This is a genomic window from Colwellia sp. E2M01, from assembly GCF_018860585.1.
Lineage (GTDB): Bacteria > Pseudomonadota > Gammaproteobacteria > Enterobacterales > Alteromonadaceae > Colwellia.
The window spans coordinates 65094-122764 of record NZ_JAHKPR010000041.1 but is presented as its reverse complement, the minus strand read 5'-3'; the positions used below and the strand labels follow the sequence as shown (position 1 = coordinate 122764).

The window sequence follows — 57671 nt, the reverse complement described above, 5'->3', positions numbered from 1 at the left end:
GGCATAATATCTTGATCCTGTTCAAGTGAACGCCACTTCGCTAATATATCGTCTGGTAATTCCACTTCAATAGTCGTTATATCAGTATTCGCAGGAATATCTCCTGCATGGTTAAGCGTGATCCCCGTCCATGAAAAAAATAACATCCCAATACTACAAATAGCTGCACTGATCCAATGCCACTGACGTGCGCTACCTAAATTTACTTTCATGTATTCTGTGCCTGATGAGTCAAAACTTGCCTTTACGACTTATTGAGTTATTTAAAATAGCCAGACCACTTACCTAAATAGTTAAGTAGTAAGTCGACATTACATAAACCACAATGAAGGCGTCAATATTATTATGCTGCGCACTGTACAAAACAATCAATTCGATGTCAACTAAATAACAATGATTATCATTTGCAAATTTATAGTGAAATTTCTTTCCGTATTACTTAACCATACAACAAAAATGATAACCAGTTGCATTTGCATTAGTAGTAAGTATAATTAATTGTATAAATTTAGAGTAAATAAACTAATAACTATTTATAGGTACAACATGTTAAGAAAAAAATTATCAATCGCTATTACATTAGCTTTGTTACCATTAAGTCAACAAGCCTTGGCACAAACGGCAGATACAGAAGCAGTTGATACTACAAAGAAAAAAGTAGAAGTTATTAAAGTTACAGGCAGCTACTTTAACGATTATAAAGTTAATGATGCTTCTGGTGCTATGCGTACCAATACTTCGTTATTAGAAACTTCTCAAGCGGTTGCTGTTATTCCTGAAGTTGTTATTGATGAACAACTTGCTACAACATTAGGCGAAGTACTTTCTAATGATGCCAGTTTATCGCCTGGCTCAAAGCAACGTAACCGAGAAGTCTTTAGTTCACGTGGTTTTGAGCTAAGCTCAGGTACAGGTTACTTACGTGACGGCCATCAACATTGGTCTCATTATCAACAGCCTATTGAAACACTTTCAAGAGTTGAAATAATCAAAGGTCCTTCAAGCGCACTTTATGGTCAATCAGGACCGGGTGGCTTAATCAATATGGTAACTAAAAAGCCAACAGAAAAACGCTTATTTGATATCAGCGCTGATACTGATCAAAATGGCTCTACACGTTTTATGTTAGATGCAGGCGGAAAATTGACTGATGATTTAGGTTACCGCGCAGTATTAGTAAAACAAGATGTTAAATTTGAACGTGAGTATCAAAATGATGAACAACGTGAGCGTGATCGTTTCCTTGGCTCATTAGTGCTTGATTATGCTATTACCGATAGCTTATCAGTAAATGTATATTATGATCAAACCGACGACAAAGCTGGTTTAGATACTGGTGCTTGGTTAGATAATAACGGTGAGTTAATTGGTGATGAGAAAACTATCTATGATTTTTCATGGGCTTTTACTGATATTACAGTAAATAACATAGGTGGTAATGTTAGTTATTTTTTCAATCCTCAATGGTCTGTTAAATTGGGCTATAACGAGCAAACGTTTGAACGCCAACGTTTTGAGTCGACACCAAGAAAACCTGCTAATTATGTTGTAGGTGATAGTTACGAATCAAGACCTTATGATAGATTTGATGATTGGCAGTTTAAAACAGCATTTATCGATTTAACCGGTGAGTTCTCATTAGGCAGTACTGAACATCAAGTATTATTTGGCATGAACAAGCTAGATTATTACTATGGCCAATTACGCACAGCGATACCTGCTCCTTATGTTGGTTATGAAGCGCATGTTGTTGGTACACCAGAGCCAACAGCACCTGATGTTAGTTATACTACCGACGATACCTTATCTGTTACAGAATATGATTACTATGGTTTTTACTTTCAAGATTTAGTTACATTAAATGAACACTGGCAAGTTACTTTTGGTGGTCGATTTGATCAACAGAAAAAAGAAGGGGCGGATAGCGAATCATTTGTTCCTAAATACGGTGTGTTATATCACCCAATTGAAGATGCCACCGTTTACCTAAACTACTCTGAAGGTTTTGAGCCTGCGTCAAGCGAAACATTAGATAATGAAGATGATTTAAATCACGGTATGGAACTTGATGCAATAACATCTGAGCAAATAGAGCTTGGTGGTAAGTGGCAAGTATCTGAGCGATTATTACTTGAAACAGCACTTTTTGATATTAAGAAGACAGGCGCTTCAATCACTGAATCAATTACAGGCAACCCTGACTATACCTCTATTACTACGCAAGCAGGCTTACAACGCCACAAAGGTTTTGAGTTATCAGCACAAGGTGCAGTTACTGATACTTTATTTTTAATGGCATCAACTATGTATCTTGATGCACAATATGAAAAAGATGAAAACTATCAAGGAAAAACACCTGTTGATGCACCTAAATGGTCTGCAAGTTTGTGGTCTCGTTATGAGTTAACTGAAATGTTATCTCTAAATGCAGGCCTATTCTACCAAGGCGATAGATTTGCTGACAGTGAAAATACTGTAGAAAAAGATGGCTATACGCGTTTTGATGTGGGTGCTACATATACAATAACGGTATCAGACGTTGCATTAAACTTCCGTTTTAACATTGAAAACTTATTTGATACAGAATATGTTGCTGGTGGCGGTGTAAGCAACGCTGCTCTTGGTGACAGTCGAACGGCACGTTTTGAAGTTAAAGCGTCTTTTTAAATATTAATAATATTTAGTTTAATCAAAAAGTAAGTGTAGAATTAACCCTACACTTACTTTTTAATGACTAGCAATAATTCTATAATAATAAACTTCATTACTCTCTATTACTCAATTCAAACTACTTATTGATTTTTGTATTAAAATATTTCGATAAAACCTCCAAAGTTCTTCAAAACATTCAAAACGATATTCTTTACCATGATAAATGGTTTTCATAAACTAGCCTTTCTATAAAAAACAGGTAACCAGTTTATAAATTTCCTATCAAGAAAAGCGTTAACTAAATGTAATTTTAAGTAGTGATTAGTTACCCAGCACAGTGCCTAAAATTATTTTAATTAATAGCGAATAAACCACTAACAAAGCAGTCATTATTTTTGTGGGTGGTGTTGATGAATTTTAGTTAATACCGCTTGAAAATACTCACTGCCCTTTTGCTCAGCCAATTTCATATTATTTTCTGGTATTTCTTCTGGATTTTTATAGACCGACAGTACTCTTTCCATACTCGCTTCACGAATAATATGTAACATCGGATAAGGTGAACGATTAGTAAAATTAGTCGCGGCATCAAAATCATCATCCGTAAAACAATATTCTGGGTGCATAGTCGCTAATTGAAATATCCCTTCAAAACCCGAATCAACCAATAAGTCATTGGCGTAATCAACCAAATCAAGGTATCGGTCAAAACCTCTAAAGCCTTCAGAAAATATAATGAGTGTTGTTTCAACTTCTGCATTGTTTTGTAAATACTGACATTGCTCTATCAACTCATGCAGCGCAGGTTTTACTTGCTCAGCCTCAGATTTATAATAACAAATAGTGTTATTCACAAACTCTTTTTTAGCGAAAGGACAAAAATTTAAGTCAATAATAATTTCACTTATCCATTGTTTAGTCGCTTCAATTTCAGCAGATGTTTGTTGTATTTCTTTCATGTATTTCACTTTTTTCGTTTTTCTTTTAACTACGAATGTCGCATCATTAGAACATTTAGGTTACACAGCGCTAATATGTAATAACTTAGCTTGATGATTGCTGTAATTGCCACATTTTACTGTATTGCCCATTCAGTGCTAATAGTTGCTGATGATTACCCTGCTCTATTATCTCACCTTGATTCATCACAATAATATTGTCGCTATCAACAATGGTAGATAAACGATGCGCAATCACAAGACTCGTTCTATTTTTAGCAACTTTATTGATTGCCGTTAAAATAGCTTGCTCAGATTCACTGTCTAATGAAGAAGTTGCTTCATCAAATACTAAAATTTGTGGATTTTTTAAAATGGTTCTGGCAATAGCGACGCGTTGTTTTTCACCGCCTGAAAGTTTTAACCCCCGCTCGCCTACCATAGTTTCTAAACCGTCCGGCAAACTTTCAATAAAGCTTGATAAATTAGCTAATTCAATGGCTTTTAATACCGCGTCTTTATTCGCGGTTGGGCAACCGTATTGTACGTTATTGAATAAGGTGTCGTTAAATAACACGGTATCTTGCGGCACTATGCCAATATGAGTACGCAGTGAATGTTGCGTAACTTGGCTAATATCTTGTTGGTTAATAAAAATAGTGCCTGAATTTATTTCATAAAATCGAAACAATAATTTAACTAAAGTAGATTTTCCTGAGCCACTTTGACCGACAATGGCCACTTTTTTACCCGCGTTTACACTAAAAGAAATTCCCTTGATAATGGCGCGCTTTTCATTATAAGCAAAGCTCACATTATTAAAGTTTATGCTTGCTTCACTCTCGCTATGATCATTTAGTTTATGAACAGTTAACTCTGCTGCATCATGCACATCTTGAACTTTAGGTGTCTTCGCAAGTAACCCAAATAAGTTTTCAATATTGGCTAACGAGCCTTTAATTTCACGATACACAAAACCTAAAAAATTAAGCGGCATAAATAACTGCATCATAAAGGCGTTTATCAACACAAAATCACCTAACGTCATTTCACCTTTAGCAACCTCATGAGCGGCTAATGCCAACATGGCGGTCATCGCCATAGCAATAATTAACGCTTGCCCGCCATTTAAGGCAAATAAAGACAAACGGTTTTTAATTTTTGCCTGCTCCCACGTTGATAATTGCTTATCGTACGCTTGCGCTTCATATTCTTCGTTAGTGAAGTACTTAACGGTTTCATAGTTTAAAAGGCTGTCAATGGCGCGAGTATTACTTGAAGAGTCTGCTTTATTAGCAGCACGAACGTAGCGGGTTCTTAATTCCGTGGCAAAAATAGAATAGGCAATATAAAGCATTATTGAAACAAGGGTTATTGCCGCAAACCAAATACCATAATTCACAAATAAAATGGTCACTACCATCACTATTTCAAGTAAGGTAGGCACAATATTAAACACCATAAAGCGCATTAAAAAATTAATACCTGACGTGCCACGATCAATATCACGCGACAAACCGCCCGTTTGTCTTGTTAAATGAAAATCTAAATCAAGGGCGTGTAAGTGCCTAAATACCTTTAAACCAATACGTCTTATTGCTCGCTCAGTAACTCGTCCAAATAAGGTGTCTCTAATTTCTGCAAAAATGACAATCGACAAACGTACCAAACCATACGCTGCCACTAAACCTAATGGCACAATAACTAATGCTGCCGCTTCATTTGTATTGTTTTTATCTAAAGTATCGACAATGTCTTTCAGAATAAAGGGTAGATAAACACTGGCAATTTTAGTCAGTATTAAACACGACATAGCCAATGCAATACGTTTTTTAAATTCAAACAAATAAGGAAGGATTAATTTAAAGGCTTGCCAGTTAATGGTAGTAACTTCTTGATCAGGATGGTTTGACGGGCGCATGATAATTCTTTTGGCAATAAAATTGTATGATAAGTGAGAAAAGTATTAGGGTCTAATAGTTAATAATAAAAAACAGATCCTATCTCTATAGATACCCGGATTATTGTGGATTTTAGTTACTGCTTGTTTAGTGGTTGCATTACTAACATTCATATAAATGTCATAATTCTTACACGTTTATTACACAATTCCCTGTAAAAGTGACTATTCCCTGTAAATTGCTCGTATATACAAAGTTGATTTCATTAGAACTGAAAATAAGTAAAGTTAAAACTTAACAATATAATGAATTAAATAAATAAAAATCGAATATAAAATTTCACTTAATAATAGAGGTTATTTATTACCACTCTTAACTAAAAGTGAGTAGTAATAAGTACTTTAGCAACAAAGAGTTATTATATTAAATAAGCACCTAAATTAGACTAAAAAATACAATCTTTACTGGTAATTAATGAGAAATTAAATTAAGTTATTCAAGTGTTATTATGAATCTAGTAATTTATTGCTATCCCATTAATGTTTTGTTTAAGGAAGAAACATGAAAATCAAAAGTACACTAAAAAAACTAAGCCTAGCTGTTGGCTTACTTGCTATGGCAAGTGGTGCATCAGCAACCACTGATAAAGCAAAGCCTAATATCTTAACGATATGGGGCGATGATATTGGTTATTACAATATCAGCGCATATAACCAAGGTATGATGGGGTATAATACGCCTAACATTGATCGTATTGCTAATGAAGGTGGCTTATTTACTCATCATTACGCACAGCAAAGTTGTACTGCTGGTCGTGCTTCATTTATTTTAGGTCAAGAACCATTCCGTACTGGTTTATTAACTATCGGTATGCCTGGCTCAGATCATGGTATTCCTGATTGGACTCCAACAATCGCAGACTTGCTTAAAGAGCAAGGTTATATGACAGGGCAATTTGGTAAAAACCATCTAGGTGACCAAGATAAGCATTTACCGACAAATCATGGTTTTGATGAGTTTTTTGGTAACCTTTATCACTTAAATGCTGAAGAAGAGCCTGAAACCTATTACTACCCTAAAGATCCTGAATTCCATAAAAAATATGGTCCTCGTGGTGTACTTCACTCTTTTGCCGACGGCAAAATTGAAAATACGGGTTCTTTAACTAGAAAGCGTATGGAAACAGTGGATCAAGAGTTTTTGGGCGCTACTTTGAAGTTTATTGATAAAGCTCATAAAGCTAAAAAACCATTCTTTATTTGGTATAACTCAACGCGTATGCATGTTTGGACACATTTACAAGAAAAATACCGCGGTAAATCAGGTGTTGGTTTAACGGCTGATGGTATGCTTGAGCATGATGACCAAGTAGGTCTTTTACTTGATAAGTTAGATGACTTAAAAATAGCTGACAATACTATTGTTATCTACTCTACCGATAATGGTGCAGAAAAATTCTCGTGGCCTGACGGCGGTACTTCACCATTTAAAGGTGAAAAAGGTACAACGAATGAAGGTGGTATGCGTGTACCTCAGTTAGTTAGATGGCCAGGCACTATCAAACCGGGTTCTAAATTCAACAATTTAATGTCTCATGAAGATTGGATGCCAACTCTTGCTGCCGCTGCTGGTGAGCCTAACGTAGTTGAAAAACTTAAAAAAGGTTACAAAGCTAACGGTAAAACATGGAAGATTCATGCTGATGGGCATAACTTCAAACCATTCTTTGAAGGTAAAGAGAAGAAATCCCCTCGCTTAAGTAAACTTTACTTCAGTGCAGATGGTGACTTAAATGCTGTTCGTTGGAACGAATGGAAAATTGCTTTTGCTATACAAGAAGGTGGTATTAGTACCGCGTACAGAAAAACACCAGCATGGCCGGTAATTACTAACCTGCACGCTGACCCATTTGAAACAGCTTCTACAGAGTCACAAATGTACTTACGTTGGTATGCTGATAACATGTGGTTATTTGTACCTGTTCAACAACAAGTTGCAGCGTTTATGGCTACTATTGATAAGTTCCCATTCCAAGCTGGTAGTAGCTTAAGTGTTAGTGATATAGGCTATAAAAGCATTAGAACAGAACAAGCATTGAAACAATTACAAAGTTTACGCCCTAACCGTTAAAGGATAATAGCGTAATAGCCCGTTATTTTATAACGAGACACTTGTAAATTGTAACTATTTAAAGCCCAACATTTGTTGGGCTTTTTTATTGCTATTTATTATTGTAAAACAAAGAGTAATAAAATAAATAGGTAGGTGCTAACTTTGTACTAATAAAGCACTTTCAATGTAAATAACAATACCATTAAGCATAGATTTATGATGATAAATCTGTAATATTACTACTTATAAAAACGAAGGGTTAAACCTTATAAATAACTTTATTAGTAACTTTCTTGTTAACATTCTTTTTTAACTTAGCCTTTAACTTTAGCTTTTAACTATAGATAGGCGCTAAATTGATTCGTATTATCGACTCATTCTTCTTCATAAAACACGGTAGTAACATGTTTCAAGTATCATCTGTCAATTCTCCTCTTTCATTATTAATAAGCTCTTTATCTACTTTTCTAACTAAATACGCTACAAAGCTATTCATTGTCAGTATATTCTTAGGCTCAACCTTATCTTTACAGCCAGCAATATCAGCAGAATTTACCGGCTCAAAAACCTGTATCAATTGTCATCAACAAGCCTACAAAGATTGGCAAGGCTCACATCATGATATGTCGATGAAGCATGCCGATAAAACGAGCGTGTTAGGTGACTTTAATAACGCTTCATTACCCTCAAGCAATAAAGAGTTAACCAAAACAAGTCGTTTCTTTAAAAAAGGTGAACAGTTTTGGGTAAATATTCAAGGTGAAGATGGTAAATTTCACGATTACCAAATTAAATACACTTTTGGTTATACGCCACTACAGCAATACATGGTTGAATTTGACGATGGTCGTGTACAACTGATTCCTTTTGCGTGGGATTCACGTAGTAAAGCTGACGGCGGGCAACGTTGGTTTAACCTCTACCCTGACATGACAAAAAAATATCAAGAATTCTTTTGGACTAATACAGGACAAAATTGGAACTACATGTGTGCTGATTGTCACTCAACCAACGTTGAAAAGAATTTTGATTTAAAAACCAATACCTATAACACCACGTATAGTGAAGTGAATGTCGCTTGTGAAAGTTGTCATGGGCCAGCAAGTGATCATATTACCTGGGCAGGAAAAAATATAAAAAGCAGTAGCGATGAGCTTAACCAACAATCAAACAAAGGGTTTATTCGTAACTTAGCTAAATCAGTATCAAATTGGAAAATGAATGCAAACAAAAAAACCTTAGCACCTGAATCGATAGATCACAGCAGCCAACAAGTATTAGTGTGCGCGCAATGTCATAGTCGCCGTACTCAAATAAGTAATAACGATCATGTTAAAGACAATGCGTTTGGTGAACGTTATTTACTCGACTTAATTTCTAATGAAAATTATCACGCTGACGGGCAAGTATATAACGAGAACTTTGTTTACGGCTCATTTTTGCAATCAAAAATGTATAAAAATGGCGTAGTGTGTAGTGATTGTCATAACCCGCATACTGCAGAGTTAAAAATGCCTGTTGAAACCTTATGTTTGCAGTGTCATCAAGCAGATAACTACGCCACTCAAAAACATCATAAACACCAAAAAACGCCTGCAACAGTACAATGTGTTGACTGTCATATGCCAAAAACAACTTACATGAAAATTGATGCGAGACGTGATCATGGTTTTCATATCCCTACCCCTAATTTGGCTAAAAAACTAGGTACACCTGATACTTGCCTTACTTGTCATGAGGACAAAGACAGTAATTGGAGCGCAAACAAAGTAAATGCTTGGTATCCGCACTCTGTTGTCGAAGACGAAAAAGACTTTGCACCTATTTTTGCAGCAATGAATCTAACGTTGACGGAGCCACAACTATTAGGTACTACGGGTGAGTTATCGCGTATTGCGCAAAATAAAGCCTACTCAAATATTATTCGTGCCTCTGCGTTAACTAAAATGGCCAACACATCAAATACTAATACTATTATTGCCATTGCACGGGCAGCAAAAGATCCTGACGAATACATTCGCTTAGGTGCCATTGATGGTGCACAAAGTATGGCAAGTTCAGAAAGGTGGCGTATTTTATCGCCATTATTAAAAGATGAAGTACTTATAGTTAGAACCAGTGCAGCCTATTCATTAGTTACTTTATGGGATCACTTATCAATAGAGCAAAAAAACCAGTTAATGCCTGCGTTAAATGAATATATGACAAGCCAACGATATAACAGTGATCGCAGCTTTGCTCATTCAAATATGGGCATTGTATTTGCTTATCAAGGTGATTTCGTTGAAGCAGAAAAAGCCTTTAAAGCAGGTATTGCTATAGAGCCAAGTGTTGCTCAAACTTATTTAAATTTAAGTCAGCTTTATCATCAAATGGGTGAAAACAATAAAAGTATTGATGCTTTATTACAGGGCCAACAAGCAAACCCCAGCTATGCAGGTTTAGCATATGCTTTAGGTTTAGCCTACATTCGCGCCAAAAACTATCAAAATGCAGCTAACGCACTTGCTAAAGCAACAATACTTGAACCACAAAACAGTCATTATTTTTATGTCTATGGTTTAAGTCTTGAAAAAATCCGCCCTAATGACGCATATAAAGCTTTATATAAATCGTATCAGTTGAGTAATAACCCACAAAGTTTATATGCCCTGTGTGAAATGCAAATTCGTCATCAAAGTTCATTAGCAAATCAATGTTTAGAGCAATTACAACCTATAGTGCCACCTAATGTTATACAGCAGCTTAGACAAATGATGAATAACACGAAAAAGAATTAAAACGATGACAAAAATTTGATCATGAATAATTATAAAAAATCGCTTAAAAATTTAGAATAATATGCTATAAAAAGACAATAACTAAACTGATTCTTAAACTAATGGCTTAACTGTTCATTTAACTAATCAGTTAAAAATCAAATGACTAGTTTCATAATCTAATTCGTATAAAGGGAAATCGAATGAGTGATAACAAGCAAGTAATACCAGAAACAACCGATACCGCTAAAGCTACTGACACGTCAAACGCGTTAGGGCAACTTACCTTACTCAAAGCACAAATTGAAAAAGCGGTTATTGGCCAATCTCACGTGGTTAACTCATTACTTATTGCCTTATTAACCAACGGTAATATTTTGCTTGAAGGCTTACCGGGTACCGCTAAAACGCGCTCTATTAAAACCTTAGCACGCTCACTTTCAGTTGATTTAGGGCGTGTGCAATTTACTCCAGATTTACTGCCTTCAGATGTAACCGGTACTGAAGTTTATCAAGAAGTTAATGGTAAACCCGTATTAACTTTCCAAGAAGGTCCTATTTTTAATAATTTATTACTTGCCGATGAAATAAACCGCTCTCCTGCGAAAGTACAAGCTGCGTTATTAGAAGCCATGGAAGAAAGGCAAATAACCGTTGCCGGTAAAACCTATAAGTTACCTGAGCTATTTATGGTACTTGCGACACAAAATCCAATTGAGCAAGAAGGTACTTATCCCCTACCTGAAGCGCAAATGGATAGGTTTATCATGAAAGTAAATCTTGATTACCCTGATGATGCAGCTGAAGGCGAGATTATCAAACTAGTTCGCAACGAAGAGCAAAACATTGAAGCCGTTGAAAATATCGACCCGCAACATATATTTACTGCGCGTGAAGAAATTCACAAAATTCATTCTAGCCAAGCCATTATTGATTATATTGTTGCCATTATTATGGCAACTCGTAAGCCTGAACGTTACCCCGATTCACCATTACAACAATGGTTAAGTGTTGGCTCAAGCCCTCGCGCCAGTATTGCTATTGATAAATGTGCTCGTGCCCAAGCATGGCTTAATGGTAAAGACTTTGTAGACCCTGATGATGTGCGCGCAATTGTACATGGCGTACTTCGTCACCGCTTAGTACTTAGCTATGATGCTTTAGCTGACGGCGTTACTGCTGATGATGTAATTGATGAAATATTAAAACAGGTGGCTGTAGCCTAAGGGGTATAGCATGACTAACAAAACTAGTTTTAATAACGCTCAAGAAACTCAAACAAGCCCAAATATTGAAAATAAGAAAATTAGTGGTAATCAAGAAAAAACCGACGCTAGTATTTATGCTGATTTAAACGAATTACGCCGTTTAAAGTACTTAGCCAAAGGCTTTTCTTTTAACCCTAATCAGCCAGTAAATAGCGTACTGAACGGTAAAAACGTGTCTAAATTACGTGGCCGCGGTTTAAACTTTGAAGAATTACGTCACTATCACCCTGGTGACGATATTCGTGCTATGGATTGGAAAGTAACCCAACGTACAGGTAAACCTCATATTAAGGTGTTTACTGAAGAGCGCGAACGTAATGTGTATTTAGCCATTGATCAACGCATGACCATGTTTTTTGGTAGCTCTAATAAAATGAAATCAGTTATTGCCGCTGAGCTTGCAGCACTGATTGCCTGGCAAATCAGTGATAGTGGCGATCGCATTGGCGCCGTTATTTATAACGATACAGAAACCAAGGTGATCCCAGCTAAACGCGGTCAGCAACACGTTGTTAATTTATTGGCTGAAATGCTAAAGAAAAACCATCAACTATCTATTGATACTACAGCGACTGCAGATATTAACGATACTGATTCGTACAACAAAATGTTAGCAACGTTAAATAAAGTATCAAGCCATAACGGGCTTATTATTCTAATTGGGGATGGTCATGGTTTTAACGATAAAAGCACAACCTTTATAAAAAAACTAAGACAGCACAATGAAGTAATAGCTTGTCATATTGCTGATCCGCTTGAATTACAACTCCCTAAAATGTCACAAATGATTGTAAGTGACGGTAAACAACAAATTCAATTTTCTTCTGACAAAACACAGGTTCAACAAAAGTATCGAGAAGAGATAAGCCGTCAACTTGAAAGCTATGTTAACGCCGCTAAAAAATATCGCATTCCATTAATAGAAATCGATACTATTTCACCTGTTGAACAGCAATTACGAAAAGCGCTTGGCTATAAAGCAGGAGGCGTATAATGAGCTTTGAAAAACCGTGGGGAAATTATCTTCTTGAAAAGATAGTAGAGACCCCTGCTCCTGAAAAAATCAGCTTTATGCCGCAAACACTAGCCTGGCAAGTTGTTTTTGGGTTATTGATAGTGTTTGTGATAATTAAACTTTATCGCGCTTGGAAAACTTATAAAATCAATGTATATCGACGTGAAGCCCTTGCTTGGCTTGCACAATGCTCACTTAACAAAGAAAGTGATGTAAGACAGTTACCTGCCTTAATACGAAAAACAGCATTGCTTGCCCATCAAGCCTATGTAGACAATTTATCGCCCCTCAAAGTAACGGTGACTTTGAGTAATAACATCGAAGCTAGCCGTAGCAAAATTAACACCTTAAAAGGCAAAGAATGGTTAACTTGGTTAAATGAACATTGCACTAAAAGCAGTTTTACAGATGGTTTATCTTCTAAATCGTCTGCTAATATTGAGAATCAAATACAAAACACCCAATCGCTACATAATTGTGAAACATTACTTACTCAGCTTGCTTATACTGTAAATATCGATTTTTCAGATGAAAAGTTCAATCAAGCTTTAACTGCGCTGAGTGAAAATATTAAAAACTGGATCCAATATCATCAACTTACTTTTAACGATGAAATTACCAATAAAGTGATAACTGAAAAACAAGTGCAAGGAGCAAAACATGATTGAGTTTGCTTACCCATGGGCATTTGTTTTATTAGTACTACCTTTTTTAGTCACTTGGCTTGCTCCTGCTTATAAAGAGCGTAAACCTTCAGTAAAAGTACCATATTTTGCAAATCTTGTTGATATAACCGGTGAAAAGCCGCAAACAGGCGCGGTGTTGCTTAATCGTAATAATTTACAACGCTTGATTGTTTTTATTTCTTGGGTTTGTATTGTTACCGCGATGGCAAAACCAGAAATGATCGGTGAGCCCATCAATCAAGAAAAATCGGCTCGTGATTTAATGATTGCTGTAGATTTATCTGGCTCTATGTCTGTTGAAGATTTTACTTTACCTAAAACAGCTGTAAATGATGACGGTCAAAATACGAAAGCCACAGAAACTACTATAAAAACTGAAAACGTCAATCGTTTAATAGCGGTTAAACATGTACTGCATGATTTTGTTAAACATCGCGAGCATGACAGATTAGGCTTAATTTTGTTTGGTGATGCACCTTATTTACAAGCCCCTTTTACTGACGATATAACCGCTTGGCAAGAACTACTCAACGAAAGTGATATTGGCATGGCTGGGCAAAGTACCGCTTTTGGTGATGCTATTGGTTTAGCTATTAGCGTTTTTGAACAATCAGACACTAAAAATCGAGTATTGATAGTCTTAACTGACGGCAATGACACCGCTTCAAAAGTGCCTCCAGTAGAGGCTGCAAAAATTGCAGCCGCTCATGATATTAAAATATATCCAATCGCAATTGGCGATCCTGCAGCTGTTGGTGAAGAAAAAGTTGATCTTGACGTATTAAATGAAATTGCCAAAACAACCAAAGGACAAAGTTTTCAAGCTTTAAACAGTGATGAACTTACACAAGTTTATAGCGAAATTGACAAGCTTGAGCCACAAGAGTTTGACTCGCTTTCTTTTAGACCAAGAGTGAGTATTCATCACTACCCTATTATTGTTTTTGTCAGCATTTATCTACTGGCATTATTCGTTGTTAATGTTCGCATTAGGTCGCGCTTATCTCGCCAAAAGAAGCAACAAACATCCCAGAGTCAACATGATAAGTTTACAGGAGTAACACATGATTGATGATTTATCACTTTGGTTTGATAGCATGCAACATTTTCATTTTTTGCGGCCTTATTGGTTACTTATTTTTGTGGTAATTATTTATATTCTTCGAGCCTTTTCAATGCGCGATGACAGCCTAGCGCAGTGGCGAGATTTAATGTCTACGCAAATATTAAATAACTTAACGGTGAGCGGTAATAACAATAAATGGTTATCACCTAAAAAAATGTCGCTAATCCTTTCTGTGCCTCTTTGTATCGCTCTAATGGGACCGACATGGAAGCAACAACCCTCGCCTTTTAGTGAAAATAACGCGCCGCTGATTATCGCTTTAGATGTGTCAAAAACCATGGAGCAAGGCGATGTGCAACCTTCACGGTTATTACGTGCTAAACAAAAAATTATTGAGCTACTTGAGCTACGTGGTGACAGTAAAACAGCCTTAATCGCCTTTTCCGGTAGTGCGCATGTGGTCATGCCTATCACTAATGACAGAGAAATGATCCGTCATTTCCTCGATGCGTTGAGTGATAAAATCATGCCGCTATCAGGTAAGCTACCCGAAACTATCTTACCCTTAGCCGAAAAGTTATTAGCCAAATCCGAAGTACCTGGCACGGTATTATTAGTTACTGACGGCGCAACCAATAATACTGTAAAAGCGTTTGAGCAATTTTTTGATACGCACTCAGCACAGTTATTAGTGTGGGCAATAGGTTTAGAGGCGGCGCAATTATCAGATAGCTCAAATACACAAAATGATGATACACAAAGTGATAGTGCACAAAACAGTGATACCAATGGTTATAGTGACAACCAAAGCGCTTATACCAATAGTAACAATATTATTCCTTTACAACTTGAACCACTAAAAACGCTAGCAAGTAAAAGCGGTGGTCACTTACAATTGATGAGTAATGATGACGGCGACGTAAAACGTGTTAATAATTACATCAAAAACAATATTGTTATTGTCGATGATAACAGCAGACCGTGGCATGACTCTGGTTATCCTATGGTGTTTGTTATTGCCGCTATTTTCTTATTCTGGTTTAGAAAAGGATGGACATTACAATGGTAAATAATTCTGTTCATGCTCAAATGATAGAACCATCTAAAGTACAAACGGGCAATGCCTTGATTTTGTTTTTACAAAAGCAGCAACAAAAGTTATACCAAAAAGTATACCCTAACCGAAAGTGGTTAATCAGTGCCTTCATTATTGGTACTGCAGCTTTTATTTACTTTAAGCCACAGCAGTTTGCTGATTTATGGCTAACCCGTGATCAACAAGGACAGGTATTATTCAACCTAGGTCATTACCAACAAGCCAGCAATACCTTTAATAATGCGCAATGGCAAGCCTATAGTAATTACGGTGCCGAGCAATTTAAAAACGCAGCAACACTTTACGGACAGTTTAATGACCTAGCCAGCAAAGTGGCGCAAGCTAACGCTCTTGCTCAAGGTCGAGAATATATAAAAGCGCGTAATTTATACCAACAAATATTAAACAAACATCCAGACAATATCGCCGCTAAAACCAATATTGTTATCGTGCAAGACATTATTGATGAAGTTAACCGTTTATCTGCTAGTCAAAAAGCAGAAAAAGGTGATTCTTCACAAGAATTAGGTGACGAACCACAAACCGGTGATGGAGCAGATAAAAAAGAAGCCCCTACCCCACAAAAACTTGAACAATACAGTGCAGAAGATTTACTGCTTGATCCGAGCTTAAATAAAATGTGGTTACGAGACGTGCAAAAAAATCCAGCTACTTTTTTAGCGCAAAAGTTTTATATACAACAACAAAATAGCCAAAAGAACCAAGGCAAAAATGAAAGCGAAAGAAAAGGAAGTACCAATGACTAAACATTTTTTTGCGCTATTTTTAAGTTTATGTTTGGTGTCTGTAACGCTTTCTGCAACAGTATCTGCAAATTCACAAAGTGACTTAACTATTGCAGATTTAGTTAAACAGAACAAATTACGTATTAGCCTCACCTTACCAAAAACCAATGAAGAAGCGCCACAGATAGTAGGACAACCTTATGTTGTGTCTATTGAAGTGGCTACCGATCGTTGGTTTGATTCCGGCAGTAAAATAGCAAATTTCAGCTTGCCGCACGTTGTTATGCCCGCAAATAACATTATTACCACCAACGGTAGTCAAAATATTGCAGGAACCACATGGTCTACACAAACACACGATATTACTTTATATCCTAATGAAGCAGGACGTTATGACTTACCGAGTATAGAAATTAAGGTTTCTGTAAATACTGAGCATAACGGCTCAATAAGCGGCGTTTTAAGTACAAAGCCGGTTAGCTTCGATATTACTTTACCTGAGGCACTTGAAGGTGTTGAGAACTTTATTGTTTCGCCTGAAGCGAGCTTAACTATTGATGGTCAATTTGATGCCGAACAAAAGTACGCTTTAGGTGATGCTATTACTCAAACCATAACCATCAAAGCTGATGATATACCGGCAATGATGATCCCTGAAATTCAACTTAATGAAAAAACACTTGAAGGTATTAGTATTTATCATAAACCCGCGCAAGTTTTTGACACATCAAACAGAGGCACTTTAACGGGTACACGCGTAGAGTCATTTACTTATATATTTGAAAAATCAGGGGACTATTCTTTACCAGAGCAAGTAATTTATTGGTGGAATAGTAATACAAACACCTTAGAAACACTTGAAGTGCCCGCATCTCGTTGGACTGTTTCAACGGGTGGCGTATTAACGAGTGAGCAAGCTGATAAACTTTTTAAAGAATTTACATTAAATACATCAACTTTATTTAAACTATTAATTTTTCTTATCGTTATTCTTGTATTCGCCCTATTAGTAATAAAACGCCAAAAGATCTCAGCTTTTTATAAAACAGTAACTCATTATGAAAAACGTCAATTACAGCAAAACTTTTTAACTGACATCGCCAAAAAAGATTATTTATCTGCTGAAAAGTCTCTATATCGGTATGCTGTGTTCATTAATAAAGTACATAAGGTAAAAACCAGTACTATTAATACCCAACTGAATTTATTAGCTTTTTCACAAGATAACAAACAAAAATCACTCATTAATATTTCGTCATCCGATGCTAAAAAGCTTATAAAACACTTAAGCCATATAGCTAAAGGGACTGTTAAAGCACCATTATTTATCCCTGGCGAAAAAGTTAGATTAAACGGTTAATTTCTTCATTTCACTGTAAACAGTAATTTAACGGACTTGGTATTAAACCGAGTTTAGGTTATTTAAATATGCAGTGCTATTAGATCAGAATGAAAAATTAAGATAAAAAAAACCGTATATCAATTAAGTTATACGGTTTTTTTATATAAAAATTTATAAGAGATAACTTAAAGCTTATCTCTATAAATTTAAAACTTATACTCAAGACACACAGAAAAGCGCTTATAAAGCGCAATATGACTAATTAATAACTCTTAATTATAAATTTAGTTATTCTGCATTACCATCTTCAACACGGCTCTTAAGTTTCTGACCTGGTCTAAAAGTCACAACCTTACGTGCTAAAATAGGGATATCTTCACCTGTTTTAGGGTTACGTCCAGGACGTTCGCTTTTTTGACGCAAGTCGAAATTACCAAAACCTGAAAGCTTAACTTGATCGCCGCTTTCTAACGTTTCGCGAATTTCTTCAAAAAACATTTCGACCATATCTTTTGCGTCGCGCTTGCTCAGCCCAACTTTTTCAAATAAATGTTCTGCTACTTCTGCTTTGGTAAGCGCCATTGCTTAGTCCCTCAGTGATGCATTAAACTCAGTTTTTAAGGTTTCAACAACTCTATCGATAACATCAGTGATGTCTTTTTCTTCAAGAGTTTTTTCTATATCCTGTAATACCAAGGCGATGGCGAGACTCTTATAACCGTCTTCAATACCTTGACCTTGGTACACGTCAAACAAGTTTAGATCAATTAAAAGATTTCCGCCAACCTTTTCAATAAGTTGTAACACTTTATTTGCGTCTATATCGTCTTTTACAACAAGTGCTAAGTCACGACGGTTAGCAGGAAAGCGAGATACAGCGGTCGCTTCGGGGATTTTTTGAACTAAAACTTCAGACAACAATAGTTCAAAAATTAATGTTTGACCATTTAATCCTAATTTTCTTGTTAATTCAGGGTGTAAGGTACCAACATAACCCACTAAGTTACCATTTTTAGTAATTTTTGCGGTTTGACCTGGATGAAGCGCCGCTATTTCTGCTTTTGAGAATTCAAAAGACTCGGCATCACAGGTTAAGGCTAACAATGCTTCAACATCGCCTTTCATGTCATAAAAGTCTGTTGCGGCTTTTTCCATGCTCCAATGTTCATCAGTACGGTTGCCGCTAATAACACCAGCAATCATGTTTTGTTGACGAACACCGTTTTCAGCGCTTTCATCTGGTACAAAACGTAAACCTGTTTCAAATAAACGTACTCGTGATTGTTGACGATTCTGGTTATAAGCAACTGATTGCAATAAACCAGTCCACATACTTAAACGCATTACTGACATTTCAGACGAAATAGGATGCGGCAAGGTCATCACTTCTTCATTCGGATGAATTAAACTTTGTACTTTAGGGTCAACAAAACTGTAGGTGATAGCTTCGAAGTAATCACGATTAACTAAAGCTTGCTTTAGGGTTGATAAAGAAAGATTAGCTTCTTTATTTGCACACATAGTTAAGGTTGCTTTTGGCGCGATATTAGGAATATTGTTGTAACCGTAAATACGAGCTACTTCCTCAATTAAATCAACTTCAATTTTAATATCAAAACGATAAGCAGGTACATTAACTTGCCACTCTTTAGTGTCACCCTCGCCTTCTTCACTTACCGTAAAACCAAGGCGAGTTAATATTTCGCTAACTTTTTCATCTTCAATATGATGACCAATACGGCTATCTAATTTCACACGACGTAAAGTTACGTCTTTCTCTTGTGGTAAGTGTTCATCTGATTTAGCTTCAACGATAGGACCTGCTTGACCGCCAACGATACTCAATAATAATTCAGTAGCACGTTCTATTGCATCAAACTGCAATGTTGGGTCGATACCACGCTCATAACGATGTGATGAGTCAGTATGTAAACCGTATTGACGAGCTTTACCTAAAATAGCTAATGGCGCAAAGAAGGCACTTTCTAAAAAGATATCTGTGCTGCTTGCTGTCACGCCTGATTCAAGGCCGCCAAAAATACCAGCTATTGCAAGCGCTTTACTTTCATCAGCAATAACTAAAGTAGATTCTTTTAACGTTACTTCGTTTTCGTCTAGCAAAGTAAGTTTTTCATCTTTATTAGCAAAACGAACGTTAATTGTCCCGTTAACGCCGCCTGCAATTTTCGCCAAATCAAACGCATGCATTGGATGACCTAACTCTAATAACACGTAATTAGTTACATCAACTACAGGGTCAATTGAGCGTGTGCCACAACGACGTAGTTTTTCTACCATCCATAACGGTGTTGTAGCGGTTGGATTAATGCCTTTAATAACACGACCTAAATAACGCGGGCAAGCCTCTGGCGCTTCAATATTAATCGTTAATTTATCTTCAATAGTTGGAAACGCTGCAGTAATATCAGGTGTTGAAACTTCAATTGAGTTTAATACCCCAACTTCACGAGCTAAACCTTTAATACCTAAACAATCACCACGGTTTGCGGTTAAATCAACATCGATTGTTACGTCGTTTAAATCTAAGTATTCACGTACACAAGTACCAAGTGGTGCATCGCTAGCAAACTCCATAATGCCATCAGCATCATCTGCTAAACCAATTTCAGACTCACTACACAACATACCAAAAGAAGGTACACCACGTAGTTTGGCTTTTTTAATTTTAAAGTCGCCAGGTAATACTGCGCCAACCGTTGCAACCGCAACTTTTAAGCCTAAACGACAGTTTTTAGCACCACATACGATATCAAGCAATTCGCCTTTTTCAACGGTTGCTGAGCTGTAATCACCCAAGCTAATTTTTGTTACTTGTAATTTATCCGCGTCAGGGTGAGGTCCACATTCAACCACTTCACCAATAATAACACCGCTAAATTCGCCTGCTACAGGGTCAACAGCGTCAACCTCTAAGCCAGCCATTGTAATTTGATGCGCTAATTCGTCTGATGAAAGTGCAGGATTAACCCATTCACGTAACCAAGATTCACTAAATTTCATTATGAGTTTTTCCTACTTGAACTGTTTTAAGAAGCGAAGATCGTTTTCAAAGAATGAACGTAAGTCGTTTACGCCATAACGCAACATAGTTAAGCGTTCAACGCCTATACCAAAAGCAAAACCTGTGTATACTTCTGGGTCAATACCCACGCTACGTAACACATTAGGGTGAACCATGCCACAACCTAATATTTCTAACCATTTACCATTTTTACCCATAATATCAACTTCCGCTGAAGGCTCGGTAAACGGGAAGTATGATGGACGGAAACGGATTTCTACTTCTTCTTCAAAAAAGTGATGTAAGAAGTCATGTAAAATGCCTTTAAGATGCGTAAAACTTACATCTTTATCTACCATTAAGCCTTCAACTTGATGGAACATTGGCGTATGCGTTTGATCGTAATCGTTACGGTATACTTTACCCGGAGAGATAATACGCAGTGGCGGTTTTTCAACTTCCATAGTACGAATTTGTACACCTGATGTTTGCGTACGTAACACTAATTTAGGGTTGAAGTAGAACGTATCGTGATCTTGACGTGCAGGATGATGCTCTGGAATATTTAACGCATCAAAGTTATGATAATCATCTTCAACTTCTGGCCCGGTTTTAACTTCAAAACCTAAATCACCAAAGAAACTTTCGATACGCGCGATAGTACGAGAAACTGGGTGTAAACCACCAACCTTTGTACCGCGACCAGGAAGTGTTACGTCGATTGATTCTGCTGCTAATTTTGCTTTGATTTCAGCTGCACGTAATAATTCACCACGTTCATTAAGTAATTTTTGCACCGCTTGTTTAGCAATATTAATGACTTGTCCCATTTTAGGTTTATCTTCTTTAGATAATGCACCTAAGCCTTTCATTTGCTCGGTAAACAATCCTTTTTTACCTAAAAAATTTACGCGCACTGAATCAAGTGCTGCTGAGTCTGATGCTTGTGCAATGGCAGTTTCTGCCTGCGCTACAATGCCATCTATGGTGGTTGTGTCTAAGCTCATGATGTCCTCTAAAACGGGGGTAAATAAACCAATTATGTACGTTAACTTTAAAAATATAAGCAGTTATATCAGCAGTTAACAGACTTGTTTATCAATAGACTATTTGTGTTTTATTTCAAATATTAAAAATGAGGTAGATTTTACACGAAAAAAAAGCCTTATGTAGGATAAATGGCGGCTTTTTTTATGAAAAATAGCAATTAAGGTTGCAATGGCGGTTTGAGTGTAAGCTAAGAGTTAAATCTCGGGGCTATTTTAAGGAAGTACTTCATAATAAAGAGTTAGTGATATTGAATTAAATTAGCAAATCTCTTATTCAGGTTTGGGATGACTTTTACCCTGTTTAAGTGCTAACTCTGCCCTTTCTTGCTCTTCAATTTTCATAAGCAGTAAGGTTAAGTATATTTTAGTTGGTAAAGAAAAAAGCATACCTAATGCAATACAAGCGGCATGGATAAAAATCCCTTTAACCCCAAACGAATCAATATATTCACTATTAAAGTGAAAATAAATGCTTAATATTAATAAACATACACCTATGCCAATAGAGATTTTAAGCAATATTATTAAGTTTTTGTCTGTCAAACGAATGTCCTTATTCCGTTTTATTTATTACTAAAAAATACACTCACACTGATAAATAAACGGCTTATATTTATAAGCCGTTTAAATAGCTCATTACTATTACAAGTAAATAAATTATAAGTACTTACTTTGGTAAGTTAGCCAATATCGCCTCAACTGGGTGTTTAGCTTTTAAAGCGCTGAAACGTTTAACTTGCGAGCGACACGAAAAGCCAGTGGCAAGAACTTGATCATCATCTAATGAGTCAATTTTTGGCTGCCAACTTAATTCAAATAAACCTTTTGAATTATCTAAGTTCACTTTTTCATGACCATAAGTACCTGCCATACCACAACAACCAACACTTACTTTTTCAAGCGGTAAACCAAAATGTTTAAATATGGTTTGCCATTCATTTTCACTATTTACCAAGGCTGTTTTCTCGGTACAGTGAGCAAACAGTTTGAATGGCTTTTCGGTTAACATTTCACTCGCTTTAAAGTTATTGTCTGCTTTTACAAAGTTCAATAACCATTCATGTGCCAGTAATACGTTAAAATCACCACGTTGATCTTTTAATATTTTAGCGTATTCATCACGGTAACAAAGCACCATTGATGCATCCATACCAATCATTGGTATATCAAGCTTAGCGACTTGATTTAAAAAGTCACTGCTCGATTTTGCAGTTTTAGCAAAACGCGCTAAAAAGCCTTTCACATGTTGCGCTTTTCCGTTTGGTTTAAATGGCAATAATATCGGCTCTAAACCAAGCTCTTTAATTAATTGCATCATACTTTGCACAGTATTAGCATCATAAAATGAGGTGAATGGATCTTGTACTATCAGTACATAACCTTTGCGCTGCTCATCAGTTAAACCTTGTAGTTTAGTTAAATCAAACCCTGAGAAACCTGCTTTTTTCACTTGTTTTTTCAAGGTAGGAACAGACAACAATGGCGTATTAACATAGCCAATAGTTTTAGCTGATATTTTTTCATATATTGAGGTATTTAATACCGCATTCACAACTTTAGGCGCCGTTGCCATCAGTGGCGCTAATATTTCAACATTGGCAACAAGATGATCTTTTAATGGACGAGCATAACGAGAATGATAAACATTGATAAAGCGCGCTCTAAAGTCTGGCACATCTACTTTTACCGGACATTGACTGGCACAGGCTTTACAAGCTAAACAGCCTTGCATAGCTTCCATGACTTCATGAGAAAAATCGCCATTACCGTTATCGTCTTGCTCAGGCTTGCTGATAAAGTTAATACGTAACTTATTTACCGCAGTACTGAGAATTTCACGTACAGACCAAATACTTTTCGGTTTATTAATGCTGTCTTCTAATTTAAGAATATCAACACCTTGGTTTTCTAATAAACGTAACCATTCACGCATTAAACCAGCACGCCCTTTCGGAGAATGACGTCTATCTTTAGTAATTTTACTCGACGGACACATTGGGCTGTCAGCATCATAATTAAAACATAAACCGTTGCCATTACAGTCAATCGCTGCAGTAAATGACTCTTTAACCGTTACGGGTATTTGTCTGTCATAAAAGCCACGTTTAGTATCATCAACACTCACTAATTGTTCAGTTGATTCATACGGCGTACAAATTTTACCTGGATTCATTTTATTCAGCGGATCAAACGCTGATTTTATTTTACGAAGTTCAGTAAATAACGTTTCACCAAAAAACTCTGGCGAATATTCACTACGGTAACCTTTGCCGTGCTCCCCCCACATTAAGCCGCCATATTTGGCCGTTAACTTAACGACTTCGTCTGAAATAACGCGTAATAGCTTTTCTTGCTCTGGGTCGCACATATCAAGCGCTGGGCGCACATGAAGCACACCGGCATCAACATGACCAAACATGCCGTAGTTTAGATCGTGGCTATCTAATAAGGCTCTAAATTCAGCAATATAATCGGCTAAGTTTTCAGGTGGAACAGCGGTATCTTCAGCAAAAGCTAGTGGTTTTTGTGCCCCTTCAGTTTTACCTAATAAGCCTACCGCTTTTTTACGCATACCGTAAATTTTGTTAATGCTCGGCAAATCAGAAGTCACTTGATAACCAATGACACCTGAGCTTCCGCTACTAATTAATCCATCAAGTATGTTTGTTAATTCACTAACTTGATCCGCTAAGTCAGCAACGCTATCACCGTTATATTCAACAACGTTAATACCGTCCATAACTTTGCCAGGCACGTCAGTAATTAAATCACTGACGCTATGCCAAACGATATCTTGTTTAGCAAGATTTAATACACGAGAATCAATGGTTTCTACCGACGTTGCTTTGGCTTCAACAAGTGTTGGAGAATGACGCAGTGCTGAATCAAAACTATCATACTTGATGTTGATTAGTGTTTTAGCAACGCGGATTGGATTAACATTTAACTTTGCTTCACAAACAAACGCTAATGAGCCTTCAGAGCCTGTTATCAAACGCGAGATATCAACACCGGTAATTTCCCCGCTGTCATCTGCCGTTAATACGTTTTCTAAATCATAGCCTGTTAAGAAGCGGTTTAAGCGTGGAAATTTCTCTAACACTAAGTCGCGTTTTTCAACACAAGTATCAAGTACTTGTTTGATTATTTGGCTGTATGAATCATCATTTTTTTCAGCTAATGCTTTTGCTTCGTCTAACGTCATTGGCTCCGTACTTAATACATCACCATTTGCCAATACAGACTCAAGCGCTAATACATGATTTGAGGTTTTACCGTAAACTAAAGAGCCCTGCCCTGAAGCATCGGTATTGATCATGCCGCCAATAGTGGCGCGGTTTGAGGTAGATAAATCTGGAGCAAAGAAAAAGCCATGCGGACGTAAATAGTCATTTAGTTGATCTTTAACTACGCCTGCTTCAACACGTACCCATTTCTCTTCTACATTGATTTCTAATACTTTATTCATGTATTTAGATAAATCAACAATAACGCCCGGCGTTAAACTTTGGCCATTTGTACCTGTACCGCCACCACGCGCACTAAATTTAATACTAACAAATTGCGCTTCACTCGACGTTTTAGTTAATAAAACAATATCGGCTTTTGTACGAGGTTGAATAACAAGTTGCGGTAACTGTTGGTAGATACTGTTGTCGGTTGCAACAGCAAGCCTAGCGCTATAACTGGCATTAATATCACCGGTAAAATTATGGCTTTTTAAGGTATTAATAAAATCATTGTATAACGGAGGAAGATGACTTTGATGACTAATATGAGGAAGCATAACTATTTAATTTTTTATTAAAACAGGACAATGCTGCAAGTATACCATGGAAGAAATGAATTTTAATTCAATAATCATCGATAAACTTAATAAACACCCATAAAAAAGCCCTAGCTTTTAGCTAAGGCTCATTGGTAATCTGGGAGACGATAAATAGTTAAGTTATATTTTCTTTAATAAGCCATCACTTGCAGCTTCAACAAGGTCTAGCACATAATCAAAGCCTCTAGCACCACCGTAATATGGATCTGGCACTTGGTCTTCTTCATAACCTTCGGCAAAATCTAACATTAAATGAATTTTATTTTCAAGTCCTAACGGCGCTACCTTTTTAAGCTCTTCAACGTTATCGTAATCCATAGCCAGAATAAGGTCATAATCTTCAAAATCTTGCACTGTTACTTTACGTGCTTTAATACCATCAAATGAGTATCCGCGAGCCTGTCCTGCTTTTTGAGCTCGATGATCTGGCTTTTCTTTAGTGTGAGCCCCCAAAGTGCCCGCAGAATCAATATCGAGCGTTAAGCCTTTTGCTTGCATTTTATGTCTAAAAACAGCTTCGGCGGTCGGGGAACGACAAATATTGCCCATGCAGACAAAAAGAATCGACTTAGTACCTTGAATATTCACATTATTAGACATTGCTTTCACCGTTTTCAATTGTTAATTTTAACACTCTGTAAGTTTACTACTTGTGTTTTCGTTATAAGCTATTTATTTTTTGTTAATGGATTGTGTCGTTTTTTCTTACACAAATAAAGTAGAATATTCTTAAAATTACTTAAGCTGCTAAAATTTAACTGTTATTTAGCTTTTATTTTGTTAATACAAAACGCATTATTAACGAGCCTAGACTTAATAAGCGACCTAAATTTTATGTTATGTAGAGCTAATTAAAATGAAATTAATATGACCCCCGCAATAAATTCAGCCATAAAACATAAAATAAGTTATGTTGTTCATGAATATAGTCATGACTCAAGTAATGAAGCATACGGCGATGAAGCCGCACAAAAACTTGGTATTTCACCTGATAGAGTTTTTAAAACATTAGTTGTCAGCATTGATAATAAGTCTCTCGCGGTCGCTGTTATACCTGTTTCATCAATGTTAAGCATGAAGCTAGTTGCTAAAGCGTTTAATGGCAAAAAAGCAATTATGGCGCCAAAATCTGACGTAGAACGTTCCACTGGGTATGTATTAGGCGGTGTTAGTCCGCTTGGCCAAAAAAAGCGGTTACCTACCTTTATAGACACTAGCGCAATGAACTTTACTACAATATTTGTTAGCGCAGGAAAAAGAGGTTTAGAAGTTGAGTTAACGCCGCAAGATTTACAAGTATTAACACAAGCTGTTGCAACAAATTTATGTAGTTAAGAAAATAACAAGCTATTGTCAATCTAGCTTGTTAATTGTAGCTGGTGTAAAGTATTAAAAGCTATTTAAGTGAATCAACGAGTACTCTCTAAAATGAAAAAAACGTTAAAAGTAATTTCTGAAACGGTAGCAAATGCCAATGATATGTTTTATGAACGAAATAAAAACATTGATACATTAATGGGTATTATGGATGAAGCACTACGTAAGCAAGGCATGCAAGCCGATGCAATAACGATTGACTGTGTCACACTTGATAAAAAAATTGTCTTGGTTATTCACGACAGTAAACCTGAGTTTGTCAATATCGCCTTAGGTGATAAAGCGGGTGAAATACAATCATCTTCAGAGCATTTACTTTCAGAGATCAACGCCTCAAAAATGCTTGATATGATGGAGGGTTACTTTCTTAATTAATACTTTAATAACTTTAATAACTTTAATAACTTTAATAACTTTAATAACTTTAATAACTTTAATAACTTTAATAACTTTAATAACTTTAATAAATAAGGAAATTACTGATGTCATATATCGATGGATTTGTTGCCGCAGTACCAACAGATAATAAAGCCAAGTACCTTGAGCATGCGAAAATTTCGGCTCAGATATTTAAAGAATACGGCGCAATCAATATTGTAGAAACATGGGAAGATGATGTACCTGAAGGAGAAATCACTTCATTTCCATTAGCCGTCAAAAAGCAAGTTGGTGAATCGATTGTTTTTTCTTGGGTTACTTGGCCTTCAAAAGAAGTGCGTGATCTTGGTTGGCAAAAAATGATGGACGATCCAAAAATGGCTCCGGAAAATAACCCAATGCCCTTTGATGGCAAACGATTAATTTATGGTGGCTTTAATACTATTCTTAATGAGTAATTTTTTATTAGTTAAATCTTTATTGATTGAAGTTCTTATCATTGAAGTGAATGACTAAACAACCCTATTTCGATAATCGGTCTTACCTTTTTATTCACAGCAAAAACACGTATAATACGCTTCCCAAAAAATTGAGTTTGTATTTCACTCGGTATCATACATATTAAGTGTATACTCGCGTGATCAATTAATTTTAATAATACACGAAAGTCGCTACGGGTTTTGTTCAATAATTAGAGTATAAAGATAATGTTTATAGGAAGTACCACCACAGTAATCAGCCCTTGTATCAGTCAATGTAAACTGGATGAAGATGATAACTGTTTAGGCTGTTATCGCTCTGCTGCTGAAATTAGTGATTGGATGAGAAAATCTGAAGATGAGCAAATAGCGATATCTATTCGTTGTAAAAAAGAAATAGCTCGTCGTGAGCAAAATAGTTAAATACTAGTACAAGCTCTATCTTGCGTAGAGCATGTACGGTCACACGAACACCTATAGAAAACCCTATGAACGCATTTTAAAGCTTTGTTATGGGCTCTTAATTTTTCAGGCTCATTAAGACTGTATATCTTTCCATGCTTTTAGTTTTTTAACTTCCTTCACTTCTTCAATTTCTTCCGCAGCTTCAGTCTCTAAAGTCGCTTCAGTTATAGAGGCTAATGTTAAGTCTTCAACTGCAACGCCTTTTAACTCTGCTAATAATTCTTGAATTTCAGCTTTTAAATCTTTATCGGCGATTTTATTGCTGTTAATCATCGCTTGTTCTAAATGAGCTATTGCACTTGGCTTATCACCTAATTCAACCTGTAACGAGGCAATAGCAAAACTAATAGAAGATAAAAAGTCTTTTGAGTTGATAGCCTGTGCTTTAACAAAGGCCTTTTCGTAAATGGTAATCGCTAATTCTAAATCATCAGTAAAATCGGCTAGGGTTTCCCACTGTACAGGATGATCTTTATCAGTATCTTCATTATCGTCACAAATTTGCTGTAATTCAGCATAGTATTCATCAAACTTAGCCTGATTCTTTCTCATCACCGCTTGCATTAAGTCTTTTGCTAAAGAATGTACATGCTTATAAATTTTGGTGTTGACGTTAGTATTTTTACTCATGAGCTACCTTGTGTATTTTTGATTAAAATATTAATGCATATTAAGTTATTATAATGATTTATTGATTGCAGGGTTAATTTTATTCGCCAGCTTTTAGCGGTGTTAATATTTCTTCTGGAATTGGCTGTAGTTGTTTGTTTTTATCTAAACACACCATTTCGATATCACCAATAACGGCGGCTCTAGTTGCATTTGGTCGCCATAGCTCTTGTCGCCATAAGGTTTTATATTTACCATCAAACTGATATGTCGTCCGTACATCACAAACTTCAGCAAACTCAACACCGTCTTGAAAGGTTAAGTTAGCTTTATAAACAGCAAAACCTAAGCCTTTTTCTTGCCATAAAGTCGCTAATCTATCACTGTCTATCACATGTTCACGGGCACGTTCAAAATACTTTAGAAAATTAGGGTGATACACCACACCAGAATGATCGGTATCTTCGTAATAAATTTGTACTGGGTGATGATAAACGTTACTCATGTTAGCTCTTTAATTTTTAGTGTCGTTTAGGTTAAGAATTTAGGTTCAAGAATTTAGATTTAAGATTAGAAACCAGAGCTCAAGGAACTTTTTAATAATTTCATGCCATCATCAATTGAAATGAGTGGTGAATAACCTAAATCATTTTTAGCTGCGCTAATATCAAAATAATGACAAGTTGACAGTTGTCTTGCAACAAAGCGTGTCATGATCGGCTCTTGCTTTTTATTCAATAACTTATAAATATATTCAAGTACTGTACCTGCCGCATAAGCAACAGCGCTTGGAACGCGTTTAGTAACTTTGGGTAAGTTATCGCAAGCAAGAATGTTATTAAGCATTGCCGCCATAGTAATTGGCTCATCGTTACTGATGAAATAAGCTTTACCGTTACACTTAGAATCTATTTTAGTTAATTCAATTACCGCTAAAATATGTGCATACGCGGCGTTATCAACGAAAATAGTATCAACTAATTTATCTTCTTTACCAACCAGTTTTAACTTACCTGCTCTCGCTCGCTCTAATACACGCGGTACTAAATGCGGATCGCTTGGCCCCCAAATTAAATGTGGACGTAACGCAACGGTTTTCAATGTGTTTGTGGTTTGATTCGAGCTCTGGAGGGTATTAGTATTAGCGCTATCACTTTGCTGTGCTGCATTTAATATTAATTGCTCTGCGACTGCTTTGGATTCACCATAATAATTTAAAAAGTTATTCGCGTAAGGTTGTGACTCATCAATACCGGCCTCATCAACGCCAGCAAAGGTTACACTGGGTGTACTGGTATAAACTAAGCGTTCAATACCTAACTCTGTACAGGCTTGAATAACATTTTTAGCGCCTTGTACATTGGGTAAGTAATAGTCTTCTTTACTACCCCAAACACCTGCTTTAGCGGCAACATGGAAAACAATATCGCACGATGTCATGGCCTTTTTAAGCTGTGCAAGGTCAGTAATATCGCCTTGCACCATAGTTACGCCAATGTCGGTAAGCTCTGGATAACTGCCGCGGGCAAAGCCAGTCACGTTAATGTTCGCTTTACGTAATAATTTACACAATGATTTTCCTAAAAAACCGCCCGCCCCGGTAACAAATACATGTTTTGTTTGCTTGGCAAGTTCAGCTAAAGGTTGTTCAAGCTTGTTATTAAAAGCTGCAACTATGTTATCAACACTCATACTCTGTTCATCAGTCATACTCTGTTCATCAGTCATGGTTTAACTCTTCTTCTGCCCACACAGCTAGCTTTTCACGAAATATTTTTGCGTTGTGACGAATATCCACAGGAAAATCATCGTGAATTAAAAAGTGTGAAATAGCTGATGTTTGTTGATGTGAAAAAGCAATAGATCTTAATGCGGAGAATAAACTCGATTCATCAAATGTACTGTCTTTTTCTTTTTGTTGTTTTTTAGCTTCATCGGTAAGTTCTATACATATTACAGGTGTTATAACATTTAATAGCTTCACGCTAACTAATGCCGAGCGTTTAACAAGGTTATGGGTATTAAATATACGCTCACAAGGAATAGAATAAAAAAGCTGTTTTGGTGTTTCAACGCGATGCGCTTTACGGCCACACATCCACAACAGGCCATTATCATCTAAATAGCCTAAATCGCCCATGCGATGACGCACTGCATTAGTTGATTCAGACAGTAAAGTAGAGTCTTTAATTTTTGCCTTCGCGGTAGCTGTGTCACGTTGATAATATTGCTGACTAACCATATCACCTTTGACAACAATTTCACCAATAGTATTAGTTGGCAGCGCCAGTTCATCTTGCCATTGCTCAACCACCTCTTCACTTATTTTGATAATTTTTATCTCGACGCCGTTAACCGGTTTACCAACACAAATACCGCCGCCATTATCGGTGATATGGGTCGTTTTTAGTAACTCATTACTGGCAATTTTAGTTAACGGTAAGGATTCTGTCGCGCCATACGAGGTAAGCACAGGCACATTGTCATTGAGCAATAAGGTAAATCTTTCTATAGATGGCAGTGTTGCGGGAGCGCCCGCTGAGATAACACGTTTAAGGCTGGTTAACTTAATTTTTTGTTTAGCTTCGTCGTCACTTATACCTGCCTGTCCTAAGACTTCAATTAATGCGGGGTTGGCAAATAAGTTAGTACATTGGTATTTTTCGATGGCCGCAAAAATAAAATCTGGATTGGCTTTAATAGGCTTACTTGCGTCCATATCAGGCACGATAGAAGCCATACCTAACGCAGGGCCAAATAATGAAAATAACGGGAAAGTCGCTAAATCACGTTCGCCCGGCTCAATTGCATAATCATCTTTTAATGCAGTAATTTGTGCTTCAAACATTTTATGACTATATACCACCCCTTTTGGCGTACCTGTGCTGCCACTGGTAAAGAGTATTGCCGACATTGCATCATCGGCAAGTTTTACCATAGGATAAGATGTTTTTTTGTCACCTGCATTAAGCGGATAACGTTTGAGTATGCTCGCTAAACTAGCACCGCCAATCAGCTTGGCTACAAGCTTTGCAAATACTGAACTGCCACCTACGGTTAAATATTTTTTAACGCTACCTTTACCCCAAGAAAATAATAACCTAGCAATATGCGCTTTAGGAATACCGATAAAAGCGTCAGGTTTCGACTCTGCAAAACACTGTTTTAAGTTTTTAATACCCATGCCTGGGTCAACTAAAATGGGAATTATACCGGCTTTAAATAAAGCAAAAGTTAAAGCAAAGAAGTCAATACTCGGCGTTACCATCAACACCGCTTTCATGCCTGATTTAATGCCGTAACTATTTAGCGCATAGGCAATTTCATCGCTGCGCTGGTGTAAGGTAACAAAATCAATTTCTTGATAAGTAAGTGTGCCACGTTGGCTTTTTTGTACCGCAACAGCTAACGCCTTAGGTGTTGCTATTGCAGCATAAGCGAGATGACGACATAAGTTAGTTTGAGTTGACGTATTTAGTGTCTCTGTCATTGCCAATTCCTGTGATAATTTTTCAATTTGAAGAAATTAAACTTATGTCGCTATGGACTATTCTGTAAGTTGTGCTTCTGTTGATGTGATAAACTCATTAATTAACGGTACCACTTCATCACTCGCATCTTCTAAAATGTAATGTCCGCAATCATCAAATGCATGTACTTTTGCTTGTGGGAAACGCTCTTGCCATACTTTTAAGAAATGTTTATCAAAAACAAAGTCTTTTAATCCCCAACAAATAAGCATGGGTAGATTAGTAAACTTGTCTAAACTATCGCTAATATCTGAGACTAATTGATAGTTTCTGTCACCTTCTTTAAGCGGAATATCTTGAATAAAGCGTAATGTTGAAATACGGTTTTTCCATGAATTAAACGGCGCAACGTAAGCTTCACGCACTGCTTTTGGCATTGGTTTACGCTTAACACCAATACAAGACGCTATACCTGAAAAAGCATTGAAACCACGTACGAGTACAGTGCCAATAAAAGTATTACGACCTAACCATAACGCAGGCGGTAATTTTTTAGTTTTTGGTAAATGAAAAGCCGCTGTGTTTAATATAACTAAACGTTTAATACGTTCAGGATAACGTGCAGCATAGCCCATCCCAATCATTCCGCCCCAGTCATGTACAACCAAGGTGATATTTTCTTTTACGTCTAAATGTTCAAGTAAGGCTTCTAAATCATCGATTCGGTTAGCTAAGGTGTAATCATAGCCATTATCATCTGGCTTATCTGATAAGCCACAACCAATATGATCAGGAACGATACATTGATGGTTTTCACTTAATTGGCTTACAAGATTGCGGTAATAATAAGACCAACTTGGGTTACCATGCACCATAACGACAGGTGAGCCCTGTCCTTCATTTACATAATGATATTGGTGACCATTACGATTGATATAATTTGGTTTGAACGGCGAGTGTTCGTTTAAATTAGACATATCAGACATTATTACCACTTAAGCCCCAACATCATGCAGTTTAAACCACTGCCTATACCTAAAAAGCTCACGTTATCGCCTTTTTGTAAAAAGCCTTGATCATGCGCCATTGCTGCGGTAACAGGTAATGACACTGTGCCCATATTGCCGAGCTTTTGAAACGTTGGAAATTCTTTTTCTTTCGGGATAGCTAAAGCCGTTAATACTTGTTTTTGGTTAGCCGCACCCACCTGATGACAAATAACTTTATCAACTTGTGCTTCAACCCATTCACGTTGTGCAAGGAAATGGTCCCAAGTATCTTTTGCTAAAGAGACGCCTTCTTTGAGCAAACTAACGGCATCGGTACGCATAAACTCACGGAATAACTGTGGGCCGACTTCTTTTAAACCCCACTGACATAAATTATTATGCTCAGGTGCTGACAAGTGACTTGCACCCAATAGTTGATGATTACGATCAGTGTCTAAATCAAAACTACCATCGGTGAGTAATACCGCAACAGCACCAGAGCCCCCCGTTAAAGTCGCTAAAGATTGCGCATAATTTTGCATAGTAGGATCGCTAAGCATATCTTCAATGGTTACATCAACAATGTGACGTGCAGATTCACATGACACAACTAAACCAGCTTTAATTTGACCAAGTTCAATACGGTTAGCAATATCTAAAATACCTGACAATACGCCTAAACAGGCATTGCTGATATCGTAAATGGCGGTGTCTTTTAATACACCAAGTTTTGCCGCTATACGACAAGCCGTTGCAGGCTCGTGTTGATCACGACAAACACCGGTATAAACAACGGCGCCAATATCAGCTATATCAATCCCCGTTTCTTGCATAGCTTTTTCTGCAGCAACAATAGCGCCATCAGAAAGAATATGCTCAGTTGGCCACCAACGGCGTTCATCAATTCCTGTTAAGGCAGTTAATTGTCCCATCGGAATACGAAATTTTTGATATAACGGAGTTAAACGAGATTCTAGCTCTGCACTTGTCACCACTTCAGGTGCCAGTTCATACGCTAAGCTATTAATAAATACGCGGGAATATTTCATTTAGGTGATTATTGCTTATTTTGTCTAGGTTATGTGTCTAGGTTATATGTATAAGGTATCTTGCGCGGCATACGTTAATGCATCAAGGGTCTGATGAGACATGCAGCTAGATAACTAATATTAATTATTTATGACTATGGGCGTCATTTGACCAAGAATATGGCAAGGATTCAACAAAAAAAATGATTTATCGCTGATCTGCGCCCAATAACTGATAATTTTAACTTAAATGATCAGTTATTAAGCTAACGAAACGATTACAGTTGTTTTACGCAATTTGGTTATAAAAGCGTTTTCAGAGCAAGATGATAAGGCGTATATTTAATACGCCCTATACTTTACCGACGTTGCACTCGCAACAGTGAGCGTTGTCTACATAGTACAATGAGTGCCAGTGATAGCAATGCAATTAATGACAAGCTACCGCTACTAGACTTTTCAGGAGTAATATCAAGAGAGATAGTATTATTATCCACAATAGCAATGCCACCAGGATCGTCAACTACCCCATTAGCGATACCATCCGCGTCATTCGGACCGCCATCTTCAATACGTAATTTTAAACAATTATCTCCTACATTTAAGCCTATTTGATACAACTCACTATGCGGTGGCGGACACACACCATTAACATCTAAGCTTGAGGCAATAGTATTTTGGCTATTCTCTATAAAGTCTTCCCATTGTAAATCAGCATTTACTTTACGATAAACGGCGTATTCTGGTATGACTTCCGATAATGGCAGCACAATAACAACTGAACGACCAAATGGGGTAATATTATGAATTTCAAAATCAAAATATCCCATGGTGTTAACCAGAGTATCTTGGGCAACTAATCCGGTATTGATTAGCTCCTGTTTTGTTAATTGCACACCGTCAGAGCTTTGCTGTAAGGCAAATTTACCTAGTTTTAATTGTAATCCTGGCTCTGTTTCCGCTAATTTTACAATCGCAGCATTAACGTGTAATGGTTGTAAATAAGGAATTGTTGAATTATCCATATAAGCAGGTAAACCATCTAAATCATCATCACTAAAGCCTTCAGCATCATCATTAATACCATCTCTATCAGTATCTAATTGACGTAATGTTTGTTGAGTCGCCAGTAACGGAATATACACTGTTTTAGTTTGTGATAATTCAGGGCTACCGCTATTTGTGGTGTTGCCACTATCGGTTACCGTTACACTGATGTTTATTAGTCCTTTGTTATTATCAGGAATAATAACGTTCTCAACAGGAAAAACCCATTGTAATTCATCGCCAGATTGTACTGCTTCTAAATAATCAGGAATTTTCCAATCAATTTGATGGGTATCTAATACATTAGTGTCAGTGATAGATAAAACAACGGTTACTTCGCCATCATTTTTAGCAATGCTAGGTACTTGTATCCCTTGTTGCCAAACACTTAAGTTAATATTTGGCGTAACGTTATCTTCTGACACGGTAATAATGTGTTCATTATGAACACCCGCATTTACACCTTGTTCAAAACTAACAATAAGTCTTTCATTACCTTCCGCATGGAAATCATTGTTGATACTAATATCAATAAAGCCTGACGTTCCTTGCTCAATCACAATTTTATTGTCAGTTAAATTGTAATCTGCTTCGTCAACAGTACCTGTTAGCGTTAAGGGAATTGTCACTGGGTATGCTGGTGCGGCTCCTGATAAAATAACATTAACACGAGCAATTCCGCCCTCTGAAACTGTCTGCTGTGGGGCAAAGTTAACTAATGGGTGAATATTTAATGTTTGCTCTGTGGTAGTTATATTGCCGGCATTATCAACCGCTCGCCAAAGTATTGGGACTAAACCAGAGCTAACATTTTTAGCACCTGTTTCAAAGCCTAACGCAGTTAAACCACAACAATTTCTTCCATCAAGCCCATCGTGTACTGTGATATTGGTTAACTCGATTAACCGAGTAATATCGAGCATTGTAAAGGTATGTTCGGCATTAATATGTACTGCCTGTGGCGGCGTAATAATAGGTGCATAATCATCATTTAACGGATTTGTGCCTGCCAATGCTTCTGCAGCATTAGTAACGCCATCAAAATCAGTATCTAACAGGGCATCATCTTTATTTAACGGATCAAAATTATAAAGCAATTCATATTCATCGCTCATACCATCACCGTCATCATCTAAATCAGCATTGTTACCAACTAAATCGCCATCGGTATCAAACCGTTCATTTGCATCGAGTGGCATTTGATCTTCAAAATCTAAAAAACCGTCGCCATCATCATCGTTATCTTGGATATTACCTATACCATCACCATCGGTGTCATTACTTTCATTTGGATTATTAGGAAATTCATCATCAATATCTTTAATGCCATCGTTGTCATCATCGGCATCGGCATTATCACCAATTCCATCGTTATCAAAATCTGACCATTCGCCTGCATCAAGTGGAAATAAATCAATACTATCGAGGCGACCATCCTCATCATCATCTAAGTCAGTATTATTGCCAATGCCATCACCATCCGTGTCTAACCATTCAATAGGATCGTTAGGGAATACGTCTATTACATCGGTAAAGCCATCATTATCGTCATCACTATCACTGTTATCAGGAATACCATCGCCATCGCTATCGTATTGCTCAGCAGCATTTAATGGATAACGGTCGTTAGCATCTAATACACCGTCATTATCGTCATCAAGATCGGCATTATTACCAATACCATCGCCATCAGAATCAAACCATTCAGAAGCATCTAATGGAAATACATCAAGTACTAAACCACTGCTATCAAAGTCAGGGTGACCATCACCATCATCATCTGAATCAGCGTTATTACCTATACCATCACCATCCGTATCGTCCCACTCTAGCGGGTTAAATGGAAAAGCGTCATTGCCATCTAAAACATTATCATTGTCGTCATCAGGATCGGCATTGTTGCCAATACCATCTTCGTCGGTATCACGCGTTTCAAGTAAATCCTCAGGGAAAAGGTCTAATTTAGTGCCATCAGGATTAAAGTCATTAATGCCATCGTCATCGTCGTCAGAGTCAGTATTATTACCAATACCGTCCCCATCAGTGTCTAACGTTTCACTAGGATCAAGCGGAAAAGCATCAAGACTATCTGCTACGCCATCAGCATCATCATCAAGATCAGCATTGTTACCTATGCCATCACCATCAGTATCTAAATATTCAGTTGGGTCTAGAGGAAACTCATCATTAGCATTACTGATACCATCGCCATCAATGTCACTATCGGTGTTATCGCCAACGCCATCGTTATCTGTATCTAACCACTCTAACGGATTAAGCGGAAAGGCATCTTGACCGTCTAGTACACCGTCGCCGTCATCATCAGTGTCGATGCCATCACAAATGCCGTCAACATCAGTATCAAGACGCTCAAGCGGATCTAAAGGACAAGCATCAAGACCGTCTTGAACACCATCACCATCATCGTCGTCATCGGCATTATTGCCAATACCATCATTGTCAGTATCAATGCTCTCAAGCGGGTCAAGTGGTAAGTCGTCTAATAAATCTGGAACACCGTCTCCAACGCCCGTAATGTCATGAGTATCATCGTCAAGATCGGTATTATTGCCTATGCCGTCACCATCAGTGTCATACCATTCGGTATTATCATAAGGGAATACATCAAGTGTATTGACAATGCCATCACCGTCAATATCGGGATCTTGTGCATTACCTATACCATCGCCATCAAGATCAGCATTAACATTAAAATCAAGGGGAAAAGCATCATCAGCATCATTAACGCCGTCACCGTCATCATCAAGATCGGCATTATTACCAATGCCGTCTAAGTCAGTATCTAAGTATTCAAGAGGGTCAAGAGGGAGTCGGTCATAAACATCAAGTACACCATCGCCATCATCATCGCTATCGGCGTTGTTACCAATACCGTCTAAGTCAGAATCTATACTCTCTAGTGGATTAAGCGGAAATACATCAAGTAAATCAGGTACCCCATCACCATCATCATCAGTGTCGGTGTTATTTCCTAAGCCATCGTTGTCGGTATCAAGCCACTCTGTATGATCTTCAGGTAAAGGATCATTTGCATTAAGCGCATTGTCGCCATCGATATCAGGGTCTTCAAAGTTTAAAAGACCATCATTATCAATATCGTCATCGCTGTTGTTGCCAATGCCATCATTATCAGTATCCCTCCACTCTGACACGTCATTGGGAAAAGCATCAACGGCATCATCATAGCCATCACCGTCGGTATCAACGGCAAACACATGACTACCTATTAAGAGTGACAAGATAATTAAAAATTTAAAGCTACGTATTTTATACTTCAACACACGCTTCTCCAAAGTGAGGGAAATTAGGTAAAACTAGCAAAAGTATAGCCTGGGTCTATTTACTATAAGTATAGTCTTGTTCTTTTATCGGCAAATATTCAAAAACATGAATAAATACACTTTATTTAGCAGTAACTACATTAAAATTTAGTAGCCAACTTGTCTGCCAAAACGATAATTAAAGCCGATATACAAAGTGCTTATACTGCCAAAATCGGAGTAACTTGGATAAAGTTTAAACCCAACTTGCATTGCAGAGTTTTTAGTAAAACTTTTTTGCATAGCAATAGATATCACAGGGTTGATATCGCCTTGATTAGCAAAGTAAACATCTTCACGCTCTATGGTAGGCCTAAAAGTAAACTTGTGATCACTCAAATTTACTGCGGCAGCCAATTGCACTTCAAACATTAAGCTACTAATAAACTTGTTATATGATCGAGGGAAAATACGGTAGGCTAAACCTAATTCAATAGTTTGTAAGGTAAAATCTAAGTTAGCATCATTCCAAGTTTGACTAGTTTCATCTAAATCACTAACCATTATATTATCGAGACGATTATAACTAACTTGCCAATTAATTGATTTTTGATTAAAAAACTCATCACCAATAGCTATAGTGTAGCCATAACTTTTATCTTGGTTAGGCTTTTGTATTTGTATTGAAGTTTCTACTGCATGACTTTGCGTTGCTGAAAAAAGAGCAATTAAGCACAGTATTTGGATAATAAAATGGGTTCTTTTTGTTGCCACTTGTTTACACTCCTGCCAACATTTTGTCGGATTTAGGGACTACTAAACGAATAGTAACGTATAAAGCAATTTTCGCACCAGAGATTGGATAATAAATTAATAATAAAAAACGGTTTATAACCTATAAACCGTTTTTACTTCGTAACAGCCACTATATTTTTTATAACACTAGTGGCTTGAGGCGATTACATTTTAAATTTATTAATCTCTACTTCTAAGTTTTCACTTAATTTTTGCGCGTCATTAGCAGAGTTTCTTGCTTCATGAGATACGTTAGAGGTATTACTTGCCGTATCAGAAATATTTACAATACGTTGCGCAGTATCTTCTCCTGCCGCTAACTGCTCTATAGATGCCGTAGAAATGTGATGAGTCATTTGTGATATGTTACCTAATAAAATAGCAATATGCTGTAACTGCTCTGATACCTGTTTAGACTTTTCTACGGTTTCTTCGCTGGTAGCAACACTTTGGCTAACTGAGGTTTTTGCGGCTTTGGTTGCGCTTTGCAATTTAGTTATCATTTGATGAATTTCTTCTGTGCTTGTTTGCGTGCGCTGAGCAAGTTGACGAACTTCGTCAGCAACAACGGCAAAGCCTCGCCCTTGCTCGCCCGCTCGTGCCGCTTCAATTGCCGCATTTAACGCTAATAAATTGGTTTGCTCAGCAATGCCTTGAATAACGGTTAATACATTAGCAATATTATTTACTTCATCATCAAGTAATTGAATATTAGTCCCTGCATTTTCAATTTGGTTCTCTAATAAGTTAATAGTTTCTGAAGCTTCCTGGGTTAATATATTAGCGGTTTCACCTTGTTTTTCGGCTTCGATAACAGAATCAGCTGTTTGTTTCGCATTTTCTGCCACGTTCGTTGCTGAGGCAGTTAATTCTGTAATGGCCGAAGCAACCATTTGTGTTTCTTCATTCATCACTCTGGTTAAAGTATCTAACTCACCAGCTCGACGCTCAGAGTTATCTGTTTGCGTATGTAAATGTTCAGCTACACTTTTAATACCTTGCATTACTTCTTGTAACGATAGTTGCATGTAATTAATAGCACCTGCAACACTCTCTTTATGAGCATAACTAAATTTAACATCTTGATTTAAGTCTCCACGAGAAACCTTTAATACCAATTTATGCACATCTTCTATTTCAGCGCCTAAAGCGGTATTTAATGCAAGACCAGAACGTGCTAAAGCTGCTGATAAAATTAAGCCAATAAAAATAGATAAAGTCAGTAGCCATTGCGCTGTATTCCAGTAACGCGCATCAGCCTCTACATTACTAATACCTGTGCCTATATACCAACCCCATTTAGGTGTTTTTTGCACAACCGAGGTTAAGTCAACAACTTGCCCTTCTCGCTCTGAATCCCAATGATAAGTAATAATTTTATTTGTTTTATTACCAACGAGCCTCGCAACTAATTGACCAACGCTGTTGCCATTAGCATCTTTAAAATCATTAAAGCTGGTACCGTGAAGTTGAGGGTCGTGCGGGGTAGCAACAAAATCAAGGTTTTCATCAACAACATAGACATATTCAGAATCATGATATTTATTTTCTCTAAGTAGTTGTATGGCAAACTCTTTTGCTTTTTGTTCACTTAACCCATTGCGATCGCTCAGTAGCTCAAATTGCTCTACAATATTTGCGGTAGATTTCATTAGTTGATTAATACGAGCGATATTATCAGATTCACTAGCCTTGTTTAATACTTGTAAACCGAGTAAAGCAATACTCATTAACGATAAGAACAATACTAGAACAAACGCGAGTATCTTAGTTTTTAAACTCATTTAACCACCTCAATTTTTAACTGTAGTATTTTAGCTATTGCTTATGAATAACTGACATTTTGCATTCATGACTGATGATTAAATAATAAGGGAATATATAAAATCAAAGCGACTTACTATCTATACCAATGACAGCGCTATCATTAATAGCACTAAAGTATAGCAACCAGCCTTTTTTACAAGCAATGAGTATGCCTATAACGATTAAAACAAGAAGTAATTTATACAAATAAACTAAATGATATAAAATGGCGTTTAAATCAACATTAAACCAACATTAAACTAACATTAAATCAACCATTACTTTCCTAATGCTAGCCCTTCACGCCTTGGATCGGCGCCGCCGACGAGCCCTTTTGGGGTTAGTTCAATGGCGTGTAAGCCACTATTAAGCTCTTGAATAACTACCTCATGTCCTTTTGCTTCAAGCGCAGGCTTTAGCTGCACAATATCAGTGCCTTGCTCTAAGGCTGTTAGATCATTTCTATTGGTAACATGCGGTAAGCTAACCGCTTGTTGTACATTAAGTTGCCAATCAAGCACACCAGCGATAGATTGCGCTACGTAGTTAATAATACGGCTGCCACCAGGAGCACCAAGCAATAAACGTAAAGAATTATCTTTATTAAATACCATCATAGGCGCCATTGAACTGCGTGGCCTTTTCAACGGTTCAACCCTATTTGCTACCCATTTACCGTTATTTTTGGGTGATAATGAAAAATCAGTTAGCTGATTATTTAAAATAAAACCTTCTACCATTAAGGCCGAGCCAAAACCGTTTTCAATACTGCTGGTCATTGATACGGCATTACCTTGTTTATCAACAACAACTAGATGTGTGGTAGACGGTTTTTCAAGGGCATTATCATCACCTAAATCATCACTATTTTCAGGCGTTCCAGCTGGTGCTTGACCCATATCTTTTTGCACATCAATTAGAGCGCCACGCTGCATCATGTAATTACTATCTAATAAGCCATTAACAGGCACACTAACAAAGTCACTATCGGCAATATATTTGTTACGATCGGCAAAGGCTAAACGTGCACTTTGCGTTAGTAAGTGCGCCGCCTGTATGGAGTTAGGTAGATATTGTGATAATTGAAACCCTTGTAATTGTGCAAGAATTTGAATTACCGTGATCCCACCAGAGCTTGGCGGTGGCATGCCGCAAATCTTATATTGATGATAAGGCGCACAAACAGGCGTTCGTTCAATTGCTTGATAATTTTTCATATCATCAAGACTTAATAAGCCGGGCGAGACAATTGACTGCTGAACTTTGTCGACAATTTTTTTAGCTATCCAGCCTTGATAAAAAACCTTCGCCCCTTCTTTGGCAACACTACGTAATACTTTAGCTAATTTAGGGTTTTTTAATAAATCACCTGCTTTAACCCTTACCCCATTAGGTGAAAAATATCTTTTAATTTCAGGCATTGTATACAAGCCAGGATTATAATTACTCGCTAATAATTTTACTAAGCGTGGCGAGACAATAAAACCATTTTCAGCCAGTTCAATTGCCGGTGTAAACAGCTCTTTCCATGGCAATACACCAAAGCTATCGTGTGATTTTTGTAACGCCGCTATTAATCCAGGTACGCCAACAGATTTACCACCAACAACAGCATCAACCCAATTTAAAGGTTTACCATTTTTATCTAAAAATAACTCACTTGTTGCAGCTTTAGGTGCGGTTTCTCGACCATCAATAGTAATCATTTTTTTAGCTTTATTATCCCAATGCAGCATAAAAGTGCCGCCACCAAGCCCGGAGGACTGAGGTTCAACCAAACTTAATACCAGCTGTGCTGCAATTGCCGCATCAACCGCACTACCGCCTTTTTCAAGCATTAATAAGCCAGCTTTACTAGCATACGGATTGGCAGCAACAATCATGTATTCTTTTGCAAATACGGCTTTTTTTTCTGTATAACCGGTAGCCGCTTCTGGCTCTCTAATTTCACGTTTTCCGCTAGCCGCTTCAGCATAATTTTGGGGGCTGAAAACAAGTGCTATAACAAACGATATAGCAATAAAAAAGGTGAGCTGTGCAGATTTATCTATAAAAGTTAACTGTTTACTCGGAAGAAGTTGATGATGATACATAGGGTTTCCTTGATGTTTTTTTGCGCTGAAATTTTCATTTTTTCATTGATTAACGCTTTAAATAACTAATTTGCCATTATTACTTCTACTAATTATTTTGGCCTAAACGATAATTGAAACTGATTAAATTCAGCAAACTTATCTAATAAAGGTTGATATTTTCCTACTTGATTTGGTTTAACGCTTTTTTCTGTGATATTAAAGGGCGATTCAAGTAAAGCTAATGCATAACAAGCCGCCTCTAAACTTGATAATGCGTTTTTTTTAGCGACTTTTCGTATGAGATATTGCCCTGCATTAGCAATTTCTTCAGGCAGACATACTTGTGGTAATTGTTGTAAGTTACTCGACAGCATAAACATACGATACGCTTTTTTCCAAGTTCCATCGAGTATAAGCAAGCATGGCGGTTTAGCCGCAGGCTTTTTAGTTTTTTCTTTAAGTAAATTAATTAAACTAGCATCTATTATTTGCGCTTGCTCACTCGGATATAATAACAAGGTATCATACTGTTCAATAATTTGTTGTAATGCTCGGTCATCAGAAAAGTCTTCGCCAATAATTATTTGGCAAGAGCTTAAAGATTTAGCAAGTAAAGCAATAGTCCCTTTTACTTGCGATACTTCACTCGGGTGTTGTAAAACCACCACGTGCGTCTTATTCGCTATTGGTATCGTAAATTGGCAAATACAGGCTTTATCAGGTCTTTGGCAAGTATCACAAAGTTTTCGGGACATAATTAGAGTTATTCTCTTGATTCTATTTAGCTATTAACAAGCAAGCCATTGTATACTTTAATAGTATTTTATAAATCATTAACGACGAAATTTCAGTAACAACACTTAATTTATGACTTTTACAGCTAAAAACCTGCCCTTTCAAAAGCAACATAGTCTTATCGTAACCATTATTTCGATACTTGCCATATTAGCCTTTGTATTTGACGAGCAAATAGCCAGCTTATTTATGTATCAGTATAACGCTATTACTCACGGTGAATTATGGCGTGGCTTAACAGGCCATTTATTTCACACTAACGGTATGCACCTGATATTAAACTTATCTGCATTGGTTCTGTTATGGGCACTGCACGGACATTTTTATAATCTGCTCAATTACAGCTTATTGTTTCTCTTTTCGGCGATAATTTGCAGCTTAGGATTATATTTGTTCTCACCTGATATTAGCCAATATGTAGGACTTTCTGGTGTTATTCACGGCATTTTTGTATTCGGTGCAATCATGGATATTCTCCATAAAGATAAAACAGGCTACCTATTGTTTATCGGCGTTTGGCTTAAAATAGCGCATGAACAGTTTTATGGTGCTAGCGAGCAAGTGTCAAACTTGATTGATGCAAATGTAGCGATCGACGCGCATTTGTGGGGAGCAATTGGCGGTTTAATTTTTAGCTGTGTTTATGTGGTTTATTTAAAAAATAAAAGTTCATAGTCAATATTAGGCTCAAAAATAAAAGTATGTAAATATACCTATCCCCAAACTCCAAGTCTGCTTGAACAAACGCTGAAATGAATAACGGTGTTTATCATGACGCGTTATGGATACTGCTTATTAGACAATGCAAAAGCATATTGCCCTACTGATGCATAAGGCGATGTAAGGAAAATTGCTATAGAACTTTCAAAGTTGAGTTATATTTTTTACTTTTCTAAAGGCAGGGTTTCCGGAGGTAAGGCATTGATTTAATACAACAACATTATTAAAAACAATAATAATACCACCTAAATAATGCCACTCTAAAGCTGCATAAAAACACAGTTTCGATTAATTCCTTCTTTCCCAACAAAGCAGGAATTTTTCCTTCTATTACTCGTCAACCAGTTCATTCATAATTTATTGATTTAAAAATGATTCTGTAATAACCTCGAGCAATATAAAATAAAAGTAAGAAAATACCCTTCGATGATAGGAGAAAATTTTCCTGCTAATAAACTGTTAGCTGTATGAGTCAAGTATGTTAGACATTCTGTGGGAAAGGCATAAAAACATCTGGAGTTGGTACATGAGACCAGTGTTCGGCTTTGTACTTTTTTATGGTGCATGGTTAAACGATTGGATTATTCTTACTGTAGGTTTTATTGGCCTGTCAACCAGTTGGTTTTGGTTCCCTAAACCAAAAGTGATCAGTCCTTTAGTTGAAGAGTTCATTAATATTGAACGTAGTTACCTTACACCACCATGGCATAAGGCTAAAATTGGATCACTTGTAGCTGTCTTAGTCTTTGTTGTTATTTCAATTTTTATCTTTTGGTATCGTTGGCTGGAGTTGGGGTTAGGATTAATGTGTATTGGTGGTTTAGCCAAATCACTTTGGAGTTTCAGGGTTGCAGGGAAGTCTGGCTACATAGCCGCATTTTTTGGTTTTTTTTGGGCTGGCATATCCATTTTAATTTATATGTTATATTCAAGCTAAAAAAAAAATAATAAAAATAAAAGACACTCACTCAAATTAAAAATAAAAGACACTCACTCAAATTTGATAAATCCAAACCTCTGACCTATGGTTGAATAACAACCAAAAGGAAGAGGTTTTTTATTATGGCTACCGCAAGAAAGCAACAAGTTAGTTTACAAAATACGCCTTACTATCACTGTATTTCACGCTGTGTACGTAGGGCTTTTTTGTGCGGTGAAGATAAGTATACAGGTCAAAGCTTTGAACATAGAAGGAGCTGGTTAGAAGAGAAACTATTGGCGTTAACCGAAGTGTTTGCCATTAAGATTTGTGCCTATGCCATTATGAGCAACCATTACCATGCAGTGTTGTTTATTGATGAAGCGCAAGCTAAGGCTTGGACAGTGCAAGAAGTGTTAGCACGTTGGCATAAGCTATATAAAGGCACCTTGCTTACTCAGCAATTTTGTCGTGGTGATAAGCTAGAGAGTACCTTGGTTGATATTGTTCATTCAACAGCAGAAATTTATCGTAAGCGTTTAATGAAAATTAGTTGGTTTATTGGTAACTTAAATGAAAAAATTGCTAGAGAAGCCAACCGGGAAGATAACTGTACAGGCCGATTTTGGGAAGGACGGTTTAAATCACAAGCATTACTTGATGAAGCCGCACTTGCCAGTTGTATGGCTTATGTTGATTTAAATCCAATTAGAGCCAATATCGCAAAAACACCTGAAACATCAGACTTCACCAGTATTCAACAACGCATTAATGCCGCTAAAAATAACTGTCAGCCTCGTAAGTTAACGAGGTTTGTCGGTAATCCGAGAAAAAACATGCCCAGTGGACTACCGTTTGAATTACTTGATTATATTCAACTAGTGGACCTTACAGGTAAGTGTATAAGAGAAGATAAAGCAGGCTTTATCGAAGAAAGCCTACCCAATATATTAAACCGTTTATCGATAAGCGCAGAAAACTGGTTGATACTTACTAAGGGTTTTACTAAACAATTTCATGGCGCCGTTGGGCATGAAGAATGCCTTAACAATTTTTACGAACACCAGCACTTAAAACGACGATGTAATGTAAGTCAGTGCAGACGATTATTGGCATAATCTTTCTTAAAATTAAGTAATCAGCTCACGCTGAGGTTTATGCTGCCTGAAATATGATAAAAATTCACGTTGAGTCAGATTATTCAATGTAATCATATGTTAGTTCCATAACGACACTAAAAATATAAGGGTTATAGCTAGGGAATTTGACTATCTTTATGGCCTAGTTCTAGGTATATATTTAAGTGAGTGTCTTTGTTAGCTTTTTTGTTAGCTTTAGTTCTAGGTATATATTTAAGTGAGTGTCTGTGTTAGCTTCTCTTGTGTTAGCTTCTTTCAAGTTCATTCACTAAACGCTCTACACGCTTAGTGCGTTCGGTGATGGTTTGTATCATTTCTTGTAAAACGATTTGTTGGCTTGGGTGAGGTAACACTAGCTCTGTTAACCAACGTAAATGTTGTTTAGACCAATTATCGTTGACTTTACAGGTGATGTTGTTCCTTAAAAACAAGCCTTTTAGTTGATATTTTGCATCTTTTAAATCTTTCATTGCGGTTTCACGTGCACGAGATAAATCTCGAATAGCTTCATCTTCTGCTTCGGGCACATAAATGGTTGTGAGCGTTTCCGCCTTAAATAATAAAGCTAGCTTTACTGCATCACGTTTATCTGTTTTTACGCGATCTCCTGGCTTTTTGGGAATAAGAGAAGGGGCGACGATATAGCAACAATGCCCCAGACTGGTCAGTAACCTGTAAATCCAATAACCGCAAGGGCCTGCTTCATATATGAAGTGCAAAGTTGCTTTTGGGTATTTTGATTGTAGTTGCCTTGCGAGCTTGATAAACGCTGATTTGTTGGTGTTTATTCTGCCTAATGATTCTGGCTTTGCGCCACGTTCATCATTTAAAACAGCAAGTTGGGTAAAAGTTTTATGTGTATCTAATCCGATAAAAAGTATGTTACATTTATTCATGCTAGCCTCCGCTTTAGTTCATTAACAAACTAATTATGGCTCTGATTTTTTAAGTTAACCCTCGAATGGAGGCTAGCCTCGTGGGGAGTCATTATGTCTATATTTCTATCAGAGTGGAGAGTCAAATGGGAATTGTGTTGGAATTTATACCTAGTTTACTTGTGGCAATAGCTTTTGATTTCTTTCTTTACCTAACTGGTACCGCGGTCTTAAAAATAATTTCTTTCGGGCTGTATAAATCTAAAGTCTATAGCTATTCAGAATTTAAAGCTTCAAAATCAAATAATAGCTTTCTTATGCAGTATTTAGTCGGTATTTTGTTTTATGCACTAATTATTGTTGCAATGGCTTGGCTGTACTAAACGAAATATAACAAGCCACTTAAAAGAACAATGATCATCCCTCGATAAAACGGGACACCAAAATCTAACTAAAGATGAGGTGTCTATGCCAAATCTATAGTTCTTCGATAAGCAAGCTAACGTCCGCTATCGTATCAAAGTGATCGTTAGGTGGAGGAATCACAATTTTAAATTTACGACCGATTTGTGCTCAATCCTGACTATTTAGATAAAAAATAATATCTGACACTCACTTAAAATATCATATGCTATACCTGATAAAATATAAAACGAACATAATGTTTTTAGAGAGTAGTCCTGCCGAAAAGTCAGTATAAAATGAAAAGGTATACATTGTTCATGAAACAATTATGATTTTCTCATTTTTAATATAATAAGTGAGTGTCACGGGTAATTGACGATGATTGATGCAAATGTCGCAATCGACGCGCATTTGTGGGGAGCAATTGGCGGTTTAATTTTTAGCTGTGTTTATGCTATTAACCTGAAACAAAAAGGCCACGCGTTAACATTGGCCTTTTAAATGTATATTTTAAAAGCGATTAAAACCCATTCGGATTTTCTGACTGCCATCGCCATGTATCTTCAATCATGGCAGTTAAATCTAAATTCGCTTGCCAGCCTAATAAACTTCCCGCAAGTGCTGCATCTGCATAAACCGTAGCTAAATCACCGGCGCGTCTTGGTACTATTTTATATGGGATATCGGCTTGGCTAATGTCTTTAAAAGTATTAACGATTTCTAACACTGAAGTACCGTTACCAGTACCTAAGTTAATTGCCTGACAACCTTTTACAGTACCTTTAGCATGCCCTAACGCTTCAAGGGCTTTAACATGACCTTGTGCTAAATCTACCACGTGAATGTAATCACGCACACCAGTGCCATCAACTGTGTCGTAATCATCACCAAATACTTGTAATTGCGCTAAACGCCCTACTGCCACTTGCGCAACATAAGGTAGTAAATTATTAGGAATTCCGTTAGGGTTTTCACCAATTAAGCCCGACTGATGCGCGCCAATAGGGTTGAAATAACGTAAACAAGCAATAGACCACTCTGGATCACTTTTCGCTAAATCAAACAAAATATGTTCAACCATTAATTTGGTTTGACCATAGGGGTTGGTAGCCGAGGTTGGCATGGTTTCATTTAATGGTGAAACATTATTACCGTATACCGTTGCTGATGAACTAAACACTAAATTTTTTACATTATGTTTAGTCATCACTTGTAATAAACTTACTGTGCCTGAAACATTATTTTGATAATAAGATAACGGTATTTCAGCTGATTCACCAACGGCTTTTAAGCCAGCAAAGTGTATAACCGCTTCAATATTATGCTCAGAGAATACTTTATCTAATGCTTGCTCATCACATATATCCGCTTCAATGAAGGTCACTTTTTTTCCAGTGATTTGCTCAAGACGATCAAGTACTTTTGTTGACGAGTTTGATAGGTTATCAACAATGACTATTTCTTTAGACAAGTCTTGACTATCTGTACCTTGTAATAGTTCGACAACGGTATGGCTACCAATGTAACCTGTACCACCTGTAATTAATAAACTCATAATTCCCCATATCCTTTAGAATTTCATTAGCTTTATAGCTTAACTTATAACATTTACAATAACGTTAAATGCTTTTTTATTTTTGTATTTATATTTTAGTACTTTTATTTTAGTAATATGTACGTTTAAAGCTGGTAATAACTTTCAACGGCCGAAATAAACTCGTTTACTCGGCTTTGTGGTAATTCATTAACTCCTGCTGCTGCGGCTCTACCGCCACCTGTTGGAAATTTTGCACAAATATCACCTGCCCCTTGCTTGTTATTTAGCGGCGCACGTAAACTTAACGTATAGCTTTGTTCGCTTTTAGCATTGTCAGCTGTAGATTTAGCTTTATTCAAGGTTAATACAATATGCGCTTTATCTGGTGATTGATTCGCTAACTCATTGCCATAAACACCACTTACCCGACGAGACCAAGCGGCATCTTCAAGTACTATCGTTTTAACCACGTCATTATCGCTTAATACTTCCGATTGCTGCGCTTTTTCCATGTCAGCAAGATAGGCTGTTTTAAGCTGCCAAAAAATAGAATCGCTTTCATTAATCAGTGTAAAAGGATCGGGATACTTTAACAATGCTTGGTATAAATCAGCAGGATTGAAATGTAAATCGTCAACCGTTGCACCATAACCGTTGTAATTAATATAAACACCTAATTCATTTAACTGCGCTTGCTCAATGTCAGTCAAACCTTGTTTTGTTGCTAGTGCTTTTGCAGATGCTTGCATGTTGTCACCAAACGCGGCGGCAATGGCCCAATTGACATATTGACCTTGCAAATAATCATTAATTAGCAAACTAGTACAAGTGTTAGCGTCAGTATTAATTAAGGTTTTAAGGTGAGTTGATTTTGGAATATCACCTGCTCGGTGATGATCAACATAAAAAACATCAACGTCGCTATCAAGTAAAACCTGCAGTGCATCAACATTTTTTTCAAGGGAAATATCTAACACAGTAACAGCATTTGCTTGCGCAGCATCAACTTGTTTAAGTAAGCTGATATCTCGTTTTACACCCGTCACTAAAACTGACTCTCTGGGCTCGGCTAAACGTAGTTGTAATAGTGCAATAATGCCATCGGCATCACCGTTAAACACATCGTAATGCATGGGTTAAGTCCCTTTCTTTTAATGTAATTTAAATAAGCTTATGCTGATTGCAATGAAGCTTCATTTATAAAGCCTTTAGCCATTAAATAGCCAACAATTTGTTCAGCACATTCTTCAACTGATTTTTCATCCGTTTTTACATGAATTTGTGGGTTTTCAGGTACATCATAAGTTGAATCAATACCAGTAAAATCTTTAATTTCGCCGGCACGGGCTTTTTTGTATAAGCCTTTTGGATCACGAGATTCACAAACACTAATTGGCGTGTCGATGTAAACTTCGATGAATTCACCTGCTTCTAGTTTTTCTTTCGCTTGTGCTCTATCGCTAGCAAAAGGAGAAATAAATGCCGTTGAAACAACAAGTCCTGCATCAAGAAATAATTTAGCCACTTCTGAAATACGACGAATGTTTTCAACACGCGCTTCATCACTAAAGCCTAAATCACCATTTAAACCGTGACGAACATTATCACCATCAAGTAAATAACTATGACAGCCTAATTTAAACAATAATGCGTCAACGGCATTAGCAACTGTAGATTTACCTGAGCCACTTAACCCGGTATACCAAAGTAATGCTGGTTTTTGTTGTTTTAAGTTTGCACGTTGTTCTTTACTGATTTGTTGATTATGCCAAACGGTATTTTCTGTTTTCATGGTGATCTCATTCTCGATATTTTACTCGGTTATTTTAACAACCCAGATTTACGTAAATAGATTAAAAAGGAAACACTAACGGGATCATAAAGATCACGGTAATACTATAAATGATTGAAATAGGTAAACCAAACTTTACAAAGTCGCTTAACTGATAATTACCAGCGTTATACACCATAACATTGGTTTGATAACCGTACGGGCTGATAAAACTACCGCTTGCCGCAAAAGCTACTGCCATTACAAATGGCGTAGGATCAACGCCTAAACCAAGGGCAATATTATAAGCGATAGGAAAAGCTAACGCCGCTGCGGCGCTGTTAGTAATTAATTCGGTTAGTATCAGGGTTAAAACAAAAATAAGTACAAAGGCAATATAGATACTTTGGTCATGTAAAAATCCTTCAATACTTTGTGCAAACATGCCTGCTATGCCTGTATTTTCTATAGCGGAGGCTAACGTTAGCGCACCTAATACTATCATCCATATCTCGAGAGGAAAGCGTCTTTTAATTTCGTTTACTGTTAATGCGCCACTAAAAATTAAAAAAGCGATATAAATAAACAAACAGTTCAATAACGGTAACGGTGTGAATACAGACACTAAAATACTAGTAATAAACCCCCAAACAGTGGCATGATCGCGCCAACCACTTAGCATATTGTCAGCTTGGCGACCTGATAATATATAGAAATTTTTCGATAAGTTAGTACGTGTTGCAAAGTCTTTACCAACGGCCAACACTAGAAAATCACCTGATTGCAAAACAATATCACCTAACTTACCTGATAACGCGCTACCTTCGCGGCGAACAGCAACAACCGCAGCATCAAAACGTGCGCGAAAGCCAGCCTGTTTTAAGCTTTTGCCAACAATGGCAGAATCACTTTTAAGTAATACTTCGGTTAAGTTATCACGTAATAAATCATCTTGCTCGGCGTATAAACTTAAACCGTCAAATTGTTGTAACGTTAACACTTTTGAAATATCACCACTGAAAATAAGCTTGTCATTTGCTTGTACTAGCTCTTCTGGACAAATAGCTGAAATTAATCGCCCCTGGCGCACTATTTCAACAAGAAATAATGAGTCTAAATTTCTTAAACCATTTTCTTCAACAGACTTACCTATAAGAGTTGATGAAGTTGACACTTCGGCTTCAAGTAAATAATTATCTGTGGTTAAGTCATCACTACCAATATCAGGTAAAGTGCGACTTCTAAAAAGAATGACGATAAGACATAAAATAAAGGCTGCTAAACCTATCAGGGTAAAGTCAAAGAAACCAAAGCCTTGGTGACCTTGTTTTATCAATAAGCTGTTTACGATTAAATTAGTTGAAGTACCAACTAAGGTAAGTGTTCCACCTAAAATAGCCGCAAAAGATAAGGGCAATAATAATTTACCGGAATTGATTAATTTATTTTTTTTCACGGTATTAATCAAGGTTGCTACCACCGCGGTATTACTCATAATAGCGGAAGCGAACGCCGTACCAACTAACAAACGTAAACTTGATTTGACTTTAGAGCCTTGAAAAACCCCTGCAGATAAACGCCTTAAAATACTGGTTCGCTCAAAAGCAAAAGAACATAGCACCAATAGCACAAGAGTAACTAAGCCAGGGTTAACCGCATTCGTTAAAATATCATCAACGCTAACAAACGACAGCGATAAACACACTAAAACAGTCACAGAAAAAACACGTTCTGGGACTTTACTGTATTTAACTAAGCCGATAAATGTGGTTATAAAAACCGCTATCATCAACCACTGCGCTATTATCATTTATGATCTACTTATGTTTATGTTTAGAGTTAAGCTTATAAAAAGACGCCACAAACTCTTAACAGAGCTTATGGCGATTTAGTCGCACTTAAGTGCATAACGTATATTGAACTAAAACCTACTAAATAAGCTAAAACCTATTTAGTAATGTCGCGAGCACCCCAGTGTGGGAATTGCTTACGAACTAAAGCATTTAATTCTAATTCAAACGCTGAGTACTCAGTTACTTTCTCATCAAGTGCATTATTAATCATACCTGCACCAACCGTTACATTACTTAAACGGTCAATAATGATAAAAGCACCTGTTTCACGGTTATCTTGGTAAGCGTCAAAATGTAGCGTTTCACCAACAACAAAATCAACTAAACCAATATCGTTTACCGCTAATTGAGCACTAGGTAATTTTTCCATGGTGTTAACGTCATACTTGCTGGCAATAGTTTTTGCATGACCTGTAGTCATTTTACTACCGTGCTTGATAAAGTATTCACGACCTGGCTCAAGTTCGTTTTCATGCATCCACACAACCGTTGCACTAAACTCTTTTGATGAAACAGGTAAACTACCTTTTTTAACAATCATTTCACCACGGCTGATATCAATTTCGTCTTCTAACGTAAGCGTTACCGCCATACCTTTATCAGCACGTTCAATATTACCGTCAAAAGTAACTATTTCTTTAACAACACTTTCTTTACCAGAAGGTAGTGCAACAATGGTATCGCCTACTAAGACATGACCAGCACCAACAGTACCCGCAAAACCACGGAAATCTAGGTTAGGACGGTTAACATATTGTACTTGGTAACGAAATGGAGTGAAGTCATCTTTGGTTTTAATATCAATGGTATTAAGCAGCTTCATTAAAGTAGCGCCCGGATACCAAGGCATATTTTCACTTTCTTCAACTACATTGTCACCGTTAAGTGCTGACATAGGAACAAAACGAATATCACTAAAGGTAAGAGACTCTGTTAATTCACGGTATTCTTTCTTAATTTCTTGGTAACGCTCTTGCGAATAGCCAACCAAATCCATTTTGTTTACCGCAACAACAATATGCTTAATACCCAATAATGAACAAATGAAAGAATGACGACGAGTTTGCGTTTGTACGCCGTAACGCGCATCAATTAAGATGATGGCGATATCACAAGTAGACGCACCTGTTGCCATGTTACGTGTGTATTGCTCGTGGCCAGGAGTATCTGCAATAATAAACTTACGCTTATCTGTTGAGAAATAACGGTAAGCTACATCAATAGTAATGCCCTGCTCACGCTCTGACTGTAAACCATCTACTAATAAAGCTAAATCAACGGCTTCGCCCGTTGTACCTGATTTTTTAGAATCTTTTTCAATAGCCGCTAGTTGATCTTCAAAGATCATTTTTGAATCATGTAATAAACGACCGATTAAGGTACTTTTACCGTCATCTACGCTACCACATGTTAAAAAGCGTACTAATTCTTTGTTTTCATGTTGCTTTAAATAAGCTTGAATATCGTCTTCAATTAAATTTGATTGGTGACTCATAATTTTTACTTCCAAATGTCTAATCAATTATTATTAACAAATAATGTTATGGTGAAAATGGTGGTTTAACTTAAGTACTTACAAGAGTACTTAAAAGCAAAAAGCTTAGAAGTAACCTTCCATTTTCTTCTTCTCCATTGAGCCAGCGCTATCGTGATCTATCATACGACCTTGGCGCTCAGAGGTTTTTGTTAACAACATTTCTTGAATAATTTCAGGTAAAGTATCTGCTGTAGACTCAACTGCACCCGTTAATGGGTAACAACCTAAGGTTCTAAAGCGTACGCTCTTCATTTGTATTTCTTCGTCTTCACCAATTGGCATACGATCATCATCAACCATGATTAACGTACCATCACGCTCAACTACTGGGCGTTTTTCCGCTAAGTATAATGGTACAATTGGAATACTTTCTAAGTAGATGTACTGCCAGATATCAAGCTCAGTCCAATTAGATAATGGGAAAACACGAATACTTTCGCCTTTATTTACTTTACCGTTATAAACATTCCATAATTCTGGACGTTGGCTTTTTGGATCCCAACGATGATTTTCATCACGGAAAGAATAAACACGCTCTTTAGCACGAGATTTTTCTTCATCACGACGTGCGCCACCAAATGCAGCATCAAAGCCGTATTTGTTAAGTGCTTGCTTTAAGCCTTGAGTTTTCATTACATCAGTATGCGTTGCACTACCGTGAGTAAATGGACCAATACCTTGTGCAATACCTTCTGGGTTTTTATGGACTAAAAGATCAAAACCGTAGTCTTTGGCCATTTGATCACGAAACGCGATCATTTCTTTAAATTTCCAGTCTGTATCAACGTGTAATAAAGGAAAAGGGATTTTACCTGGAGCAAAGGCTTTACGGGCAAGGTGCAATAATACTGCAGAGTCTTTACCGACAGAGTACAGCATCACAGGATTATCAAATTCAGCTGCTACTTCACGAAAAATATGAATAGATTCAGCTTCAAGCGTTTTTAAATGGGTTAAATTCATTGCTAATACAAACCTTATGAAAAATTAATGGCGCTATAATGCCATAACTATAACTATTTTCCATCATAAGAAACGTATTCTATATATCAAAAGGTAATAAGAGGCTCACTTTAATATAACTTTTCTTAGGCTCATCTTATTTAGATTTTAAAAGGCCTTACTCGTTTGTGTACTAATTTACCTGTCGCTCATAAAAAAATCAGCTGTAGCTGACTTTTGATTCACGTTTTTTATTAGGCTCTGTTGATCTTTCGAGCTTTCTTTTATAGCAACATGTTTGCTCTTCTTTATATTAAGAACAGACAAAGCATGTGATGTGTAGGTGGCTACACGCATATGCCATAACGCCATATAAATTTTAATTCTAAAAGATCAACAGATCCTAACGTTACTAATATAAATTAAATATTAGATTAAATGGTAAGCCTACCTTTATTTTCACTTAATATTTTTTCACCAACACCACTCACTTGGCTTAATTCATCAACGGATTTAAAGCCGCCCATTTGTTCACGATAAACAATAATGGATTTAGCTCGGCTATAACCAATACCTTTTAAGGTAAGTAATTGTTCAAGAGATGACTTGTTGAGGTTCACTGTTTTCTCTTTAACAACCGCCCCTCCTTGGGCAGACTGAGTAACACTAGTATCTTGGCTAATAGCAGAAAATGGTGTTGTCAGTAAAGCGATACCAATTGCTAACGTTGGTAAAAACTTTTTGAGTTGATGTATGTTGAATAAACTTGTTTTCAGTGAGCGAGTTTTGCATAAGTTTTTTTTAAGTAGAACTGTACTATTTTTCATCTTTAATTCCTTCTAAAGTATTCCATAAAATTAACTGCTAAGCGTTTAATCAAATCCTAATTACTACTTAACAGTATTATTATTTGTAGATTGATATTTTACTTTTGTCAAAATTAACAACTATAAGTCGCATTATAATAAGCCGAATATACCAATTGAATATGATAATAGATCTCCTGATAAAGTAGCTGCTAACTCAGAGTTACTCCACCTCATAAAAACCCGATAAGCTAGTAATGTACAAACAAAAATACATCTGCACTAGCGATCTTCGGCTAGCTTAATTAGAATAGCTGCTAATTAAAAATATTTAGCATATTGCGTTGGTAAATTTCGCCTGTAATTAGTGTAAGGAAATCATGAGTAAAGTAAGCAGCCTGTTAACCCCAGTATTGGCGAAACGCCGTGGTAAAAACCCAGATAAAAAAAGTTGGCATAACTTACATGGTAGCAGTAGCAGTGTTGCACTTTATCAAGCAGTAAAAACAGCGCAAACACCGATTCTATTAATTACCAATAACACACCACAAGCGCTTAAAATAGAACAAGAACTAAGCAGTTTAGCGAAAAAAGATAAACACGATACAATCAGTATTTGTTTGTTTCCGGATTGGGAAACATTGCCTTACGATAATTTTTCACCACACCAAGACATCATCTCGCAACGTTTAGCGACCTTATATCAATTATCGCGTATGAAAAGCGGCATTATTATTGTGCCTGTCACCACTTTGGTACAAAAACTTGCACCAAAACAATATATAGAAGCCAATAGTTTAATCATTAAAAAAGGCGATCGTAAAGACTTACATCAAATGCGCCAAGCACTGCAAGAAAGTGGTTATCGTAATGTCGACCAAGTTCTTGAGCATGGTGAGTTTTCAGCCCGTGGCGCTATTTTAGATCTTTTCCCTATGGGCAGTAAAACGCCTTTTCGTTTAGATTTTTTTGATGATGAAATTGAAGAAATAAGACTGTTTGATCCAGAAAGTCAGCGCTCTAAAGACAAAATTGACGAAATTAATTTACTGCCCGCTCATGAGTTTCCTATTGATGAAGCCGGCATAAACT

At 36.9% G+C, this 57671-nt stretch carries 44 protein-coding genes and 2 pseudogenes (2 of these 46 cut by a window edge); 18 read left to right on the top strand and 28 right to left on the bottom strand.

Going from position 1 to position 57671, the window contains the following annotated elements:
- Nucleotides 1-212, bottom strand: partial view of a PepSY-associated TM helix domain-containing protein gene (locus KO502_RS09435; RefSeq protein WP_216022326.1) — the beginning only. 388 nt of this gene lie to the left of the window's left edge; 212 of the gene's 600 nt are visible here — the first part of the coding sequence; the start codon lies at nucleotides 210-212; its stop codon lies beyond the left edge, outside the window.
- 334 nt (nucleotides 213-546) lie between these two features.
- Between KO502_RS09435 and KO502_RS09430 the strand changes: the two genes are divergently transcribed.
- Nucleotides 547-2667 (top strand): TonB-dependent receptor, encoded by a 2121-nt coding sequence (locus tag KO502_RS09430; protein WP_216022325.1) that lies wholly within the window; start codon nucleotides 547-549, stop codon nucleotides 2665-2667.
- A 374-nt stretch (nucleotides 2668-3041) separates the two neighbouring features.
- Here the strand turns inward: KO502_RS09430 and KO502_RS09425 are convergent, their stop codons facing one another.
- Complete coding sequence (locus KO502_RS09425; RefSeq protein ID WP_216022324.1) at nucleotides 3042-3611, bottom strand: DUF1415 domain-containing protein; 570 nt, start codon at nucleotides 3609-3611, stop codon at nucleotides 3042-3044.
- An 85-nt stretch (nucleotides 3612-3696) separates the two neighbouring features.
- Nucleotides 3697-5511, bottom strand: a complete 1815-nt coding sequence (locus KO502_RS09420; RefSeq protein ID WP_216022323.1) for an ABC transporter ATP-binding protein/permease — start codon at nucleotides 5509-5511, stop codon at nucleotides 3697-3699.
- Nucleotides 5512-6052: 541 nt separating this feature from the next.
- Here KO502_RS09420 and KO502_RS09415 point away from each other — a divergent pair.
- The 9 genes from KO502_RS09415 to KO502_RS09375 all read left to right on the top strand — a co-directional run bounded on the left by KO502_RS09415 (nucleotide 6053) and on the right by KO502_RS09375 (nucleotide 17599).
- On the top strand, nucleotides 6053-7621 hold the full coding sequence (locus KO502_RS09415; protein WP_216022322.1) for an arylsulfatase: 1569 nt from the start codon (nucleotides 6053-6055) through the stop codon (nucleotides 7619-7621).
- Nucleotides 7622-8007: 386 nt separating this feature from the next.
- Entirely contained in the window at nucleotides 8008-10383 is a 2376-nt protein-coding gene (locus KO502_RS09410) for an ammonia-forming cytochrome c nitrite reductase subunit c552 (protein WP_216022321.1), read from the top strand.
- Between the two features lie 182 nt (nucleotides 10384-10565).
- Nucleotides 10566-11588, top strand: coding sequence for a MoxR family ATPase (locus KO502_RS09405; protein ID WP_252730698.1), 1023 nt, complete (start codon nucleotides 10566-10568; stop codon nucleotides 11586-11588).
- Between the two features lie 10 nt (nucleotides 11589-11598).
- Nucleotides 11599-12624, top strand: coding sequence for a DUF58 domain-containing protein (locus KO502_RS09400; protein WP_216022320.1), 1026 nt, complete (start codon nucleotides 11599-11601; stop codon nucleotides 12622-12624).
- Complete coding sequence (locus KO502_RS09395; RefSeq protein ID WP_216022319.1) at nucleotides 12624-13313, top strand: DUF4381 domain-containing protein; 690 nt, start codon at nucleotides 12624-12626, stop codon at nucleotides 13311-13313. The genes KO502_RS09400 and KO502_RS09395 overlap by 1 nt, the downstream gene beginning before the upstream one ends.
- Nucleotides 13306-14403 (top strand): VWA domain-containing protein, encoded by a 1098-nt coding sequence (locus KO502_RS09390; RefSeq protein ID WP_216022318.1) that lies wholly within the window; start codon nucleotides 13306-13308, stop codon nucleotides 14401-14403. Before KO502_RS09395 ends, KO502_RS09390 begins: the two co-directional genes overlap by 8 nt.
- Nucleotides 14396-15466: a VWA domain-containing protein gene (locus KO502_RS09385; protein ID WP_216022317.1), complete on the top strand. Its 1071-nt coding sequence runs from the start codon at nucleotides 14396-14398 to the stop codon at nucleotides 15464-15466. The genes KO502_RS09390 and KO502_RS09385 overlap by 8 nt, the downstream gene beginning before the upstream one ends.
- Nucleotides 15460-16260 carry a hypothetical protein gene (locus KO502_RS09380; RefSeq protein WP_216022316.1) on the top strand — a complete coding sequence of 267 codons (801 nt, stop codon included), beginning with the start codon at nucleotides 15460-15462 and terminating at the stop codon, nucleotides 16258-16260. Before KO502_RS09385 ends, KO502_RS09380 begins: the two co-directional genes overlap by 7 nt.
- Entirely contained in the window at nucleotides 16253-17599 is a 1347-nt protein-coding gene (locus tag KO502_RS09375) for a BatD family protein (RefSeq protein ID WP_216022315.1), read from the top strand. The genes KO502_RS09380 and KO502_RS09375 overlap by 8 nt, the downstream gene beginning before the upstream one ends.
- A gap of 270 nt (nucleotides 17600-17869) precedes the next feature.
- Here the strand turns inward: KO502_RS09375 and KO502_RS09370 are convergent, their stop codons facing one another.
- The 6 genes from KO502_RS09370 to KO502_RS09345 all read right to left on the bottom strand — a co-directional run bounded on the left by KO502_RS09370 (nucleotide 17870) and on the right by KO502_RS09345 (nucleotide 26081).
- Complete coding sequence (locus tag KO502_RS09370) at nucleotides 17870-18163, bottom strand: integration host factor subunit alpha (RefSeq protein WP_216022314.1); 294 nt, start codon at nucleotides 18161-18163, stop codon at nucleotides 17870-17872.
- Nucleotides 18164-18166: 3 nt separating this feature from the next.
- Entirely contained in the window at nucleotides 18167-20602 is a 2436-nt protein-coding gene (gene pheT, locus KO502_RS09365) for a phenylalanine--tRNA ligase subunit beta (RefSeq protein ID WP_216022313.1), read from the bottom strand.
- Between the two features lie 12 nt (nucleotides 20603-20614).
- Nucleotides 20615-21610: a phenylalanine--tRNA ligase subunit alpha gene (pheS, locus tag KO502_RS09360; RefSeq protein ID WP_216022312.1), complete on the bottom strand. Its 996-nt coding sequence runs from the start codon at nucleotides 21608-21610 to the stop codon at nucleotides 20615-20617.
- 312 nt (nucleotides 21611-21922) lie between these two features.
- A complete protein-coding gene (locus KO502_RS09355) occupies nucleotides 21923-22195 on the bottom strand; it encodes a hypothetical protein (RefSeq protein ID WP_216022311.1) in 273 nt (90 codons plus the stop codon).
- Between the two features lie 124 nt (nucleotides 22196-22319).
- A complete protein-coding gene (locus KO502_RS09350; protein ID WP_216022310.1) occupies nucleotides 22320-25439 on the bottom strand; it encodes an FAD-binding and (Fe-S)-binding domain-containing protein in 3120 nt (1039 codons plus the stop codon).
- 162 nt (nucleotides 25440-25601) lie between these two features.
- Nucleotides 25602-26081: a low molecular weight protein-tyrosine-phosphatase gene (locus KO502_RS09345; protein WP_252730697.1), complete on the bottom strand. Its 480-nt coding sequence runs from the start codon at nucleotides 26079-26081 to the stop codon at nucleotides 25602-25604.
- Nucleotides 26082-26348: 267 nt separating this feature from the next.
- Between KO502_RS09345 and ybaK the strand changes: the two genes are divergently transcribed.
- From ybaK to KO502_RS09325, 4 genes are all read left to right on the top strand, one after another.
- Complete coding sequence (gene ybaK / locus KO502_RS09340) at nucleotides 26349-26816, top strand: Cys-tRNA(Pro) deacylase (protein WP_216022309.1); 468 nt, start codon at nucleotides 26349-26351, stop codon at nucleotides 26814-26816.
- 93 nt (nucleotides 26817-26909) lie between these two features.
- Nucleotides 26910-27233 carry a hypothetical protein gene (locus KO502_RS09335; RefSeq protein ID WP_216022308.1) on the top strand — a complete coding sequence of 108 codons (324 nt, stop codon included), beginning with the start codon at nucleotides 26910-26912 and terminating at the stop codon, nucleotides 27231-27233.
- A 107-nt stretch (nucleotides 27234-27340) separates the two neighbouring features.
- Entirely contained in the window at nucleotides 27341-27694 is a 354-nt protein-coding gene (locus tag KO502_RS09330) for a DUF1428 domain-containing protein (protein ID WP_216022307.1), read from the top strand.
- A 249-nt stretch (nucleotides 27695-27943) separates the two neighbouring features.
- The gene (locus KO502_RS09325; protein ID WP_216022306.1) at nucleotides 27944-28138 is read left to right on the top strand and encodes a DUF1289 domain-containing protein; all 195 of its coding nucleotides are present in this window, start codon (nucleotides 27944-27946) and stop codon (nucleotides 28136-28138) included.
- A 255-nt stretch (nucleotides 28139-28393) separates the two neighbouring features.
- On the opposite strand, the pseudogene KO502_RS09320 reads toward KO502_RS09325, so the two are convergent.
- The 11 genes and pseudogenes from KO502_RS09320 to KO502_RS09270 form a co-directional block, all read right to left on the bottom strand.
- Nucleotides 28394-28810: pseudogene (locus KO502_RS09320) on the bottom strand (tetratricopeptide repeat protein); the annotation flags it as partial.
- Between the two features lie 79 nt (nucleotides 28811-28889).
- A complete protein-coding gene (locus KO502_RS09315) occupies nucleotides 28890-29294 on the bottom strand; it encodes a thioesterase family protein (protein WP_216022304.1) in 405 nt (134 codons plus the stop codon).
- 65 nt (nucleotides 29295-29359) lie between these two features.
- Nucleotides 29360-30517, bottom strand: coding sequence for a 2-alkyl-3-oxoalkanoate reductase (gene oleD / locus KO502_RS09310; protein ID WP_216022303.1), 1158 nt, complete (start codon nucleotides 30515-30517; stop codon nucleotides 29360-29362).
- Nucleotides 30510-32279, bottom strand: a complete 1770-nt coding sequence (gene oleC / locus KO502_RS09305; protein WP_216022302.1) for an olefin beta-lactone synthetase — start codon at nucleotides 32277-32279, stop codon at nucleotides 30510-30512. Before oleC ends, oleD begins: the two co-directional genes overlap by 8 nt.
- A 57-nt stretch (nucleotides 32280-32336) precedes the next feature.
- Complete coding sequence (locus tag KO502_RS09300) at nucleotides 32337-33245, bottom strand: alpha/beta fold hydrolase (RefSeq protein WP_252730696.1); 909 nt, start codon at nucleotides 33243-33245, stop codon at nucleotides 32337-32339.
- 2 nt (nucleotides 33246-33247) lie between these two features.
- On the bottom strand, nucleotides 33248-34297 hold the full coding sequence (locus tag KO502_RS09295; RefSeq protein WP_216022301.1) for a 3-oxoacyl-ACP synthase III: 1050 nt from the start codon (nucleotides 34295-34297) through the stop codon (nucleotides 33248-33250).
- A 338-nt stretch (nucleotides 34298-34635) separates the two neighbouring features.
- A complete protein-coding gene (locus tag KO502_RS09290) occupies nucleotides 34636-38625 on the bottom strand; it encodes a thrombospondin type 3 repeat-containing protein (protein WP_216022300.1) in 3990 nt (1329 codons plus the stop codon).
- 147 nt (nucleotides 38626-38772) lie between these two features.
- Entirely contained in the window at nucleotides 38773-39378 is a 606-nt protein-coding gene (locus KO502_RS09285; RefSeq protein WP_354668316.1) for a hypothetical protein, read from the bottom strand.
- 185 nt (nucleotides 39379-39563) lie between these two features.
- Nucleotides 39564-41183: a methyl-accepting chemotaxis protein gene (locus KO502_RS09280; RefSeq protein ID WP_216022299.1), complete on the bottom strand. Its 1620-nt coding sequence runs from the start codon at nucleotides 41181-41183 to the stop codon at nucleotides 39564-39566.
- 300 nt (nucleotides 41184-41483) lie between these two features.
- Nucleotides 41484-43298, bottom strand: a complete 1815-nt coding sequence (gene ggt / locus KO502_RS09275) for a gamma-glutamyltransferase (protein ID WP_216022298.1) — start codon at nucleotides 43296-43298, stop codon at nucleotides 41484-41486.
- A 92-nt stretch (nucleotides 43299-43390) separates the two neighbouring features.
- The gene (locus KO502_RS09270) at nucleotides 43391-44035 is read right to left on the bottom strand and encodes a tRNA-uridine aminocarboxypropyltransferase (protein WP_216022297.1); all 645 of its coding nucleotides are present in this window, start codon (nucleotides 44033-44035) and stop codon (nucleotides 43391-43393) included.
- Nucleotides 44036-44147: 112 nt separating this feature from the next.
- Here KO502_RS09270 and rrtA point away from each other — a divergent pair, with 112 nt between their 5' ends.
- The 3 genes from rrtA to KO502_RS09255 all read left to right on the top strand — a co-directional run bounded on the left by rrtA (nucleotide 44148) and on the right by KO502_RS09255 (nucleotide 46832).
- The gene (gene rrtA / locus KO502_RS09265; RefSeq protein ID WP_216022296.1) at nucleotides 44148-44750 is read left to right on the top strand and encodes a rhombosortase; all 603 of its coding nucleotides are present in this window, start codon (nucleotides 44148-44150) and stop codon (nucleotides 44748-44750) included.
- A 571-nt stretch (nucleotides 44751-45321) separates the two neighbouring features.
- Nucleotides 45322-45732: a hypothetical protein gene (locus tag KO502_RS09260; protein WP_216022295.1), complete on the top strand. Its 411-nt coding sequence runs from the start codon at nucleotides 45322-45324 to the stop codon at nucleotides 45730-45732.
- 125 nt (nucleotides 45733-45857) lie between these two features.
- Complete coding sequence (locus KO502_RS09255) at nucleotides 45858-46832, top strand: transposase (RefSeq protein ID WP_216022294.1); 975 nt, start codon at nucleotides 45858-45860, stop codon at nucleotides 46830-46832.
- Between the two features lie 275 nt (nucleotides 46833-47107).
- Here the strand turns inward: KO502_RS09255 and KO502_RS09250 are convergent.
- The 8 genes and pseudogenes from KO502_RS09250 to KO502_RS09215 all read right to left on the bottom strand — a co-directional run.
- A pseudogene (locus KO502_RS09250) lies at nucleotides 47108-47749 on the bottom strand (transposase); the annotation flags it as partial.
- Nucleotides 47750-48653: 904 nt separating this feature from the next.
- The gene (gene galE / locus KO502_RS09245) at nucleotides 48654-49688 is read right to left on the bottom strand and encodes a UDP-glucose 4-epimerase GalE (RefSeq protein ID WP_216022293.1); all 1035 of its coding nucleotides are present in this window, start codon (nucleotides 49686-49688) and stop codon (nucleotides 48654-48656) included.
- Nucleotides 49689-49813: 125 nt separating this feature from the next.
- On the bottom strand, nucleotides 49814-50803 hold the full coding sequence (locus KO502_RS09240; protein WP_216022292.1) for a DHH family phosphoesterase: 990 nt from the start codon (nucleotides 50801-50803) through the stop codon (nucleotides 49814-49816).
- 38 nt (nucleotides 50804-50841) lie between these two features.
- The gene (gene cysC / locus KO502_RS09235) at nucleotides 50842-51462 is read right to left on the bottom strand and encodes an adenylyl-sulfate kinase (protein ID WP_216022291.1); all 621 of its coding nucleotides are present in this window, start codon (nucleotides 51460-51462) and stop codon (nucleotides 50842-50844) included.
- 61 nt (nucleotides 51463-51523) lie between these two features.
- The gene (locus KO502_RS09230) at nucleotides 51524-53251 is read right to left on the bottom strand and encodes an SLC13 family permease (RefSeq protein WP_216022290.1); all 1728 of its coding nucleotides are present in this window, start codon (nucleotides 53249-53251) and stop codon (nucleotides 51524-51526) included.
- A 137-nt stretch (nucleotides 53252-53388) separates the two neighbouring features.
- A complete protein-coding gene (cysN, locus tag KO502_RS09225) occupies nucleotides 53389-54789 on the bottom strand; it encodes a sulfate adenylyltransferase subunit CysN (protein ID WP_216022289.1) in 1401 nt (466 codons plus the stop codon).
- A gap of 105 nt (nucleotides 54790-54894) precedes the next feature.
- Nucleotides 54895-55794 carry a sulfate adenylyltransferase subunit CysD gene (cysD, locus tag KO502_RS09220; protein ID WP_216022288.1) on the bottom strand — a complete coding sequence of 300 codons (900 nt, stop codon included), beginning with the start codon at nucleotides 55792-55794 and terminating at the stop codon, nucleotides 54895-54897.
- 413 nt (nucleotides 55795-56207) lie between these two features.
- Nucleotides 56208-56600 carry a helix-hairpin-helix domain-containing protein gene (locus KO502_RS09215; RefSeq protein WP_216022287.1) on the bottom strand — a complete coding sequence of 131 codons (393 nt, stop codon included), beginning with the start codon at nucleotides 56598-56600 and terminating at the stop codon, nucleotides 56208-56210.
- Between the two features lie 359 nt (nucleotides 56601-56959).
- Here KO502_RS09215 and mfd point away from each other — a divergent pair, with 359 nt between their 5' ends.
- Nucleotides 56960-57671 carry the 5' end (the start) of a transcription-repair coupling factor gene (gene mfd / locus KO502_RS09210; protein ID WP_216022286.1) on the top strand. The gene runs 2972 nt beyond the window's last position, so the window shows 712 of its 3684 coding nt (coding positions 1-712); the start codon lies at nucleotides 56960-56962; the stop codon falls past the right edge of the window.

Coding starts and splice junctions, on each gene's coding strand:
- rrtA (WP_216022296.1), top strand. CDS start 44,148: ATGACTTTTACAGCTAAAAACCTGCCCTTTCAAAAGCAACATAGTCTT.
- KO502_RS09420 (WP_216022323.1), bottom strand. CDS start 5,511: ATGCGCCCGTCAAACCATCCTGATCAAGAAGTTACTACCATTAACTGG.
- KO502_RS09390 (WP_216022318.1), top strand. CDS start 13,306: ATGATTGAGTTTGCTTACCCATGGGCATTTGTTTTATTAGTACTACCT.
- pheT (WP_216022313.1), bottom strand. CDS start 20,602: ATGAAATTTAGTGAATCTTGGTTACGTGAATGGGTTAATCCTGCACTT.
- oleD (WP_216022303.1), bottom strand. CDS start 30,517: ATGACTGATGAACAGAGTATGACTGATGAACAGAGTATGAGTGTTGAT.
- KO502_RS09215 (WP_216022287.1), bottom strand. CDS start 56,600: ATGAAAAATAGTACAGTTCTACTTAAAAAAAACTTATGCAAAACTCGC.
- KO502_RS09240 (WP_216022292.1), bottom strand. CDS start 50,803: ATGCATTACGATGTGTTTAACGGTGATGCCGATGGCATTATTGCACTA.
- KO502_RS09400 (WP_216022320.1), top strand. CDS start 11,599: ATGACTAACAAAACTAGTTTTAATAACGCTCAAGAAACTCAAACAAGC.
- galE (WP_216022293.1), bottom strand. CDS start 49,688: ATGAGTTTATTAATTACAGGTGGTACAGGTTACATTGGTAGCCATACC.
- KO502_RS09280 (WP_216022299.1), bottom strand. CDS start 41,183: ATGAGTTTAAAAACTAAGATACTCGCGTTTGTTCTAGTATTGTTCTTA.
- KO502_RS09255 (WP_216022294.1), top strand. CDS start 45,858: ATGGCTACCGCAAGAAAGCAACAAGTTAGTTTACAAAATACGCCTTAC.
- KO502_RS09380 (WP_216022316.1), top strand. CDS start 15,460: ATGGTAAATAATTCTGTTCATGCTCAAATGATAGAACCATCTAAAGTA.
- cysD (WP_216022288.1), bottom strand. CDS start 55,794: ATGAATTTAACCCATTTAAAAACGCTTGAAGCTGAATCTATTCATATT.
- KO502_RS09425 (WP_216022324.1), bottom strand. CDS start 3,611: ATGAAAGAAATACAACAAACATCTGCTGAAATTGAAGCGACTAAACAA.
- pheS (WP_216022312.1), bottom strand. CDS start 21,610: ATGAGCTTAGACACAACCACCATAGATGGCATTGTAGCGCAGGCAGAA.
- KO502_RS09300 (WP_252730696.1), bottom strand. CDS start 33,245: ATGTCTGATATGTCTAATTTAAACGAACACTCGCCGTTCAAACCAAAT.
- KO502_RS09330 (WP_216022307.1), top strand. CDS start 27,341: ATGTCATATATCGATGGATTTGTTGCCGCAGTACCAACAGATAATAAA.
- KO502_RS09410 (WP_216022321.1), top strand. CDS start 8,008: ATGTTTCAAGTATCATCTGTCAATTCTCCTCTTTCATTATTAATAAGC.
- cysC (WP_216022291.1), bottom strand. CDS start 51,462: ATGAAAACAGAAAATACCGTTTGGCATAATCAACAAATCAGTAAAGAA.
- KO502_RS09385 (WP_216022317.1), top strand. CDS start 14,396: ATGATTGATGATTTATCACTTTGGTTTGATAGCATGCAACATTTTCAT.
- KO502_RS09370 (WP_216022314.1), bottom strand. CDS start 18,163: ATGGCGCTTACCAAAGCAGAAGTAGCAGAACATTTATTTGAAAAAGTT.
- KO502_RS09270 (WP_216022297.1), bottom strand. CDS start 44,035: ATGTCCCGAAAACTTTGTGATACTTGCCAAAGACCTGATAAAGCCTGT.
- oleC (WP_216022302.1), bottom strand. CDS start 32,279: ATGACAGAGACACTAAATACGTCAACTCAAACTAACTTATGTCGTCAT.
- KO502_RS09345 (WP_252730697.1), bottom strand. CDS start 26,081: ATGTCTAATAATGTGAATATTCAAGGTACTAAGTCGATTCTTTTTGTC.
- ybaK (WP_216022309.1), top strand. CDS start 26,349: ATGACCCCCGCAATAAATTCAGCCATAAAACATAAAATAAGTTATGTT.
- KO502_RS09415 (WP_216022322.1), top strand. CDS start 6,053: ATGAAAATCAAAAGTACACTAAAAAAACTAAGCCTAGCTGTTGGCTTA.
- KO502_RS09405 (WP_252730698.1), top strand. CDS start 10,566: ATGAGTGATAACAAGCAAGTAATACCAGAAACAACCGATACCGCTAAA.
- KO502_RS09260 (WP_216022295.1), top strand. CDS start 45,322: ATGAGACCAGTGTTCGGCTTTGTACTTTTTTATGGTGCATGGTTAAAC.
- cysN (WP_216022289.1), bottom strand. CDS start 54,789: ATGAGTCACCAATCAAATTTAATTGAAGACGATATTCAAGCTTATTTA.
- KO502_RS09315 (WP_216022304.1), bottom strand. CDS start 29,294: ATGAGTAACGTTTATCATCACCCAGTACAAATTTATTACGAAGATACC.
- KO502_RS09335 (WP_216022308.1), top strand. CDS start 26,910: ATGAAAAAAACGTTAAAAGTAATTTCTGAAACGGTAGCAAATGCCAAT.
- KO502_RS09430 (WP_216022325.1), top strand. CDS start 547: ATGTTAAGAAAAAAATTATCAATCGCTATTACATTAGCTTTGTTACCA.
- ggt (WP_216022298.1), bottom strand. CDS start 43,298: ATGTATCATCATCAACTTCTTCCGAGTAAACAGTTAACTTTTATAGAT.
- KO502_RS09325 (WP_216022306.1), top strand. CDS start 27,944: ATGTTTATAGGAAGTACCACCACAGTAATCAGCCCTTGTATCAGTCAA.
- KO502_RS09375 (WP_216022315.1), top strand. CDS start 16,253: ATGACTAAACATTTTTTTGCGCTATTTTTAAGTTTATGTTTGGTGTCT.
- KO502_RS09395 (WP_216022319.1), top strand. CDS start 12,624: ATGAGCTTTGAAAAACCGTGGGGAAATTATCTTCTTGAAAAGATAGTA.
- KO502_RS09230 (WP_216022290.1), bottom strand. CDS start 53,251: ATGATAATAGCGCAGTGGTTGATGATAGCGGTTTTTATAACCACATTT.
- KO502_RS09350 (WP_216022310.1), bottom strand. CDS start 25,439: ATGCTTCCTCATATTAGTCATCAAAGTCATCTTCCTCCGTTATACAAT.
- KO502_RS09295 (WP_216022301.1), bottom strand. CDS start 34,297: ATGAAATATTCCCGCGTATTTATTAATAGCTTAGCGTATGAACTGGCA.